The sequence below is a fragment of the Pseudomonas sp. 10-1B genome, assembly GCF_000935045.1.
Classification (GTDB): domain Bacteria; phylum Pseudomonadota; class Gammaproteobacteria; order Pseudomonadales; family Pseudomonadaceae; genus Aquipseudomonas.
The window spans coordinates 1-57,671 of sequence record NZ_JYKS01000003.1; the positions used below are offsets into that span (position 1 = coordinate 1).

Consider the following 57,671-nt stretch of genomic DNA (forward strand, 5'->3'; position numbering starts at 1 on the left):
GCTCCCACAGGGGCCGGTGTGTGCCGACAGTGCGATCAAAAGTCCTTGCACAGGCGCAAGGCGTCGTAGATCGCCGCATGCACGTTGCGCTGGGCCACGCAGTCGCCGATGCGGTACAGCAGGTAGCCTTCGCCCGGCTGGCTGAGGATCGGCTGTGGCTTGATGGCGAACAGCGCCTCCACGTCGATCTGGCCTTGGTTGCGCGAACCTTCCTTCAGGGCGTAGTACAGCTCCTCGTCAGGGCGCACGCCGTTCTCCACTACCACCTGGTCGACCACGCGCTCTTCCTTGGCGCCGGTGTACTCGTTCTCCAGCACCGCCACCAGCTTGTCGCCTTCGCGGTAGACCTTTTCCAGCATCATGTCGCCGGTCATGATCACTTCTTTGGGGTACATGCTGCGGTAGTAGGTCGGGAAGGTGGTACCACCCATGGCCACGCCCGGCTTGATGTCGTCGGTGACGATCTCGACCTGGCTGCCCTTGTCGGCGATGAAGTCGGCCACCGACATGCCGGTGAACTCGCAGATGGTGTCGTACACCAGCACGTTCTTGCCCGGTGCAACCTTGCCGTCGAGCACGTCCCAGCTGCTGACCACCAGCCCTTCGGCGGCGCCCCAGTGCTCGTTCTGCTCGAGGAACGAATGCCCGCCCACGGCCAGCACGATCACATCCGGGCGCAGGTCCTGGATGGTCGCCACGTCGGCAGCGGTACCCAGGCGCAGGTCGACCTTCAGACGCGCCAGCTCCAGCTGGTACCAGCGGGTGATACCGGCAATCTGGTCACGCTGCGGCGCCTTGGCAGCGATGGTGATCTGCCCGCCTATCTGGTCCTTCTTCTCGAACAGGGTCACATCGTGGCCGCGTTCGGCAGCCACGCGGGCCGCTTCCATGCCGGCCGGGCCAGCACCTACCACCACCACCTTGCGCTTGACGCCGGTGGTCTTCTCGATGATGTGCGGCACGCCCATGTATTCACGGGAGGTGGCGGCGTTCTGGATGCACAGCACATCCAGGCCCTGGTACTGGCGGTCGATGCAGTAGTTGGCACCGACGCACTGCTTGATCTGGTCGATCTGGCCCATCTTGATCTTGGCGATCAGGTGCGGATCGGCCATGTGCGCACGGGTCATGCCGACCATGTCCACGTAGCCGCCCTCGAGGATGCGCGTGGCCTGGTTCGGGTCCTTGATGTTCTGCGCGTGCAGCACCGGGACCTTGACCACTTCCTTGATGCCGGCCGCCAGGTGCAGGAACGGCTCCGGCGGGTAGCTCATGTTGGGGATGACGTTGGCCAGGGTGTTGTGGGTGTCGCAACCCGAGCCGACCACGCCGATGAAGTCGAGCATGCCGGTGGCGTCGTAGTAGGCGGCGATCTGCTTCATGTCCTCGTGGCTGAGGCCATCGGGGTGGAACTCGTCGCCACAGATACGCATGCCCACGCAGAAGTCGTCACCGACCTCGGCGCGCACGGCTTTCAGCACTTCCAGACCGAACTTCATGCGGCCCTCGAAGGTGCCGCCCCATTCGTCGGTACGTTTGTTGACCCGCGGGCTCCAGAACTGGTCGATCATGTGCTGGTGCACCGCCGACAGCTCGACGCCGTCCAGGCCGCCCTCTTTGGCGCGGCGGGCAGCTTGCGCGTAATTGCCGATCACCCGCCAGATCTCTTCCACCTCGATGGTCTTGCAGGTGGCGCGGTGCACCGGTTCACGGATACCCGACGGCGACATCAGGGTCGGCCAGTTGAAGCCGTCCCAGCGCGAGCGACGGCCCATGTGGGTAATCTGGATCATGATCTTGGCGCCATGCTTGTGCATGGCGTCGGCCAGGTTCTGGAAGTGCGGGATGATGCGGTCGGTGGAGAGGTTGACCGATGCCCACCATTCCTGCGGGCTGTCGATGGCCACCACCGACGAGCCGCCGCAGATCGCCAGGCCGATGCCGCCCTTGGCCTTTTCTTCGTAGTACTTCACGTAGCGATCGGTCGTCATGCCGCCGTCAGTGGCGTAGACCTCGGCGTGCGCGGTGCTGAGCACACGGTTGCGGATGGTCAGTTTGCCGATCTGGATCGGCTGGAACATTGCTTCGAATGCCATGACGCTATCTCCGGCTTACAACGGCTTTGTAACGAACAGGCCATCTTCGTGGCCTTCTTCCGAACCGCCGTAGACCTGTTCGGCCACAGTGCGGATCGAGCTGCCGCGGGCAGCGAGAATCTGGTCCATGGCGCCGGCGAACCAGCCGGTGAACATGTAGTCGACCTTGCGGCCGCACTTGCCATAGACGTACACGAACGCCGAGTGCTTGAGCTTGACGCTGCAAGTGCCTTTGTCGAGGTCGATGTCCTGGATTTCGAACAGGCCCCAGCCACGCTGGCTCAAGCGCTTCATGTAGTGCTCGAACACCGCCACGCCTTCCAGGCCATGGCACTCGGCTTCTTTTTCACACCAGTGCCAGGCGGACTTGTAGCCGGCCTTGTAGAGGATCTCGGCGTAGGCGTCGGCGCCCAGCACTTCCTCGATGCCCATGTGGTTGTTGACGAAGAAATGGCGCGGCACGTACAGCATCGGCAAGGCGTCGCTGGTCCAGACACCGGTCTCGCTGTCGACTTCGATTGGCAATTGCGGGGCGATCTTGGCCATGGAAACTCAACTCCATAAAATTTTTTATTGGGATGCCCCGGCGTTGCTGGCAGGGGCTTTCAGGCTTGGAGAGCGGCTTACTCGCCCCACACGTCCTTGAGCACGTTCACCCAGTTCTCGCCCATGATCTTGCGCACCACGCGCTCGGAGTGGCCGCGCTTGAGCAAGGTTTCGGTGAGGTTGGGGAACTCGCCCACGGTGCGGATGCCCAGCGGGTTGATGATCTTGCCGAAGTTGGTCAGGCGACGGGCGTAGCCCTTGTCGTGGGTCAGGTACTCGAAGAAGTCCTGGCCGTGGCCCTGGGTGAAGTCGGTACCGATACCGATGGCGTCTTCACCGACGATGTTCATGGTGTACTCGATGGCCTCGGCGTAGTCGTCGATGGTCGAGTCGATGCCCTTGGCCAGGAACGGCGCGAACATGGTGACGCCAACGAAACCGCCGTGATCGGCGATGAACTTCAGCTCTTCGTCCGACTTGTTGCGCGGGTGCTCTTTCAGGCCCGAGGGCAGGCAGTGCGAGTAGCACACCGGCTTTTTCGATTCGAGGATGACTTCTTCGGAAGTCTTGGAGCCGACGTGGGACAGGTCGCACATGATGCCGACACGGTTCATTTCGGCGACGATCTCGCGGCCGAAGCCCGACAGACCGCCGTCACGCTCGTAGCAGCCGGTGCCCACCAGGTTCTGGGTGTTGTAGCACATCTGCACGATACCCACGCCCAGCTGCTTGAACACGTCGACGTAGGCGATCTGGTCTTCGAAGGCGTGGGCGTTCTGGAAGCCGAAGAGGATGCCGGTCTTGCCCAGTTCCTTGGCCTTGCGGATGTCGGCGGTGGTACGCACCGGCATCACCAGGTCACTGTTTTCGCGGATCAGTTTCTGGCTGGCGGCGATCTGGTCGACGGTCGCCTTGAAACCTTCCCAGACCGACACCGTGCAGTTGGCCGCAGTCAGCCCGCCTTTGCGCATGTCTTCGAACAGCTCGCGGTTCCATTTGGCAATGATCAGGCCATCGATGACGATGCTGTCGGCGTGTAATTCGGCTGGGCTCATCAGGCTGTCCCCTTTTATAGAGTTGGGTCGCGCCAAACCTTCTGCCGGCGCTTTGAGGCCAGCATATGCCTGTGCCCCGAGGCGCCCCGATGCAAAAACGACAGGGGGTTTGCCGAAAGCGTCAAACGTGCGCAAGCGCTGCGGTTGGCCCTGCCAAATCCACCGGCAAAGGCTTCCCAGGCAGCGCGTGGGAAGCCTTTCCTCCTAAAAGATGTGCGAGTTACCAAGCCCATGGGCAGGTTCTAGGGTGGCGGCTCCTATCACGTAATTGGAGCGTCACCATGTTTCACCACGGTTCATCACGCCTAAACGTCATGCCCCGGCTGCTTGGCTTGGCATTCGCCGCCGTGCTGTTGAGCACCCCGCAAGCGCAAGCACAAAATGTAGGCTGCGAAGCGACCTACACCGATAGCTTCAAAGACTACATCCGCCCAGGCTGGCAAGACATTGCCGACTACCCCAACAACCAGCAAAAATTCATCCTCGCGTCGGACCCACAGCCATTTCGCGCCATGACGCAGCGCAGCCCTTATGCGGAAAAAATCAACTCCACTCAATGGTATGGCAACATTGACCGGATCACCGAGCAGATACGCACGGATCGCCAGGCATCCTATTACGTGCCGTTGATCATCAATGGCGACCTGACAGAGTTTGGCCACAGCAACGAACGCAAAGCGATGCAGCGTAAGATGAAGCAAGCTAACGCCAGCCGCCCCGGCCCGCTGATGCTACCCGGCATGGGTAACCACGATTACGACCAGAACGTCGGCGACTGCAGCAACAATGGCTGCGCACGAGACTCGGTGTGCGACATGCTCATGTGGGTGAAGACCCTCTCTCCGGCCTCTTTCGACTACCGCTGGGACAATTCGAAGAGAACCCATCGCGGTTCGTTCGCCTACTCGGTGGATGTCGGGCGCGTGCGTGTCGTGCAATTGCACCTAGAACCCACCTATACCCGTCACTTCGAGACCGGGGGCGGATTCGCTCATAACAAGAAGGCACGTTTCTCCATCACCTCGGCGATGGACTGGCTGGAGCGCGACCTGAAAACCGCCAGCGAACGAGGGCAACACGTCATCGTCAATCTGCACAAGCGTAGCGGATGGCAGGACACAGCAGTGCGCGACGATCGGTTCCGCAAGTTGCTCGAACAGCATAAGGTCGTGGCGGTATTCGCCGGCCACCTGCATAACCAGTTGGGCGCGGCGGGTACCATCGGCAAGGTGCCGGTGTTCCAGACGGGCGCGATGTTGGCCGAGAGCTACCTGCGCGTGACATTCGATTGGTCGACCTACAAGATGCACGTAGTACCGGTGGCACTGGGTCGCACCCCGCCTGCAACACGGGTGGTCGACCTCGAACGCAAGCCCGACTCGCCGGTAAAGGTCACGCTGTACGCCAACGCCACGTTCACCGGCTCGCGTTGCGAGGTCACCCTCAAGAGCCCGCAAAGCGTGAACCTGAACACCCAGGCGGTGTGCTCCTTCAGCCCCAAATCCGCCAAGGTCTCGCCACTCCCTGCCGGCCAGCGCCTGTGCTTCGAAAAGGCCGATGGCTCGCGTAATCGTTGTTTCAATGGCAGCCTGACCCGCGCATTCGAAACGGCCAACTTCGATCTGCAACCGCAATTACCACCAGGCATGCAGCGCACGATCAGGGGCTACCCAATGAATGGTCATGTCGACCGGCTGGTGTATTCAAAGCCCTGACACCGCCACCGGCCGCTGGATGAACATTTCGTCAGGTAGCTACCGCAACGGCCAACGCTGAGCGAGAATCTCGACCATTCGTCAGCCTGTTGAGGAGAAAACGGATGAAATCAATGGCATGGCTGGTACTGCTGGCCGTCGTATCGGGCGCCCAGGCCGGCGAGGAAGAAAGCACCCCGTGCGACAACGTCGAGACCGACCAGCAGACCTATGCCTGCGCTGCCTTCAACAAGCAGACCGCCGAACGCGAGCTGAAAGCGGCATATGACGACCTGACCCAGCGCATCCGCGACCAGTATGCCGACGATGGCGACCAGGCCAGCGCGCTGGTCGGGCGCATGGAGGCGGCGGAGAAGCTTTGGGCGCAGTTGCGCGATGCCGATTGCAAGGTCGAGACCTATGCCGAGAAGCCCGGCAGCAAGGCGTTCCAGGCGGCGTGGGATACCTGCGTGGCGCAGCGCAGTGATGATCGTTCGGAGTATTTGCAGTCCATTGGGCAACAATGAAGACTCGCTTTCCTGCACTGGCCTCATCGCCGGCAAGCCAGCTCCCACAGGTACTGCACAAGGCTTGAGTACTGTGGGGTACCTGTGGGAGCTGGCTTGCCGGCGATGAGGCCAGTACAGGAGGACCTCAGACGGCCCTCACCAGGCGGTCCTCCCGCGGGCAACGCTGATACCGCGCCCGGTAGCAACGGGTAAAGTACGAAGCCGACTCGAACCCGCACGCCACGCCCACTTCCAGCACACTCATGTCAGTCTGGCGCAGCAGCTGCCGTGCCTTGTCCAGGCGCAGCCGCAAATAGAACCCACTGGGCGTGTCGTCCAGATGCAAACGGAACAGTCGCTCCAACTGCCGCCGGGTCACCTGCACCGCATCGGCCAGCACCTGGGTATTGAGCGGCTGCTCGATATTGCGCTCCATCTCGCCGATCACCTTCACCAGCTTCTTGTTGCTGAGGCCGTACCGGCTGGCGATCTGCATGCGCTGGTGGTCCTGACGCGGGCGGATGCGCCCGAGCACGAACTGCTCGGACACCTGCACCGCCAGCTCGCTGCCATGGGCCTGGGCAATCAGGTCGAGCATCAGGTCGATCGACGCGGTGCCCCCCGCACAGGTGATACGTCGCCGGTCGATCTCGAACAACTCCTGGGTTACCTGCAAACGTGGATAGCGCTCCTTGAACGCATCCAGCGCTTCCCAGTGCAAGGTTGCGCGGTATCCGTCGAGCAAGCCGGCTTCAGCCAGCACCACCGGGCCGGTGTCGATGCCGCCGAGAATCACCCCTTCATGGTCGAGCCGGCGCAGCATCTGCTGCAGCCGTGCGCCATAACAGGCCAGCGGTTCGAAGCCAGCTACGATCAGCAGCACACCTCCCGGCTCGCCCTCCCCGAGTGCGCCATCGGCATTCACCGACATGCCGTTGCTCGCCTGCACTGCCCCGCCATCCAGGCTGAGCACGCGCCAGCGGTACGACGGCTCCTTGAAACGGTTGGCCACGCGCAGCGGTTCCAGTGCGCTGATAAAGCCCATTGCCGAGAACCCCGGCAACAACAGGAAATGAATCAGTTGCGGCATTGCATGCTCCACGGTTGAAGGTGGTCGCCTCCGTGCAAATCTTGGTCGCCAGAGTGCGATTTTCCACCCTTGCAGCAGCGTAGCGTGTTCACACAGCCCAGAGAGGCTGGAACCCAATAAAAAATGCCCTGCCGATGGAGAGCCACCATGCACAGCTTGATCCGCCGCAGCCTGTTGACCCTTGCCCTGAGCAGCATCGCCACTTCCCCACTATTCGCCGCCGAGCCCGCGGCCTGCAAGAACGTCCGCCTGGGCGTGGTCAACTGGACCGACGTCATCGCTACCAGCGCCATGGCCCAGGTGCTGCTCGATGGCCTGGGCTACCAGACCAAACAGACCAGTGCTTCGCAGCAGATCATCTTCGCCGGCATCCGCGACAAACGCCTGGATATGTTCCTGGGTTACTGGAACCCGATCATGACCCAGACCATCACCCCCTTCGTCGACGCCGGGCAGGTAAAGGTGCTCGACAAGCCCAGCCTGGAAGATGCCCGCGCCACCCTGGCAGTGCCCAAGTACCTGGCCGACAAGGGCTTGAAGAGCTTCGCCGATATCCACAAGTTCGAAAAGGAACTGGGCGGGAAAATCTACGGTATCGAGCCTGGCTCCGGTGCCAATACCCAGATCAAGGCGATGATCGCCAAGAACCAGTTCGACCTGGGCAAGTTCCAGCTGGTCGAGTCCAGCGAAGCCGGCATGCTCGCCGCCGTCGACCGCGCGGTGCGGCGCAAGCAAGCCGTGGTGTTCTTCGGCTGGGCGCCACACCCGATGAACGTGAACATCGACATGGTCTACCTGGGCGACAGCCAGGACGCCCTGGGCCCTGACGAAGGCCGGGCGACGGTGTGGACGGTAACCGCGCCAGACTACGCCGAACGCTGCCCCAACGCCCACCGCCTGCTGGCCAACCTGAACTTCAGCGCCGAGGACGAGAGCCGCATGATGCAGCCGCTGCTCGAGCACAAGGATGCGCTGGAATCGGCCCGCCAGTGGCTCAAGGACCACCCCGAGGACAAGGCCCGCTGGCTGCAAGGTGTGACCACCTTCGATGGCAAGCCGGCTGCTGAAAACCTCAAGCTTACCGCCAACTGACAGGGCCTCTTCGCGGGCGCGCCCGCTCCCACAGGATACGCCTTGGCCAGGGCCATCACGGTCCCCTGTGGGAGCTGGCTTGCCGGCGATAGGGCCAGCACAAACACCACAAGGAACCCGCCATGAACCATGACGTCATCATCACCTGCGCCCTGACCGGCGCTGGCGACACCGCCTCGAAAAGCCACCTTGTTCCCGTTACCCCCAAGCAAATCGCCGAAGCCGCCGTCGAAGCCGCCAAGGCCGGCGCCACCGTGGTCCACTGCCACGTCCGTGACCCGCAAACCGGCCGTTTCAGCCGTGACGTGGCGCTGTACCGCGAAGTCATGGAGCGCATCCGCGAAGCCGACGTGGACATCATCGTCAACCTCACCGCCGGCATGGGTGGCGACCTGGAAATCGGCCCAGGTGAAACGCCCATGGAGTTCGGCCCGGGCACCGACCTGATCGGCCCGCTGGAACGCCTGGCCCATGTCGAAGCGCTGCTGCCGGAAATCTGCACGCTCGATTGCGGCACCCTCAACTTCGGCGACGGCAACTCGATATACGTCTCCACCCCGGCGCAACTGCGTGCCGGCGCCAAGCGCATCACCGAGCTGGGCGTGAAAGCCGAGCTGGAAATCTTCGACACCGGCCACCTGTGGTTCGCCAAGCAGATGATGAAAGAAGGCCTGCTCGACGACCCGCTGTTCCAGCTGTGCCTGGGCATTCCATGGGGTGCTCCAGCCGATACCACCACCATGAAGGCGATGGTCGACAACCTGCCGGCCAACGTGACCTGGGCTGGCTTCGGCATCGGCCGCATGCAGATGCCGATGGCGGCGCAAGCCGTGCTGCTGGGCGGCAACGTGCGGGTGGGACTGGAAGACAACCTGTACCTGGACCGTGGCGTGCTGGCCAGCAACGGCCAATTGGTCGAGCGTGCGGTAGAGATCATTTCGCGCCTGGGCGCCCGTGTGCTGACCCCGGCCGAAGGCCGGGAAAAGATGAACCTCAAACGCCGCTGATCCCTTCAACGATCGCAGCTGCACCAGAGATCCTGTGGGAGCGGGTTCACCCGCGAAGCAGGCAACGCGGAGTATGGCACCGGCTTCGCCGGTGTTCGCGGGTAAACCCGCTCCCACAGGATCGATGCCAACCCTAATCACTGTGTTTTGCCGTGAGGACTCGATATGCCCTTCATCACCGAGATCAAGACCTTCGCCGCCCTGGGTAGCGGCGTGATCGGCAGCGGCTGGGTCGCCCGCGCCCTGGCCCATGGCCTGGACGTGGTCGCCTGGGACCCGGCCCCCGGCGCTGAACAAGCCCTGCGCAAGCGCATCGCCAACGCCTGGCCAGCACTGGAAAAGCAAGGCCTGGCGCCAGGTGCGTCGCAGGCCCGCCTGAAATTCGTGGCCACCATCGAGGAATGCGTACGCGACGCCGACTTCATCCAGGAAAGCGCGCCCGAACGCCTGGACCTCAAGCTCGACCTGCACGCTAAGATCAGCGCCGCAGCCAAGCCGAATGCAATCATCGGCTCCAGCACCTCGGGGTTGCTGCCCAGCGAGTTCTACGAGTCGTCCAGCCACCCCGAGCGTTGCGTGGTCGGCCACCCGTTCAATCCGGTCTACCTGCTGCCACTGGTGGAGATCGTCGGTGGTAACCGCACGGCGCCCGAAGCCATCGAAGCCGCCAAAACCATCTACACCGCCCTCGGCATGCGCCCGCTGCATGTGCGCAAGGAAGTGCCCGGTTTCATCGCCGACCGCCTGCTCGAAGCGCTGTGGCGCGAGGCCCTGCACCTGGTCAACGACGGTGTGGCTAGCACCGGTGAAATCGATGATGCCATCCGCTTCGGTGCCGGCCTGCGCTGGTCGTTCATGGGTACGTTCCTCACCTACACCCTGGCCGGTGGCGATGCAGGCATGCGCCACTTCATGTCGCAATTCGGCCCGGCCTTGAAACTCCCCTGGACCTACCTGCCCGCACCGGAGCTGACCGACAAGTTGATCGACGACGTGGTCGAAGGTACTTCCGAGCAGTTGGGTGAACGCAGCATCGCCGCACTGGAGCGCTATCGTGATGACACCCTGCTGGCGGTGCTGGAAGCGGTGAAAACCAGCAAGGCCAGCCATGGCATGGCTTTCGGCGACTGAGGAGACCGCGATGCCCGCACTGATCACCTACCGCACCCCAGTCCAGGAGGACTGGGTCGACTACAACGGGCACCTGCGCGATGCCTTCTACTTATTGATTTTCAGCTACGCCACCGATGCGCTGATGGAGCGCATCGGCCTGGATGCCGACAGCCGTGGGCAAAGCGGCCACTCTCTGTTCACCCTGGAGGCGCACATCAACTACCTGCACGAAGTGAAGCTGGGCAGCGAGGTGTGGGTGCAGACACAGATCATCGGCTTCGATCGCAAGCGCCTGCATGTCTATCACAGCCTGCACCGGGCCGGGTTCGACGAGGCATTGGCGGCCAGTGAGCAGATGCTGTTGCATGTGGACCTGGCGGGGCCTAGGTCGGCGCCGTTCAGTGAGCGCAGTGTCGGCTTGCTGCAGGAGCTGGTGGATGGGCAGCAGGACCTGCCGCCGGCCGAGTTCGTCGGCCGAGTAATAGCCCTGCCTGCCGCGAAGTAAGAAAAAGCACATAACCTGTGGGAGCGGGCGTGCCCGCGAAGGCGGCGGTGAATCCACCATCGCATTCGCGGGCACGCCCGCTCCCACAGGGTCATGTATTCCGGCTAGAAAAAAATAACCCCGGAAAGCCGTGAGCATCCGGGGCCAAGAGCGAGCAACATCCACTGTGCATGAACGAGGGTGACCAAACCCTCAGGTACCGTGAATGGCCTCAGTGTGCGGCCTTCAAAGGCGCTCGATTTAGCCGTAAACGACCTGTTCTTAGCCAAAGCAGCCATGCCGGCATTCTGTTGTTGCGGGTATGTCGTGGTCGTCACAGAATCGGTCGTAAATCACAGCAGCACTCTCTTAGCGATAAAAGGGACAACAGCCATGATGCATGCGGATTTGATTGACCAGGACGACCTGGCAGGCCACCTGCGCGCGCGCGGGTTCGACATTCCGGCCGGGGCCAGTGCCGAGCAGGCCTGCGATGCGGTGGTGCGCGGGCTGACCGAGCCCAATGCGCGGGCGCTGAAGGGGATGGTGGAGCAGATGTATACCGGTAGCGCGACGATTCTGCCGGCGGTGCGCCAGGCCATCGACAAGCAACTGTTGCCGGCGCTGGCACAGTTCAACAAGCGCGCCTGACTGGTTTTCCTGTACTGGCCTCTTCGCGGGTAAACCCGCTCCCACAGGGGGATGTGATTCCTCTGTGGGAGCGGGTTTACCCGCGAAGGGGCCAGTGCCGTTTCAGAGCCTTACACTGGCAAAGGTCGACTCGTTGCGCGCCTGGCTCAGGGCCCCCAGCGGGCCGCTGTGCGGCGACAGGGTCATGGCCTGCGGGATCGGCATCATCGCCACCTGCTGCGTGGTGTTGGAGCCCACGCGCTCGTCACGCGGCGGAATGCCGAAGTACTCGCGGTAGCACTTGGAGAAGTGCGGGGTGGACACGAAGCCGCACACCGACGCCACTTCGATGATCGACATTGGCGTCTGCTTCAACAACTGCCGGGCGCGGATCAGGCGCAGCTTCAGGTAGTAACGCGACGGCGAGCAGTGCAGGTACTTCTGGAACAAGCGCTCGAGCTGGCGTCGCGACACCGACACATACACTGCCAACTCATCGAGGTCGATCGGCTCTTCCAGGTTGGCCTCCATCAGCGCGACGATCTCCTGCAGCTTCGGCTGGTTGGTGCCGAGCATGTGCTTGAGCGGCACACGCTGGTGGTCCTGCTCGTTGCGAATGCGCTCGTAGACGAACATTTCCGAGATCGCCGCCGACAGTTCGCGGCCGTGGTCGCGGCTGATCAGGTGCAGCATCATGTCCAGCGGCGCGGTGCCGCCAGAGCTGGTGAAGCGGTTGCGGTCGAGGGTGAACAGGCGGGTGCTCATGTTGACCCGCGGGTAGGCTTCCTGCATGGCCGCCAGGCATTCCCAGTGCACGCTGCAATCGAAGCCGTCGAGCAAGCCCGCGCAGGCCAGTGCCCAACTGCCGGTGCAGACCGCGCCAAGCCGACGCGACTGGCGCGCCTGGGCCTGCAGCCAGGTGACGTGTTCACGGGTAACGGTGCGCTGGATGCCGACGCCACCGCAGACGATCACGGTGTCCATGGGTGGGGCGCTGTGCATGGCCGCGTCGGGGGTGATCTGCAGGCCATCGCTGGCCCAGACCTGGCCACCGTCGATGGTCAGGGTGTGCCAGCGGTACAGCTCGCGGCCGGACAGCTGGTTGGCCATGCGCAGCGGCTCGACGGCCGATGCCAGGGAAATCAGGGTGAAGTTGTCCAATAGAAGAAACCCGATGGACTGGGGAGCTGTGCGGTTCTGGGTTGGATTCCCGGAGGTGTACGACGTCATCGCGATTTCTCCTCACACAAATGCAGGGTGTGCCTCAGGCGGGCACTGATTCTTGTTATTGCCCCGGTTTCGTGTGCAGGGGCTTGTTTGCCAATCTCAACGCAAACGCCGTGCCTGAAATTGAACGGCTATCCAAAAAAACCTGAAAACGACGCCTTCGTTCGGCAAATCAGGTGCTTTGATCGAATTGGCCAATCTTGGCAAAACGGGCGTGCTAGGCGCCGTGCGTGTAACGGCTGAGCAATTTGGTGACACGCGCAGTGTAGGTTGCCCAGAAACGACACTCTTGAGTGTCACCGACAACGCCCACACTGATAGCGACATCCGACGATCGGTAGGCGTCGCGTTGCACCATAAGGGAGCATTGGTGGTTGAGTTGCACCTGCATCAATCTCAAGGGCCCCTTCGCGGGCTCGCCCGCTCCCACAGGTACCGCACCGCCCTTGAGAGCAATGCAGTACATGTGGGAGCGGGCGAGCCCGCGAAGAGGCCCTTGAAGTCAAATCAAGCTATCAACATTCGATTGCGCTGACCGCCAGGCCACCGCGCGAGGTCTCTTTGTACTTGTCGTGCATGTCGGCCCCGGTGTCGCGCATGGTGCGGATCACCTGGTCGAGGGAAATGAAGTGCTCGCCGTCACCGCGCAGGGCCATCTGCACCGCGTTGATGGCCTTTACCGCGGCAATCGCGTTGCGCTCGATGCACGGCACCTGCACCAACCCGCCGACCGGGTCGCAGGTCAGGCCAAGGTTGTGTTCCAGGGCAATTTCAGCGGCGTTCTCCACCTGCGGCGGGGTGGCGCCGAGTACCTCGGCGAGGCCCGCTGCGGCCATGGCGCAGGCCGAGCCGACTTCCCCCTGGCAACCGACTTCGGCACCAGAAATCGACGCGTTCTTCTTGCACAGGATGCCCACTGCGGCAGCACCGAGGAAGAAGTCGACCACGCTGGACTCGTCCACCGCATCGCTGAAACGCATGTAGTAGTGCAGCACCGCCGGGATGATGCCAGCCGCGCCATTGGTGGGCGCGGTGACCATGCGCCCGCCGGCGGCGTTCTCTTCGTTGACCGCCAGGGCGAACAGGTTGACCCACTCCATGGCGCTCATGGTCGAGCCGATCACGTTGGGCTTGCCAATTTCCTGCAGGCTACGGTGCAGCTTGGCGGCGCGGCGGCGCACATTCAGCCCACCGGGCAGCGTGCCTTCGTACTTGAGGCCGTTGTTGACGCATTCCTGCATCGCCTCCCAAAGCTTGTGCAGACCGGCGCGGATCTCTTCCTCGCTGCGCCAGACCTTTTCGTTGGCCATCATCAATTGCGACACGCTGAGGTCGTTTTGCTTGCACAGGCGCAGCAGTTCGGCGGCGCTGTTGAAGTCGTACGGCAGCACCGTCTGGTCGGCATCCAGCACGCCGCTGGCGGCCTGGGCGGCATCGACCACGAAGCCGCCACCCACCGAGTAGTAGGTGTCGCGGTGCAGCTCGCCCTGCTCGCCCTCGGCGATCAGGGTCATGGCGTTGGGGTGGTAGGGCAAGTTCTCGTCCAGCAGCAGCATGTCGCGGGCCCAGATAAATTCGATGGGCAGGCGGTTGTCCAGCTGCAGGGTGTTGGTTTCACGCAGGTCGGCGATACGCGGCACGATCTGGGTCGGGTCGATGGCGTCAGGCCACTCGCCCATCAGGCCCATGATGGTGGCGTTGTCGGTGCCGTGACCGACGCCAGTGGCCGACAGCGAGCCGTACAGGCGCACTTCGACCCGCTTCACACGCTGCAGCTCGCCACGTTCGCGCAGGCCCTGGACGAACAGGGCGCCAGCACGCATGGGGCCGACGGTGTGGGAACTGGAGGGCCCGACACCGATCTTGAACAGGTCGAACACGCTGATGGCCATTGTCGAATCACCTCTTGCTGGGCTTGTCTCTGCGCGCCATGCGCAGGGCGGGGCAACTGCTAGGCTGAAACAGCGAGCCGCCTTGAATGCACGCATCATCAGGCTTTTGTCGCCCCCCTCGCCGTCTGCAACCGACGTACTTTTGTCCAGCAGCGCCGCACTGTTTTTTGCTCTCTGCACGCCGTTTTACGGCGGCCTGGTGACGCAAAAATGCGGCTGAGCGGGTGGAAAAATCCATAAACGACATCGCCCATACTGGATGCGACCCGTTCCGTACTGGTTACGACCCCACCAGTAGGCGATTGCCCGGCGCTGGAGGATTATCGAAAGCGACTCGTAAAGCACGGCCACGCATCCTGCCCTCTGCAGGCCTGGTCGACCGGACCTTCAGAACGCCCGGCGACCCACGCGAACCCGAAGACAAAATCACAGGAGTCCATCCATGAAAGGTTCACCCTCGCTGTTGTTGGTTGCGTTGCTGTCCGCGCCGTTGCTGGCCCAGGCCGCCGAGCCCGAGCAGTGCCAGACAGTACGTTTCTCCGATGTCGGCTGGACCGACATCACGGTCACTACCGCGACCACCAGCGTTGTGCTCGAAGCACTGGGTTACAAGACCCACACCACCATGATCTCGGTACCGGTGACCTACAAGTCGCTGGCCACCGGCAAGGACCTGGACGTGTTTCTCGGCAACTGGATGCCGACCATGGAGAACGACATCAAGCAGTACCGTGACGCCGGCACGGTCGAGACCGTGCGCGCCAACCTGGAAAACGCCAAGTACACCTTGGCCGTACCCCAGGCGCTGTATGACAAGGGCCTGAAGGATTTCAGCGACATTCCCAAATTCAAGAAGGAGCTGGGCAGCAAGATCTACGGCATCGAGCCCGGCAACGACGGCAACCGCACCATCCAGAGCATGATCGACAAGAACGCCTTCGGCCTGAAGGACGCCGGCTTCAAGATCGTCCAGTCCAGCGAGGCCGGCATGCTGTCGCAGGTCGACCGCGCGCAGAAGCGCGGCGAGGCGCTGGTGTTCCTGGGTTGGGAACCGCACCCGATGAACACCCGCTTCAAGATGCAGTACCTGACCGGCGGGGACGAGTTCTTCGGCCCCGATTTCGGCAAGGCGACCGTGTTGACCAACACCCGCAAGGGCTATGTGCAGGAGTGCAGCAACGTTGGCCAGCTGTTGAAGAACCTGTCGTTCGAGCTCAAGGATGAAAGCACCATGATGGGCTATGTCCTGGACGACAAGATGAAACCCGAGGCAGCCGCCAAGAAGTGGCTCAAGGACAACCCTGGCAAGCTGGATGCCTGGCTGGCCGGCGTTACCACCGTGGATGGCAAACCCGGGCTGGAGGCGGCCAAGGCCAAGCTGACGCAATAACGAAATACGCAATAGCGCTACCTCGGGGCAGGACCGTGCCTGCCCCGGGTTGATTTCAATCTATGCAGGTGGAAGCTCGCTATCATGCTTATCGATCAGAAAATACCCCTGGGCCAGTACATCGCGTCGTTCGTCGAGTGGCTGACCCAGAACGGCGCGAATTACTTCGACGCCATCGCGCAAGGCCTGGAGTTCATGATCCATGGCGTCACCAGTGCCCTGACCTGGTTCAACCCGTTCGTCCTCATCGCCCTGTTCGCCGCCCTGGCGCACCTGATCCAGCGCAAATGGTCGCTGACCGCGTTCGTTGCCCTGTCGTTCCTGCTGATCCTCAACCTGGGTTACTGGCAGGAAACCATGGAAACCCTGGCGCAAGTCACCTTCGCCACCGTGGTGTGCGTGGCCATCGGCGTGCCGCTGGGCATCGTCGCCGCGCACAAACCGATGTTCTATACCGCCATGCGCCCGGTACTCGACCTGATGCAGACGGTACCTACCTTCGTCTACCTGATCCCCACCCTGACCCTGTTCGGTCTGGGTGTGGTGCCGGGGCTGATCTCGACGGTGGTGTTCGCCATCGCCGCACCTATCCGCCTCACCTACCTGGGCATCTGCGACGTCCCGCAGGAGCTGATGGACGCCGGCAAGGCCTTTGGCTGCTCGCGGCGCCAGTTGCTCACCCGTATCGAACTGCCGCACGCGATGCCAAGCATCGCCGCCGGCGTAACCCAGTGCATCATGCTGTCGCTGTCGATGGTGGTGATCGCCGCCCTGGTCGGCGCTGACGGCCTGGGCAAACCTGTGGTCAACGCACTGAACACCGCTGATATCTCCCTGGGCTTCGAAGCGGGCCTGGCGATCGTGCTGCTGGCGATCATGCTCGACCGTATCTGCAAGCAACCGGAAGTCACGGTAAGGGGTGAAGCATGAGCATCATTCGTTTCGAAGACGTCGACGTCATCTTCTCCAGCAAGCCGCGCGAGGCGCTGGCGCTGCTCGACCAGGGCAAGACCCGCGAGCAGATCCTCAAGCAGACCGGCCTGGTGGTCGGCGTCGAGAAGGCCAACCTGGATATCCAGAAGGGCGAGATCTGCGTACTGATGGGCCTGTCCGGTTCGGGCAAGTCGAGCCTGTTGCGCTGCATCAACGGCCTCAACACCGTCAGCCGCGGCAAGCTGTTCGTCGAGCACGAAGGCAAGCACATCGACATTGCCCACTGCACCCCGGCCGAGCTGAAGATGATGCGCACCAAGCGCATTGCCATGGTATTCCAGAAGTTCGCCCTGATGCCCTGGTTGACGGTGCGCGAGAACATCAGCTTTGGCCTGGAAATGCAGGGCCGCCCGGAAAAGGAACGGCGCAAGCTGGTCGACGAAAAGCTCGAACTGGTGGGCCTGACCCAATGGCGCAACAAGAAGCCGGACGAACTCTCCGGCGGCATGCAGCAGCGCGTGGGCCTGGCCCGGGCGCTGGCGATGGATGCCGACATCCTGCTGATGGACGAACCGTTCTCGGCCCTCGACCCGCTGATCCGCCAGGGCCTGCAGGACGAACTGCTGGGCCTGCAAGCCAAGCTGAGCAAAACCATCGTGTTCGTCAGCCACGACCTGGACGAGGCGCTGAAACTGGGTAGCCGCATCGCCATCATGAAGGACGGGCGGATCATCCAGTACAGCAAGCCGGAAGAGATCGTGCTCAACCCGGCCGACGAGTACGTGCGTACCTTCGTCGCCCACACCAACCCGCTGAACGTGCTGTGCGGGCGCAGCCTGATGCGCAGCCTGGACAACTGCAAGCGGGTCAATGGCTCGGTGTGCCTGGACCCGGGTGGCGATTCGTGGCTGGACCTGGGCGAAGGCAACTCGATCAAGCGCGCACGCCAGGGGCAGAACGGGCTGGAGATGCAGAACTGGGCGCCGGGGCAGTCGGTGGAAGGGCTGGGCCGCAAGCCGACCCTGGTGCATGCGGACATCGGCATGCGTGACGCCCTGCAGATTCGTTACCAGACCGGCAACAAACTGGTGCTGCAGGAGAACGACAAGGTGGTGGGGATTCTTGGAGACAGCGAGCTTTATCACGCGCTGCTGGGCAAGAACCACGGGTGAGGCCATTGGGGCCGCGTTGCGGCCCATCGCGGGCACGCCCGCTCCCACAGAGATAGCGTACGCCGTACCCTGTGGGAGCGGGCGTGCCCGCGAAGGGCTGCAAAGCAGCCCCAATCAATGTTTCAGCGAACGACGATTCCGCGGGCAGCCATGTAGGCCTTGGCCTCCGGCACCGTGTACTCGCCAAAGTGGAAGATACTGGCCGCCAGCACCGCACTGGCATGCCCTTCCAGAATGCCGTCAGCCAGGTGCTGCAGGTTACCCACACCTCCCGAGGCGATCACCGGAATACCCAGCGCATCACTGATGGCACGGGTAACACCGAGGTCGAAACCGTTCTTCATCCCGTCCTGGTCCATGCTGGTGAGCAAAATCTCGCCAGCCCCCAGGCCTTCCATCTTCTTCGCCCACTCCACCGCATCCAGCCCGGTCGGTTTGCGCCCGCCGTGGGTGAAGATCTCCCAGCGCGGTTCTTCGCCCGGCCCCGACACTTTCTTGGCGTCGATGGCCACGACGATGCACTGCGAACCGAAACGGTCCGCGGCCTCGCCGACGAACTCCGGGTTGAACACCGCGGCAGTGTTGATCGAGACCTTGTCGGCACCGGCGTTGAGCAGGTTGCGAATGTCCTGCACGGTGCGCACGCCACCGCCGACGGTCAGCGGGATGAACACCTGGCTGGCCATGCGCTCGACGGTATGCAGGGTGGTGTCGCGGCCATCGACGCTGGCGGTGATGTCGAGGAAGGTGATTTCGTCGGCACCTTGCTCGTCGTAGCGACGGGCGATTTCCACCGGGTCGCCGGCATCACGAATGTTCTCGAACTTGACGCCCTTGACCACCCGGCCGTTGTCCACGTCCAGGCAAGGGATGATGCGCTTGGCCAGTGCCATGGTTCAGTCCTCAGCCTTGGTAGTTGTCGCAGAAGGCCTGGGCCTCGGCGACATCGAGGGTGCCTTCGTAGATGGCACGGCCGGTGATGGCGCCGATGATGCCGGGGGCCTTGGCGTCCAGCAGGGCCTTGATGTCGCCCAGGTTGTGGATGCCGCCCGAGGCGATCACCGGGATCGAGGTGGCTTCTGCCAGCGCCTTGGTGAACGGCACGTTGCAGCCCTGCATCATGCCGTCCTTGGCGATGTCGGTGTAGACGATCGCCGAGACGCCATCGGCCTCGAAACGCTTGGCCAGGTCGATGACCTGCACCGAGCTGACTTCGGCCCAGCCGTCGGTGGCGACGAAGCCGTCCTTGGCGTCCAGGCCAACGATGACCTTGCCCGGGAAGGCCTTGCACGCTTCGGCGACAAACTCCGGCTGCTTGACTGCCTTGGTGCCGATGATCACGTAGCTGACGCCAGCCTTGACGTAGTGCTCGATGGTTTCCAGCGAGCGGATGCCACCGCCGATCTGGATCGGCAGGGTCGGGTAGCGCTTGGCAATGGCAGTGACCACTTCACCGTTGACCGGCTGGCCTTCGAAGGCTCCGTTGAGGTCGACCAGGTGCAGGCGGCGGCAGCCACCCTCAACCCACTTGGCGGCCATGCTCACCGGGTCGTCGGAGAATACCGTGGAGTCTTCCATACGGCCCTGGCGCAGGCGCACGCAGGCACCGTCCTTCAGATCGATAGCGGGGATAATCAGCATCTTGGGAACCTGTCTGTTCTTGGGGTTTCAGGGCTTTTCGAGCGCCCACAGATCGCTTTCGATGCTCTCGAACCGCTCCTTGAGGTGCAGCTGAACATCGGCAATCGCCCTGTTGTAGTAATGGGGTGCAATTTCTTTGCTGAACAGGTCAAGGACCTCGGCCACCTCGAACGACCCCAGCTCCAGCTCGAAACGGTCTTCGAGGAAACGCTTGAGCGTATCGAGCGCTTCGCGCTCCTGCTCAGGGGCTAGGGTGATGACCGGGGCCTTGGTCTTCGACCTGCTCATTTACCAGCGCCCGTCCCAGGCGACGAAGTTCTGCAGCAGTTGCAGGCCATGGGTATGGCTCTTCTCCGGGTGGAACTGCACGGCAAAGCGCGAGCCATCGGCCAGCGCGGCGGCGAAATCGACACCGTAATGGCCACGGCCAACCACCTGGCCCGGCTTGCCGGCATTGATGTAGTAGCTGTGCACGAAGTAGAAACGCGCACGGTCGGGGATGTCGTGCCACAGCGGGTGATCGATGGTCTGGCCGACTTCGTTCCAGCCCATGTGCGGCACCTTCAGGTGTTCGCCGTCTTCTTGCAGGTCTTTGCCGAAGAAGCGCACCTGGCCGGGGAACAGCCCGATGCAATCGACACCGTCGTTCTCTTCGCTGTGCTCGAGCAGCGCCTGCATGCCTACGCAGATGCCGAGGAACGGGCGGTCCTGGCTCACTTCGCGCACCAGGCTGTCGAAGCCCAGGCGGCGGATTTCGGCCATGCAGTCGCGAATGGCGCCCACGCCCGGGAACACCACACGGTCGGCCTCGCGGATCACTGCGGCGTCGCTGGTGACCAGCACCTTGCCGGCCCCCACATGCTCAAGCGCCTTGGCCACCGAGTGCAGGTTGCCCATGCCATAGTCGATTACGGCTACCGTCTGCATTTACAGGCACCCTTTGGTGGAAGGCATCTGCCCGGCCATGCGCTCGTCGAGGGTGATGGCCATGCGCAGGGCGCGGCCGAAAGCCTTGAACACGGTTTCGATCTGGTGGTGGGTGTTGTGGCCACGCAGGTTGTCGATGTGCAGGGTTACCAGGGCGTGGTTGACGAAGCCCTGGAAGAACTCCTGGAACAGGTCGACGTCGAAGCCACCGACGCTGGCGCGGGTGTATGGCACGTGCATCTGCAGGCCCGGGCGACCGGAGAAGTCGATGACCACGCGCGACAGCGCTTCGTCCAGCGGCACGTAGGCGTGGCCGTAGCGGAAGATGCCCTTCTTGTCACCGATGGCCTGGGCGAACGCCATGCCCAGGGTGATACCGACGTCTTCGACGGTATGGTGATCGTCGATATGCAGGTCGCCCTTGCACTCGATATCCAGATCGATCAGCCCATGGCGGGCGATCTGGTCCAGCATGTGTTCAAGGAAAGGCACACCGATATCGAATCGGGCCTTGCCACTGCCATCGAGGTTGATCGAGCACTTGACCTGGGTTTCCAGGGTATTGCGCTCGACGGAAGCCTTACGTTCGACCATCACCAGCTCCGCAAAATCATTGGGCGAAAAGGGTTCCATTATAGGCCCAGAACGCGCCGGCTTGAAACGCGGATGACATATGGCAAGGCAAGCAATTACGGGGCCGGATGCCGCTACAGGTCTATACAACCACGGGTATCCTTCGTTGTAGGAGCGGGCTTGCCCGCGAACACCGGCAACGCCGGTGCCATGTACCGCGTCGCCTTCTTCGCGGGCAAGCCCGCTCCTACAAACACAAAAGGGGCGCAAGACGCCCCAGGCAATGCATCAATGGAACAGCACAGCCGTCTTCTGCAGGGTAATCCAAACCCCCCAGGCCAGCGGCACGACCACCACCGCCCAGGCCAGCAACACCAGCGGCAAGCTGCCCGGCGCCGCCTTCCACTCCAGCGAACGCGCACCATCGGCCCCCTTGTCATGGCTCAACGCCCGCTCGGCAGCCAGCTCGGCATCGCTCATGAAATACTTGTCGGCCACCGGCCGCACCAGCATGTTGCAGATAAAGCCCAGCACCAGCAGGCCAGCGAGGATGTACAAGGTCATGTCGTAAGCCGCCGCCCGCTCCACGCCCGCCGCCAACTGATACTCGCGCAGGTAAGTGATCAGCACCGGCCCCAGCACCCCCGCCGCCGCCCAGGCGGTCAGCAGGCGACCATGAATGGCGCCGACCATCTGCGTGCCGAACAGGTCGGCCAGGTAAGCCGGCACGGTGGAGAAACCACCGCCGTACATCGACAGGATGATGCAGAACGCCGCCACGAACAGCGCCACGTTACCCAGGTGCCCCATGTTCGGCACCAGGCTGTACAAGCCCACGCCCAGGGCGAAGAAAGCGAAGTAGGTGTTCTTGCGGCCGATGTAGTCGGAGAACGACGCCCAGAAGAACCGCCCGCCAATGTTGAACAGGCTCAACAGGCCGGTGAAGCCGGCAGCGATCGCGGCAATCTGCGCCAGCTGGGCAGCGTTCAGTTCACTGAAAGTCAGTTCGTTGCCGAGCAATTTGCCGGCGAACACTTCCTGCAGCAGCGGTGAAGCCATGCCGAGAATGCCGATGCCCGCCGACACGTTCAGGCACAGTACCAGCCAGATCAACGCGAACTGTGGGGTCTTCCACGCCACGCTGACGTGCACGTGGCGGTCGGTGACCATGGTATTGCCGGCCTTTTTCACCGGGGCTGTCCAGCCTTCGGGCTTCCAGCCGGTCGGCGGCACGCGATACGCCAGGGCGCCAGCGGCCATGAACACGAAGTAGATGGCGGCCATGGCGACAAAGCTCTGCCACACGCCGACTTCCTGCGCGTTGCCAAAGTGGCCCATCAAGGCGGTGGCCAGCGGTGCACCCACCATAGCCCCGCCGCCGAAGCCCATGATCGCCATGCCGGTGGCCATGCCGCGTTTGTCCGGGAACCACTTGATCAGGGTCGACACCGGCGAGATATAGCCCAGGCCCAGGCCGATACCACCGATCACGCCGGAGCCCAGCCACATCAGCCACAGCTGGTGGGTTTTCACGCCAATGGCCGAGATCAGCATGCCACCGCACCAGCACATGGCCGAGACCAGGCCGGCCTTGCGCGGGCCGGCGTGTTCCAGCCAACCGCCCAGCACCGCCGCCGAGCAACCGAGGAAGACGAAGAACAGCGTGTAGATCCAGCTCAGCATCGAGATCGGCCAGTCGCATTCGGCGCTGAACATGCGAGCCATGAAGCCCATGTCCGCTGCGCAGGCGACCGGGGCGGTGATGCCGAGGGCTTGCGACAGGGGCAGCCAGAACACCGAGAAGCCATAGGCCATGCCGATGCACAGGTGAATGGCCAGGGCCGCTGGCGGCACCAGCCAGCGGTTGAAGCCCGGGCGAGCGATGATGCGCTCCTTCGACAGGAAGCCTGGCGCGCCGACCAAGGTACCCGTCGCGACGGTACTGCTCATGGATGTGATCCTTCTTATAGGTAAGTGCAGGCAAAGCGGCGCAAGGGTAGCAGCAACAAGTAGCGTGAAAGCAGTCTGATATCACTTATTTTTGCTCGGCTGAAACGGTCATGTTGTCTGTACTGGCCCTATCGCTGGCAAGCCAGCTCCCCCAGGTACACCGCAGGCCTTGAAGGCAGTGACATCCCTGTGGGAGCTGGCTTGCCGGCGATAGGGCCCGTAAAGGCAACATATTTGGAACAAGCAAAGTCATGGCTGTCGAAAGCCGTATCATCAGCTACAAGCGTAGGAATCGTCCTGTATCTCTAGTCGAATAAGCAGGGACAACCACTGCGGCGCTATACTCTGCCGCTTGAATTTAAAAATCGGACTACAAGGACTCGCCCATGAAAGCGTTCGGCAAAATCCTGGGACTGGGGCTTCTCGGGTTGCTGCTGATCATCGTGGCGCTGGGCTTCGCCCTGACCCACCTCTTCGATCCCAACGACTACAAAGACCAGATTCGCCAGTTGGCACGCGACAAGGCCCACGTCGAGCTGACCCTCAACGGCGACATCGGCTGGAGCCTGTTCCCGTGGCTGGGCCTGGAGCTGCACGAAGCCAGCATCGCCACCTTGAACAAACCCAAGGAGCCGTTCGCCGACCTGCAGATGCTCGGCCTGTCGGTGCGGGTGCTGCCGTTGTTGCGCCGCGAAGTACAGATGAGCGATGTGCGCGTCGAAGGCCTGAACCTTACCTTGGCCCGTGACGAACAGGGCCATGGCAACTGGGAAGACATCGGCAAGCCGCTGCCCGCGCAGAATGGCGCAACAGCCGAGGCGCCGGCCCAGGCACCCGCCGAGCAGAAGCCGGCACCTGCCGACAACAACGACCGCGCCGTCAAGCTGGACATCGACAGCCTGACCGTGAACAACGCGCGCGTGCAGTACTCCGACGCCAAGACCGGCCAAAGCTACAGCGCCGAGAGCATCCAGCTGAGCACTGGCCCGGTCCATGAAGGTGCGAACATTCCGCTCAAGGCCAGCGCCTTCCTCAGCGCCAGCCAGCCGAACATCAAGGCCCGCACCGAGCTGGCCGGTGAACTGCGCTTCGATCGCAAGCTCAAGCGCTACAACTTCGAAGACATGCGCCTGTCGGGCGAAACCTCGGGGGAGCCTACCGGCGGCAAGACCGTGACCTTCGCCGCCCAAGGCCAACTGCTGGTCGACCTGGCAGCAAATGTCGCCTCATGGAACGGCCTGAAAGTCTCGGCCAACCAGCTGCGCGCCCTCGGCGAGCTGAACCTGCGTGACCTGGACAAGGCGCCACAGCTGAGCGGCGGCCTGTCCATCGCCCAGTTCAACCTGCGCACCTTCCTCGACAGCATTGGCCACCCGCTGCCTGCCACCAACGACCCGGCAGCCTTCGCCAAACTGGAACTGGTCAGCCGCTTGCAGGGCACGCCGAACAGCCTGGTTCTGGAAGATCTGGCGGTGAAGCTGGACGACAGCACCTTCAGTGGCCGCGTGGCCGTGGAAGACTTCGCCAAGCAGGCCCTGCGCCTGCAACTCAAGGGCGACACCTTCGACGCCGACCGCTACCTGCCGGCCAAGAGTGAAGAAGCCAAGGGCGCCACCGCGGCGCGCCAGGCCGAGGTCAAGCAGCAAGAGGCCAGTGCGGTGGCCAGTTCCGGCGCCACGCCGCTGCCCAATGCCCCGACCCAGGTGGCCTGGAGCGATGACAAGCTGCTGCCGGTCGACCGCCTGCGCGCCCTCGACCTGCAGGCCGACCTGGCCTTCGGCTCACTGACCCTGGACAAGCTGCCGATCGAAGCTGCCCAGCTCAAGGCCGTCGGCCAGGCTGGCCTGTTGACACTGCAAACCCTGCGCGGCGAGCTGTACAACGGCACCTTCGAAGCCAAGGGCACGGTCGATGTGCGCCCTGCGGTGCCGCAAGTGGGCGTCAAGACCAACATCCAGCGGGTGCCGGTGGAGCACTTCATCAAGACCGAAGGCAAGCAGCAGACGCCGCCGGTCAAGGGCCTGCTGACCCTGACCAGCGACCTGACCGCCACCGGCAACAGCCAGAAGGCCCTGGTCGATACCCTCAACGGCAACGCCAACTTCACCATCAACGACGGCGTGCTGGTCAATGCCAACCTGGAACAGCAGCTGTGCCAGGCCATCGCCACGCTGAACCGCAAAACCCTCAGCGGCGAGCCACGCGGCAAGGACACGCCGTTCCAGGAACTGCGCGGCAGCCTGGTGGTGCGCAATGGCGTCGCCAGCAACCCCGACCTAAAGGCTCGCATCCCGGGCCTGACCGTCAACGGCCACGGTGACCTCGACCTGCGCGTGCTGGGCATGGACTACAACATCGGCGTGATCGTCGAAGGCGACCAGCGCGCCATGCCGGACCCGGCTTGCCAGGTCAACGAACGCTATACCGGCGTTGAAGTGCCGCTGCGCTGCCGCGGCCCGCTGGAACTGGGTGCCAAGGCCTGCCGCCTGGACCAGGACGGCCTGGGCAAGGTGGCCGCCAAGCTGGCTGGCAACCGCCTGAAAGACAAGCTCGATGAAAAGATCGAAGAAAAACTCGGAGACAAAGTGAGCCCGGAAGTGAAAGACGCGCTCAAGGGGCTGTTCAAGCGATGAGCCCCGAGCAGTTCTCCAGCGCTGTGCTGGATTGGTATGACGAGCACGGCCGGCACGACCTGCCCTGGCAACAGGGCATCACCCCGTACCGGGTGTGGGTGTCGGAAATCATGTTGCAGCAGACCCAGGTCAGCACCGTGCTCAACTACTTCGACCGCTTCATGCAGGCCCTGCCGACCGTGCAGGCCCTGGCCGAGGCGCCGGAGGACGAAGTGCTGCACCTGTGGACGGGGCTGGGCTACTACACCCGCGCGCGCAACCTGCAGAAGGCCGCGAAGATCGTCGTCGAGCAGCATGGCGGCGAATTCCCGCGCAGTGTCGAGCAGCTCACCGAGCTGCCCGGCATCGGCCGCTCCACCGCCGGCGCCATCGCCAGCATCAGCATGGGCATCCGCGCGCCGATCCTCGACGGCAACGTCAAGCGCGTGCTGGCCCGCTACACCGCCCAGGCCGGTTACCCCGGCGAGCCCAAGGTGGCCAACCAGCTGTGGGCCACGGCCGAGCGCTTTACCCCGCAGCAACGCGCCAACCACTACACCCAGGCGATGATGGACATGGGCGCCACGCTGTGCACCCGCAGCAAGCCCAGTTGCCTGATCTGCCCGCTGCAGCGCGGCTGCGAAGCGCACCTGCACGGTGAAGAAACCCGCTACCCCGAACCCAAGCCGCGCAAGGCGCTGCCGCAACGGCGCACGCTGATGCCGTTGCTGGCCAACCACGAAGGCGCCATCCTGCTTTACCGCCGCCCTTCCAGCGGCCTGTGGGGTGGTTTGTGGAGCCTGCCGGAACTGGACGACATCGCCCAGCTCGACGACCTGGCCTACCAGCACGGCCTGCGCCTGGCCGGCAGCCAGGCCATGGACGGCCTGACCCACACTTTCAGCCACTTCCAGCTGGCGATCGAGCCCTGGCTGGTGCGCGTCGACCCGGTCGGCCAGCACGTGGCCGAGGCCGACTGGCTCTGGTATAACCTCGCCACCCCGCCGCGCCTGGGCCTCGCCGCCCCGGTCAAGAAGCTGCTCAAACGCGCGGCCGACGAACTGATTGCAGGAGACGCCCGATGACCCGCACCGTGATGTGCCGCAAGTACAAAGAACAACTGCCAGGCCTGGAGCGCCCGCCCTACCCCGGCGCCAAGGGCCAGGACATCTTCGAACACATCTCGCAGCAAGCCTGGGCCGACTGGCAGAAACACCAGACCATGCTGATCAATGAAAAGCGCCTGAACATGATGAACGCCGAGGACCGCAAATTCCTCCAGGGCGAGATGGACAAGTTTTTCGCCGGCGAAGATTACGCCCAGGCGGAAGGCTACGTTCCACCTTCGGAATGACCCCAGGAAACGTAAGCGACGGAATTAATTTAAAATTTTTTCAAAAAGTCGTTGACGAGCGGTCTGAAAGTCTATTTAATTCACCTCGTCGCCCAGATAGCTCAGTCGGTAGAGCAGAGGATTGAAAATCCTCGTGTCGGCGGTTCGACTCCGTCTCTGGGCACCACCTTAAAGCTTCTGGTGGTTGCAAAGTTACCCGAAGCGACAACAAGAAACCCGCCTAGTGCGGGTTTTTTGTTGTCTGTGATTTTGCTGGAGGTTTGCCAGTTAACTTCTTTGCTGCCAAACCTCATCAGGGCTTTACCTCGCAGTGCGTGGCAGCACCTCGGCATGAAGCCTCACCCCAAGCGCCGCCATCACTTTCATGATGGTCGACAGACTCGGGTTACCTTCAGCAGACAGCGCCTTGTACAACCCTTCCCTCGTCAGCCCAGTATCACGCGCCAGTTGAGCCATGCCGCGGGCACGGGCGATATCACCCAAGGCAGCAGCGAGCAGCGCCGGGTCGTTCTCTTCCAGGCAGGCTTCAAGGTACAAGGCCATGTCCTCTTCTGTCTTCAAATGGTCCACTGCGTCCCATTTGGTCAGTTTGATATTTGTCATGGTGGCCTCCTAGAGGTCGCGAGCCAGCTTGAGAGCAGATTTGATCACTTAATAACCTCGCTGAACGAAATACACCTGACGCAACCGTCGTAAAATGTAAACCGTAGTTCACACTACAGCCAATTTGTAGCTGTTTCAAACTGTTTGTGGCCACGCAATTGACCAGCATCAAATGGCCACCACTCGCTCAACCCTAAGGTGTTGGATGGACATCCGAATCGACCCGCAAGGACCCCCATGAGCGAAGAATCCCCCCTCCTGCTCCCCGCCCCCGGCGAACCCGCCATCACCCCAGTCCACACACGCCGCCCACGCCAGCGCAAGCCGGAATCGACAATCGCCAGCATCAGCCAACAGCCCGCAGCACTGGAAGTCGCCACCGCCCCGAAGGGCAGCAACGAAGACAGTACTTGCGCCCGCCTGCCAGCCAGCTACCCCTACCGCACCCGCCTGCGTCGCCAGGACTACGAAAAAGCCAAGCACGCGCTGCAGATCGAGCTGCTCAAGGTGCAGAGCTGGGTGAAGGAAACCGGCCAGCGTGTGGTGATCCTGTTCGAAGGGCGCGATGCCGCAGGCAAGGGCGGTACCATCAAGCGCTTCATGGAGCACCTCAACCCACGCGGTGCCCGTATCGTTGCCCTGGAAAAGCCTTCCGAGCAGGAAAAAGGCCAGTGGTACTTCCAGCGCTACATCCAGCACCTGCCCACCGCGGGTGAAATGGTGTTCTTCGACCGCTCCTGGTACAACCGCGCCGGGGTCGAGAAGGTGATGGATTTCTGCACACCGCTGCAATACCTGGAATTCATGCGCCAGGCGCCGGACCTGGAGCGGATGCTGTGCAACAGCGGCATCTTACTGTTCAAGTACTGGTTCTCGGTGAACCGCGAAGAACAACTGCGCCGCTTCATCTCGCGCCGGGACGACCCGCTCAAGCACTGGAAGCTGTCACCCATCGACATCAAGTCGCTGGACAAGTGGGAAGACTACACCGCCGCCAAGGAGGCGATGTTCTTCCATACCGACACCGCCGATGCGCCGTGGACGGTGATCAAGTCCGACGACAAGAAGCGTGCGCGGATCAACTGCATCCGGCATTTCCTGCATTCGCTGGATTATCCGGGCAAGGACCACAGCGTGGCGCATGCGCCGGATGCGCTGCTGGTTGGCAAGGCTTCGCGGGGATTCGAGGAGGATGAGCCGGTAGGGTTAGCCAGTTAGATTGCCGGGGCTGCTTTGCAGCCCATCGCCGCGGTTCGTCGCCACGACAAGCCAGCTCCCACAAGTACTGCACAGGATTCGGGCACTGTGGTTTACCTGTGGGAGCTGGCTTGCCGGCGATGGGCCGCACAGCGGCCCCTTTCCTGCAACACTTGGGTTTCCCGGGTAACTGCGCTTCAATACGCGCACTTTTCAGACCCACCCAAGGATTCCCCATGGCCACCCCTACCAAGCAACAGAAACGCGCCAAGCGCGCCGCCAGCAAGGCCAAGCAGAACCGCATGGTACGCAGCGGCCAGGCGGTCAAGGCCAGCGCCGGTGATAGCGCCAGCGTCGAGCAGGTGTACAACAAGGCCATGGAGTCGGGCAGCTACGACGCGATGTTCAAGAAGATGAAGGAAGCCCAGGAGGGCGGTGGCCTGGTGCCGATGATCTCGGTGTTCCTGGTGGACCCACTGCTGGCCTTGGTGCTCAAGGGGCACAAGGAAGAGCACGCCACCGACTACATCGTGCTGGTGTTCAACGCCTACCGCAAATGGCTGGACGGCGCCGATGAAGAAACCACCATGGCCTGGCTGGAAAGCGATGAGTTTCAGGCAGCCTATGTGGCGGCCTCGGAGCTGGTTGCCAAGCAGCAACAGCAGCAGAAGCAGTTTGGCTGACAGGGCCCTTTAACCTGCCCGGGCCCTATCGCCGGCAAGCCAGCTCCCACAGGTCCATCACAGGCCTGAGGGCAGCAGGGTTCCTGTGGGGGCTTGCCGGCGATAGGGCCGGGACAGGCCACAAAAAAGGCCGCGCCCTGCACAGGACGCGGCCTTTTCATTGCAGCCAGCGCGGATCAGTTATCCAGCGCCACCCGCCCGGCAGCTTCACGCTTGCGATGTACCAGCAAGCCAGCCGCCACCACGCCAATGCTCAACAACGCGGTCGCAATGATCTCGGCACGGTGATCTTCACGCAGCGCCATCACCACCAGCACGGCAACGATGAAGGCAATGGTCGCCCAGGTCAGGCCCGGGAACAGCCACATCTTGAACGAGATGTTCTCGCCACGCGCCTCACGCTGGGCACGCATGCGCAGCTGCGACACAGCAATCACCAGGTACACCAGCAGCGCAATGGCGCCAGAGCTGGCCAGCAGGAACTCGAACACCTGCGCCGGAGCCAGGAAGTTGGCGAACACGCAGAGGAACGCCGCTGCAGTGGACAGCAGTACCGCCACATGCGGGGTCGCCGACTTGGTGGTGCGCTGGGCAATGGCTGGGGCGTCGCCACGCTTGCTCAGCGAGAACAGCATGCGCGAAGAGGTGTACAGCGCCGAGTTCAGGCAGCTGGTCACCGCGATCAGCACGACGATGTCGACGATCAGCTTGGCATTCGGCACGCCAATGCGGCTCAGCACGGTCTGGTAGGAACCGGTCTCGGCCAGCGCCGGGTCGTTCCACGGCACCAGGGCCACGACCAGGAAGATCGACACCAGGTAGAACAGGCAGATACGCCAGATCACCGAGTTGGTGGCGCGGCTGATCTGCTTGCCCGGGTCCTTCGACTCGGCAGCGGCGATGGTGACGATTTCGGTACCCATGAACGAGAACATGGTGGTCAGCATGGCTGCCAGCACCGCGCCCAGGCCGTTGGGCATGAAGCCCTGGGTGTCGAACAGGTGACTGGCACCGCTCACCTGGCTGCTCGGCACCAGGCCGAACATGGCCACGCAGCCGACCACGATGAAACCGATGATCGCCAGCACCTTGAGCAGGGCGAACCAGAACTCGAACTCACCGTAGTTCTTCACGCTGCACAGGTTGGTCAGGGTCAGCGCCAGGGTAATGACCAAGGAGAACGCCCACAGGTCAACCGCAGGGAACCAGGCATGCAGGATGGCCGCAGCGGCGTTGGCCTCCAGCGGAATCACCAGCACCCAGAACCACCAGTACAACCAGCCAATGGTGAAACCGGCCCAGCGCCCGATGGCGCGGTCGGCATATGTAGAGAACGAACCAGTATCAGGCGAGGCGACCGCCATTTCACCCAGCATGCGCATGACCAGCACGACCAGCGTACCGGCGGCGGCGTATGCCAGCAGCACGGCCGGGCCGGCAGCAGCGATGGCATGGCCGGAGCCTACGAACAGACCGGCACCGATGACGCCAGCGATGGACAGCATGGTCACATGCCGTTGCTTGAGCCCCTGAGCGAGGTCATTGGAATTGTTACCGCTCATAAAACTACCTTTGTAAGGAGTGGACCACTCCGACTGCGGGTACGGAGCGCGCCTGGGGTTGGCCTAGGCGTCGCTGCAATCGGCGGTTTCCTGCTGGCAATAAGCGCGCCATGTGCTGAATGCATTCGTCCGAAAAGCCGGCAGGCCTTTTACAGCGCTGCCTGGAGGGCTTTCGGCCATACGTTGACCGAAAGGCCGCCAAATCATCGGATTACTGAAATACCCACTTACAAATACACTAAAGGTGCTCCACGGTAACACCTGTGCACCAGCGCAATGCAGAAAAGTGCAACCGTCAGGTACAACCTGAAGCCCGACAAAGGCCTTCGCGGGGTGAACCCGCTGCCACAGTCACCGTCTGGCTTTCAGGTCAGCTTTACCCCGCGAATGGTCTAAAACCGCTTCCATGAGCCGGCCAAAGCTGGCACCATCGCGCCTTTTTTCATCAAGGCTCTGGTGCTGGGCGACACCTTCGCGGACATCTGCGCGACGTTACGCTGTAGCGATGCGACAAACTGCCCCACCAGTGCCCAGAGTCCCCGGCGACCCTGTTGGCCGTCATAATGCCGCTATGCTAGCTTGGCGCACGCCAGGAAGGCCGCCAACAGCTGGGAACGCACCCGAACACATGAGGACCGCACATGGCTCAGGCCACGCCCGCGCTGGAAATCCGCAATCTGCACAAACGCTACGGCGAACAGGAAATTCTCAAGGGCATTTCGCTGACCGCACGCGACGGTGACGTGATCTCCATCCTGGGGTCGTCCGGCTCCGGCAAGTCCACGCTGTTGCGCTGTATCAACCTGCTCGAGAACCCGCACCAGGGCGAAATCCTGGTCGCCGGCGAAGCCCTAAAGCTCAAGGCTGCCAAGAACGGCGACCTGATCGCTGCCGACAACCGCCAGATCAACCGCCTGCGCAGCGAGATTGGCTTTGTCTTCCAGAACTTCAACCTGTGGCCGCACATGTCGATCCTCGACAACATCATCGAGGCGCCACGCCGCGTGCTCGGCCAAAGCAAGGCCGAGGCCATCGAAGCCGCCGAAGCGCTGCTCAACAAGGTCGGCATCTACGACAAACGCCACAGCTACCCCGCCCAGCTTTCCGGTGGCCAGCAACAGCGCGCCGCCATTGCCCGTACCCTGGCCATGAGGCCCAAGGTCATCCTGTTCGACGAGCCAACCTCGGCGCTCGATCCGGAAATGGTCCAGGAAGTGCTTAACGTTATCCGCGCATTGGCCGAAGAAGGCCGTACCATGCTGCTGGTGACGCACGAGATGAGCTTTGCCCGCCATGTGTCCAGTGAAGTCGTCTTCCTGCACCAAGGCCTGGTCGAAGAGCAGGGATCGCCGCAGCAGGTCTTCGAAAACCCGACCTCGGCGCGTTGCAAGCAATTCATGTCCAGCCACCGCTAACGGAGCAATACATGCACACTTACAAGAAGTTCCTCCTGGCAGCTGCTGCCACGCTGGTGATGTCGGCAAACGCCATGGCCGCAGAAAAACTGCGCATGGGTATCGAAGCCGCCTACCCACCGTTCAACAACAAGGATGCCAGCGGTAACGTGGTCGGCTTCGACAAAGACATCGGCGACGCCCTGTGCGCCAAGATGAAAGTCGAATGCTCGGTCGTCACCTCCGACTGGGACGGCATCATCCCGGCCCTGAACGCCAAGAAGTTCGACTTCCTGGTGTCGTCGCTGTCGATCACCGACGAGCGCAAGCAGGCCGTCGACTTCACCGAGCCGTACTACTCGAACAAGCTGCAGTTCATCGCGCCGAAGAACGTCGACTTCAAGACCGACGAGGCTTACCTCAAAGGCAAGACCATCGGCACCCAACGCGCCACCCTGGCCGGTACCTGGCTGGAAGACACCTACGGCGACAAGATCGACATCAAGCTGTACGACACCCAGGAGAATGCCTACCTGGACCTGGTGTCCGGCCGCATCGACGGCATCCTGGCCGACAAGTACGTGCAGTACGAGTGGCTGAAGAGCAAGGACGGCTCGAACTTCGAGTTCAAGGGTGAGCCGGTAGTGGACAGCGACAAGATCGGCATCGCCGTGCGCAAGGGTGACCCGCTGCGCGAGAAGCTGAACGCCGCCCTGGCGGAAATCAAGGCTGACGGTACCTACAAGAAGATCAACGACAAGTACTTCCCGTTCAGCATCGAATGATCCGCCCTGACCTGCGCGCCCCTGCGGCGCGCAAGTCCCTAGAATGACCTGCCCATGAATATCGACCTGCACGGATTCGGTCCGGCCATGATGGCCGGCACCCTGATGACCGTAAAACTGGCGCTTTGCGCCTTGCTGCTGGGGCTGGTGCTGGGCCTGCTCGGCGCCCTGGCCAAGACCTCCTCGATCAAGCCGCTGCAATGGCTTGGCGGTTTCTACTCGACCCTGGTTCGCGGCGTGCCCGAACTGCTGTGGGTTCTGCTTATCTATTTCGGCACCGTCGGCTTGATGAACACCCTCGGCGAAGCCCTGAACATGCCGGGCCTGGAGCTCAGCGCCTTCGCTGCGGGGGTAATCGCCCTGGGCCTGTGCTTCGGTGCCTACGCCACCGAAGTGTTCCGCGGCGCCATCCTGGCGATCCCCAAGGGCCACCGTGAGGCCGGCCTGGCGCTGGGCCTGTCCAAGGGCCGCATCCTGTCGCGCATCATCCTGCCGCAGATGTGGCGCATCGCCCTACCCGGGCTTGGCAACCTGTTCATGATCCTGATGAAGGACACCGCACTGGTGTCGGTGATCGGCCTGGAAGAAATCATGCGCCACGCGCAAATCGGCGTGACCGTGACCAAGGAGCCGTTCACCTTCTACATGGTCGCGGCCTGTATCTACCTGAGCCTGACCATCATTGCCATGACCGGCATGCACTTCATGGAAAAACGCGCCGCTCGCGGCTTTGCGAGGGCCGAACAATGAATTGGGAAGTCATCATCAAATGGCTGCCACGCCTGGCCCAGGGCGCGACCCTGACCCTGGAGCTGGTGGCCATTGCCGTGGTTGCCGGGTTGATCCTGGCCATCCCGCTGGGCATCGCCCGCTCCTCGCGCCACTGGTACGTGCGCGCCGTGCCGTTCAGCTACATCTTCTTCTTCCGTGGCACGCCGCTGCTGGTGCAACTGTTCCTGGTCTACTACGGCCTGGCGCAATTCGATGCGGTGCGTTCGAGTTCGCTGTGGCCGTACCTGCGCGATCCGTTCTGGTGCACGGTGCTGACCATGACCCTGCACACCGCCGCCTACATCGCCGAGATTCTGCGCGGCGCGCTGCAGTCGATCCCCAAGGGTGAGATCGAGGCGGCACGGGCGCTGGGCATGTCGAGGGGCAAGACGCTGTTCTACATCATGCTGCCACGCGCCGCGCGCATCGGCCTGCCGGCGTACAGCAACGAAGTGATCCTGATGCTCAAGGCCAGCGCCCTGGCCAGTACCGTGACCCTGCTGGAACTGACCGGCATGGCCCGAACCATCATCGCCCGGACCTACCTGCCGGTAGAGATCTTCTTTGCCGCCGGGGTGTTCTACCTGGTGATCTCGTTCGTGCTGGTGCAAGGCTTCAAGCTGCTGGAGCGCTGGTTGCGCGTGGATGCCTGCCAAGGCCGCTGAGACCTCATTGACTGCTTCGCGGGCTCGCCCGCTCCCACAGGTATAGCGCCAACCTTGAATGTGGCGCTATACCTGTGGGAGCGGGCGAGCCCGCGAAGAGGCCCTAAAACCCAGCACACATATCCCATGCCCAACCACCTCCACAGCCACCACCTAAGCACCCGCTTCCAGGCCCTCGACCAGTTCCTGATCGAGCACCAGCAACTGTGGAAACCCCGCCCCTTCACCACCCTGCAACTGGATTGGGAAACTACCCACCCCGAGCTTGCCGCCCACCTTCGCCAATGTTCCCTGGCAGAGGCCGAAGCCGAAGCCGAGAACACTGCTGACCAATTGCCCGCGCCGTTCCCACAACTGGCCCAGCAAGCCCAACAGCTCGCCGCCCTCGGCAACCTCCCGGCGACTGACGTGCCCCCCGCCGCCCACCGCCTCGACGTCGCCGTCCCCGGTCGCAAATGGCAACAGATCGAAGCCTTCGCCAGCCACCTGGCCTTCCGCGACCAGCCCCGTTACTGGCTGGACTGGTGCTCCGGCAAAGGCCACCTCGGCCGCCGCCTGCTGCAACCCGGCCAGCAGCTGACCTGCCTGGAATACGACGCCGAACTGGTCGCTGCCGGCCAAGCCCTGAGCGCGCACCATCACTTGCCAGCGCAACATGTGCACCAGGATGTGATGGCTACCGACAGCGCCCGCCACCTGGATGGCGACAAGAGCGTGGTCGCCCTGCACGCCTGTGGCGACCTGCATGTACGCCTGATGCAGTTGGCCAGCCAGCAAGGTTGCCGCCAACTGGCGGTAGCCCCCTGCTGCTACAACCGCACCACCGCGCAGCAATACCAGGCGTTATCCACAGCCGCGCAAGCCTCCAGCCTGCAACTGTCGCTGGACGACCTGGGCCTGCCCTTGAGCGAAACCGTCACCGCCGGCGCCCGCGTGCGACGCCAGCGCGACACCTCGATGGCCCGGCGCCTGGGCTTCGACCTGCTGCAACGCCAGCAGCGCCAGAGCAACGAATACCTGCCAACCCCGTCGCTGCCCGTGGCCTGGCTGGAGAAGCCCTTCGAGCACTACTGCCGTGGCCTGGCCGAGCTCAAGCAGCTGCCACTGCACGGCAACCCAGACTGGGCAGCCCTGGAAGCCGCCGGCTGGCAGCGCCTGGCCGAGGTACGCAACCTGGAGCGCGTGCGCAACCTGTTCCGCCGGCCGTTGGAACTGTGGCTGGTACTCGATCGCGCCCTGTTCCTCGAAGAACAAGGCTACGACGTGCGCCTGGGGCTGTTTTGCGACTACCCACTCACCCCGCGCAACCTGCTCATCCTCGCGGAACGCGACCGTTAGCCGCAGCACAACCTGTGGATAACTCTGTGAACAAGCTTGTGATTACCTGTTGGATCCAAGCGCTATTTGAAGCGCCCGGCTTATTCCCGCTTGCGGCTCAAGGCCAGTAAAAACAGGCATTTGCGCAAAGACCAGCGGTGTAGCGATCCGGCATGCCTTTCGCGCAAGACGCCAATGCCACTTGTGCATAAACATTTCTTGTGGTTGGAGACTGCCTTGGTTTGCACGGCCGTTGTGGGAGCGGCCTTGCGTCGCGAAAGGGCTGCAAAGCAGCCCCAGCCATCTCTGCAAATACGCCAAAAACGGGGGACCGCTCCCACACAGACCGCGCTAATGCGCCTTGTTCTTGGCAATCTCGATATCGTTCATCAGCGCCTTGGCCATATCGCACAGGTAATCGGCCGCGCCGAGGAATTTATGGTCGTCTTCCAGATCCCCCTCACGCACCAGGTGCTTGATGTAGCCCATCAGAATCGACACATGTTCGTAGGCAGCATCGACCGGGACGCCGGGCTCTACGCGAAGCAGATTGAGGGAGGGGTTGCCGGCGGCGAGGAAGGTTTCCATGCCTGCGGTTGTGATTGGTTCGGGAATATCTTTTTTCATGGCAAAACCTTATTCAGAGAAGGGGACTGCCAGAAATCTTTCTCACGGATTTGGGCGGCAGCCGTACGCGGGGTGAGAAACCGAGTGAATAAGGAAGCCCGGCCAGACCGAAGCCTGCCCGCGTACGACCACCATGAGCGGTAGCGCTTATTCAAAAGTCGGGTTCTCACACCCGGTCGCCTGAGCGACCTGAAAACGGTATCCGTGAGCCATTTCCCCGACAACAGCGATACTTCGGCGGCGCGCGTAGGATAGTTCCGAAGCATCCCAACCCTGAAGCTTTTGGGCCCATGATTCAGAATTTTCATACATCTGATGGCCCTTCGCGGGTAAATCCCACCTCGACCACATAGGCATCAAGCCTTGTGCAGTACCTGTGGGAGCTGGCTTGCCGGCGATGAGGCCCGATCAGCCAACACAAGGCTAATGCCCACCGCCGCAACGGTGTATCATCCGGCCTCAAATCATTAAAAAGTGAAGTCGCGCGCTGCCCGCCAGCCCCGCGACCTTCTGGCGTTGCGCCAGAACCGACAATGGACTAACGGACCCAACCATCGTGACCCAAGCCAAAACCCTCGCCCTGCTGACTTTCGCCCTGGCCCTGACCGCCTGCGCCAGCGGCCCTGCGCCCCACCACAACAGCAACCTGGGCTGGAACCACCCCGGCATGCAACTGGGCGGCGACAACGGCCTGCCCCTGCGCACCGAAAGCCCCTGCCGCAAGCGCGGCTGCGACAACGACAAGCTGTTCTTCAACCCAGGCAAAAGCGAACCAAGCGTCAATACCATCCACCGCGGCTGGTAAGAAAATTCTTCTTTTAGACCGGTGACTTAGGTCATTTGCGAACATTCGCAACGAAGTGGTTTACAGGCGCCAACCGATCGCTATAATGACGCCCCATTGCCGGTATAGCTCAGATGGTAGAGCAACTGACTTGTAATCAGTAGGTCCCGGGTTCGATTCCTGGTGCCGGCACCATATCCAGCTCCATCGCGTTCCACCGAATGCCTTGGAAGCCCCTAAAACCCGCCCTTTGGCGGGTTTTTTCGTTCCAAGACCCTCCGTCGGGATCCAACAAAATACCCCATCCCCGGGGGTATTTTTAGGGTACAGCGTCTTGCCTGCATGGAGAACGTACCCTTATGCCGCGCCTAGCCGTTCCTCTCAGCGACCTCAAATGCCGTACGGCGAAACCTCGCGAACGTGCCTACAAGCTATTCGACGGTGGCGGCATGTACCTCTTCGTGAAACCCAACGGCGTCAAAACGTGGCGATTGCGCTACTTCAAGCCCAGCGGCAAGGAAGGCACGCTGATCATCGGCAACTACCCCATCATCTCGCTGGCCGTCGCGAGGACCAAGCGCGATGAAGCCAAGGCGCTGTTGCTCGACAACCTCGACCCGATGGAAGAGAAGAAGAAAGCGAAGCTTGCTGCCCAAAGAGCCTCCCTGCTTTTCCAAACAGTCGCCCTGGAGTGGCACGCCGAAATGTCGCGGCGCTGGACTGAAGGACACGCCAAGACCGTCATGAGTCGGTTGCGCACCCACGTCTTCCCTCTGATCGGCCAACGCCCCATCGCTGAGCTTGATACCCATGATCTGCTTGAGGTCACTCTGCGTATCAAAGATCGCGGCACCATGGACGTTGCCCTGCGCGTGCAGAATTATCTCTCCACGATCATGCGGGGCGCGAAGCGGGCGCGGCAGATCAGCCAGAATCCGGCGCTCGATCTGGCAGGCTCGATTCATGCCCCGCGTACCGTGCACCGCCCTGCCCTCTCACTCAACCGCCTCCCCGAACTACTCAGCCGGATCGATAACTACAACGGCCGTGAGCTAACCAAGCTGGCTGTATTGCTGACGCTGCACGTGTTCGTGCGCTCCAGCGAGCTGCGCTTTGCGCGCTGGGATGAGTTCGACCTGCAAAGGGCGATGTGGGAAATCCCGGACACCCGTAGGCCAATCGACGGCGTGCGCAATTCCACCCGTGGCACCAAGATGAGCGGAGACATACAGATGGTGCCGCTCTCTCCCCAAGTCATCGCGATCCTTGAACGGCTGCGCGGCTTGAGTCGCTTCTCCGAGCTGGTGCTGCCCGGTGACCACAAGTACTGGAAGCCAATGTCGGAGAACACGGTTAACCAAGTGCTGCGCAACGTTGGCTACGACACCTCCAAGGAGGTATGCGGACATGGATTCAGGACCATGGCTTGCAGCGCCTTGCTTGAGTCAGGGCTGTGGACAGATGCGGCCATTGAGCGGCAAATGAGCCACAAGGAACGCAATCGCGTGCGCGCCGCCTATATCCATAAGGCCGAATTTCTGGAACAGCGTCGGCTGATTATGGCGTGGTGGAGTAATTACATCGATGCCAACAGATCGGGGCATGTCACTCCACATGAGTTCGCCCACCCAGCGGGCGACAACATCACCCCCTTGCCGAGTGGGCGTGACGCATTCAATCGTCGGTAAACCTTCCAGATCGCCACTGGCCGCTCTTTAATTCGGGTCCATCCAAACAGGGCTGCAAAGCCGCCCTGTTTGGATGGACCTCGCTTTGCAAAGCTAAAAGCCGACACGAATCCCTTGGATACCACTGATTTCCACCGGTGGATAATTTCATGCACAAGCCCAGAGGCACCTTGGTTTCTGGCGTTGACCAATTTTATCCACAGGCGTAGAACTGAGGGTGCAAACGCTGTCTTGGACAGCACCCAGGTGACCCGAACCTTGAAGGTCACGCCGCTCTCGCGGTGGTTCTCCCCCAAATGGCGATTCGCATCCGGCAGCTCGCCCGGTCACCTCCCCGGTGATGGATGCCTACTTCAGGTCATGGCCCTCTTGCGCCAGACAACACCTCCTACCTCGCTGCCCTGCAGCAACCTATCCGCTTGGCCGAATCTTGCGCCAACCTGAGCCCGTCTCTTTCTCCTGGAAAGAGACGGGCGCTTCTAGCACTGCTGCAGCCCTTATCGCACTTGGCTTTGCGGCTACTCCACTCGTGACAATCGGCGTGACAAACGCCGATGTCACCAGCAACAGCGCTGTAGATGATGGTGCCGCAGACCAAGGAATGGACTGCACCTGACTGACAGTCAGGCATGCCCCGGTTATCGCATTGCTGCTTGCACCTGGCTCAGGATCTCGCGGCACTGGTCTCGTCAGCCAATGCAGCCTCCACCCGCCCACCGGTAACGGTGCTCAGGAGGCCAGATCATGAGATGCCCTTGCTCCCGGTTGTAAGGAGCCGCCAGTCCCGCGTAGAGGACATTCCCCACAGGTCGCAGGGGCCTTGATCCCTGATAACACTCAGCATTCTTGGCGGGATGACGTGGGGCGAGGATCGGAGAACAGCAGAAGAGGTGAGCGACATGGCACTGGTGGGTAGGCGCGGCGGCCGCAATTTCGGCTACGGCAGGCAATTGAGCTATGCAGGGCCGCAGGCACTGAAAGACATGTTCGGCGGTGGCCATTACGGAACGGTCAAAGCGCACTGTGACCGTTGGTTGGCTTTCGTAAAGTGGTGCCGCTCCGAACAAGGGCCCGGTATCAATGATGCGCGGCAGATTGATCGAAGTGTGTTGGTCGACTATGCGGCATATCTGCGCGACGTGGTTAGGCGCGGTGACCTCGCCATCAGCACCGCACAAAATCGGCTATCCAGCGTTAACAGGACCATGGCGGCACTTCGCGGTGATCATTGCGTGAAATTGCCCAGCCCGAGCAAGGCGTTGGGAATGCAGCGCACCGGGGTTCGACACTCAGTGCCGCAGGGCCAAGACCGCAAACAGGTTAAGCAGATCGTCAAAGTGCTTTGCAGCCAAAATCAGCTACGGGCCGCTGCGATCGTTCTGTTGGCGCGAGCCACCGGCATGCGCTTGCGTGAGGCCATTTTGATCCTCGTCTTCATCTCCAGCCCAAAGACCTATAAAGCCGGTGTTTTTGTTCCCGGCCTCAACGCTACCATGGGCAAGTACCTGGACATCCGGCGTGCCTTCGACGGCTTCCACTTCGAGTGCCTGGATATCCGCTACAGCAACACGAACCAGCGGTAGGGCAAGGCGGAGGTTACTGGTGAGTTGGTGATCATGAATTGGCGGTCTGCTGGATTGGGGCAGCTATTCTGAGGTGCTTGGTCAAAAGGAATTGACTCGATGAAGCGAACCCCGGATGAAGTCTATAAGGCAAGCGATCCGTTGATGCCGCAGGCCATTAAGGCGCTTCGTCGGTACCTTGCGGCAAAAGCTGCTGGCCTACTGATCGAAGAATTTGAACGCTTACGCTTGCTGGCAGAGTCGCTCTAGTTTATGCGCTTTACATTGGTCGATGTGAGTATTCTACGTTCATCTAAGAACATTAGCTATGTATGTCGGTGCAGATTACTTAAGCAACGCAACGTATGCATAACGATGCGCTGCTTAAGCGTGTTCTTGTCACGTGCTCAATGGTCAAGCTAAAAGTAATGTGATGCCCTATAAGTTATCCTAAATTGTGCAGCTGTTAATTAGTAGCTTGCCAGCTTTTTTGGATTGCTGTATGCATGAGATTAGCCTGCAAGCAAGAGGTGTAGCTAACGACATTTCTCTCTTTATAATAATGCTGTATGGTGCTGCACCTAATGGTATGTTTGTTGGATTTCCCCAGCTAACAGTGGTCGCTTTGGGTACATAGATGTAGTCTGCAGTTGGGATTTTAAAACCAGCGCCGCCTGTTTGAAGTGCTTTGGCTTGAAGATTTATAATGTTTTTCATTAGGCGCTCAAGGTTTCCTAAGCTAACTTGGAAGGCTTCTGCTAGACGTAAGTCGTTAAAGAGCCTAAATACTTCTCCTGAAGATGAGTCGACATCGTTTCTAACAATGTTTCTTTCGAAAGAAATTTCTTGCGTGGGCGGTGTGCCTGATAATTTTACTTGAACTTGAAAGTCCATTAGCGCTGAGGTAGAAAACATATCTGTTGACTGTTCAATGCGGCACATCTTTGCGCGTGTCTCACAAACTGGAGCTTCTGGTGGCCAAAGCCTTCCACCTCGACATGTTGTTTCTGGCATGCCGCAGGGTAACTCAACAATAGCGCACGCCCGTTTAGTAACCCCAATTTGAAATCTACCAATTGGTGGTAGATACCCAATCATCCCGCTGCTAGGAGCGCCCACACTATTGCTGCATGAATTCGACAGTGATCTGGCAACCTCTGACCCAAGGGCCGAAATACCATCGGATAGCCAATTCCTATAAAAGCCCATTTCCATTGTTTCATACACATTGATAGATGTTCTCTTTACTCCTCTTACGTCTACTGTTGGGCCCGGCTCAAAATGGAAGTGTTCGCTTAGGTAAACGCGGTCTGGGTCTGTATCATCAGCACCTTCTATAGAAATAATGCCGGTAGAAATGGCGCTTAGGTCACATTCTGGAGGTGTTGGTTTTGTTGTGTCAATAAGATCGGTATTGGAAGCTCTATCCGCTAACAGTTGTGGTTTTCTCAAGCTCTCGCTTCCGATAGCTGCGGCAGTGTTGGGTGGGGATCCTCTTGTCGTCGCCATGAGTGAAGTGTGTAGCGTGGCCGCTAAACTAGCAATACAAAGCGTAGATATCATAATTTGTGACATTTAACGAATCCCCATGAATATACAAGCACTTGTTGTCTGATAGTAAACACCTTTGTCCGATGCGGTTGCATCAGTAACAACTCCTCCAAAGTTGGTATGTAGTTCTGGGTCCGCAAAATAAAGTGTAGGGGTTGCAACGCCCGCATTGAAAACCATGCCGCCAACAGATCCAGTACCAATTTTTAGCGCTCTAATGGTCTCCGGGAAGTGCAGAGATAGCTTGGGCTTTGTATCAGACGATTGAAGAAACATTGGGAAGACGCAGTATCGGCCAGTATTGAATAGTTTGTTGTTTGCCGTTTTGATGTCGCTGCGTGCACATGACGCTTTGTCTAGGCCGAATATTTGATATATGTCAGCTGCCTGAAATTCAGGTTTGTCGGCAGGTGCACGTAATTTATCCATAAGCGTGCGTAGCTTTTCTTTGTCAGGGGGGTACCCTACAATTGGGCATCGTAACGTGTCGCCAGAATCGCAAACTTCCTGGCAGTTCAATGCTTCTTGTTCTTTGATGGTTATTTTGGGGATGGAGTTAGTGTGGAATACGATTTTCGCTTGTGGTGCGGGAGTGGAGGAGGGGGAGCCCTCATGACCGTCGGGTGATAGATTACCTTGTGAGGCTTCTGCGGTCCTGGATTGCTGAGTAATTTGAGTTTGTAATAGTGCTAATCTTTGATCGCGCTGAAGCAGCAGGTTTTCTTTGTTTGAATCCAGAGTGGCAATGGCTGACTGTATAGCAGTTGCATAGTTAGGTTCGCGCCATCCGTTGACCATGAAGTCTTTATCGTGACATGAAGAGTTTGGGATTGGTGATTCTTCAAAACCTAAATCAACACCATCTTTATAGTTTGAGCTCGTGATGTTTCCGTTTATGGTGTATTCGCGATGTTCGCGATCTATGCTATTTGGAATGCGCCAGCTAACATCTACGATAAGGCGTTTTTTTGAAGGATTTATTAGCCAGTAATGACGGTTCAAGCTGCATCCATTTGCTTCTTCCCATTGCCAATAAAATGAGGGTGGTGGCGGCGGCGGCAGCGGCGGCGGAGGCGGTGTGCCAACATTTCGGTAGTCTTGGCATACGCAAAACGAGTCTCTGGTCTCATAAGACTTTTCGCAGGGGTCATGGCACGTCAATAATGGCGCATACCCATTGCAACTAATCAAAAAAAACGGCGCAATGAAATAAGTGCACTTCCAATTAACTTCGTTCGCTTTCATTGTTTGCTCCAGCGGGAAAATGCCATTGTATCTAGAAGTGATTTTAGCTATGCGCCCCCTAGTCTAGTTTGGCCTAGAACATTTCCACGCAATAGCCTAGGTTGACTATAGTCCGTGGTTTCCAGTTATCCAGTTGGATTGCATTTGAACGTTTTCTTGTGATTTGGTTAGGGTGCGTATGTGATTCAGTGTCGCTTTAGAGGCAGGGGAGGGTTTTGAATCTGATGAAGGTTCGAAAGATTGGGCGTTCCTGCCTACCAAAGGCTCAAGATGATCAATCGCTTCCTTCAGCTTTTGCTTATTTCGGAAATGAATAGCTATCTCGGCTTTCGTAAGTTTCGGGTATTCAGCTCTCCGCAGCTGGTCATGGGGGAGCTAAACTGGATCGAGCATCAGAGGAGGGGCTGGATGAAAAGAACACTGCAGGGAATGATTGTGGTTGGCGAGCCATTGATGCGACAGGCTCTCGAAGCCATGAGGGCGTACCAAGATGCTGAATCAGCAGGATATCCGGCCGAAGAAGCGGAGTGTCTGAAAAAATTGGCTGAATCGCTTTTTCAGGCCGTCGCGGATTACCAGCTTCGGGCTCTTGGCGGAACTGTTGGTACTCTCCACTAGCTCCTGGTAGCGCGAACAAGGGGTGGAAGCAGTCTATTCCGAAAGCTGATAACCCATAGCGTACGGCGCGATGGGCAGCTACCGACCCGAAACTGCCTCCGTGGAAGACAGAAAACGGCCAAAAGCAGCGTTAAAAGTCGCCGAGAAATTGATAGCTTTTACTCTAAAATTCAAATTTCGCGCCCTCCCACAGAGCAATTAACTTACTTCGTTTACTCCGAAATCCTCCCTCTGCTCTTCGTCCCAGCTAAATTCTATTAAAAAATTTGGACAAACACCGCTTGTTGATGAACAAGCATACCGAAGTCTCGCAACAGCACTGGTCCTGTCATTGTTCAAATTAAAATTAACATCTTTAACAACGCAGGACTGAGGTGGAAAAGTTCGTCCGATATATTCATAATCAATAACTTTGAAGGATAAAGACGATGATACGATTTTGGTGTGCTCGCCAGATTTTAATGTATAGACATGTTCTAAGTAGCCTTCGGCTCTCACATGCAGTACGGGCATTGATACCTCCTCACCCTTTCGGGCCTCAATTAGCGTGCATTAAATCTCGATGAGACTCCATACCAAAGATCTATTTTTTTGGAGCGCATGGCAATTATCGCCATGCGCCTTTTAATCATCCTTTCCACTGCAAAACTAGCAGCATACTCTATCGTAACCCCAATACTGGGAGCCGTCGCTTCTCCAGCAAAGACGGTAACAACGATAGGTAGTACTACATGGATGACAACCATCCAATGGTCTAACTTCTCCACCTTGAACTTGAGATGCTGCATTTTCTCCTGGACCGGTGCAACCGCAAGATTTTGGTCCTGATTTCTGAATCTCCACAGAAAGAAGATCAAAAAGCGAGGCTGCCAAAATTTCCGAGGGTCTTTTTAGCGAAAATTCGAAGAGTGAATATTTTGAATTTGTATCGCCGTCGAGCACTAGAGCCCCCAGAAAGTCAGCCTCATCAATTATAGATATGGGGATGGGCAACCAATTTTCGCCACCATTAGGAGAAAATAACAAAACATCATCAGTAGAGTCTTTCGCTGCACCAATAACTTTACACGACATGGGGACTGTAGTCGTAGCCGTCTCTGACGCCAGAAAATTCCTTATATCATTCGCGCCTATCTTCATACAAACCTCGACTGTGCATTGGTTGAAATTTTAAATTTCTTTTACATCAGCTCAAGGAACGGCACGCATACAACTTTCTGAGTTTTACCAAGGTGTAGCTCAGTTTAAACCAATACGTGCAGATACTTAGTTTACCCTGTGTCAACTGCAAGCGTAGGAGGTTATTTCAAGAAGTTCAATGGCAGATTCGATTCGGCTCCAAATAATTTACAAGCACACCACCAGCGTCATCGACCCACTAACTCGTCGCTAGCAATTATCCACGCATCTTTTATTTCGATTAGTTATGCTCGGTGGAGCACTAAGCGTGCAATCAACCCCATACAATCCGGTCACTTAGGCAGCATGGACGCAGCTCTGCGGGTAGTAGTCGCACATGGGCGGCAGGAAGCTGTCATGAGCGACCGCTATTGGCCCAGGCTGTGTGAAAACCTTCGGCCCGATCCGACTGGTTAGAAAACAGCCAGGATTTCGCGCTTCTACGCGAATTCTGGGTTAGCTGAATAGCCAAGCTTCTACAGATTTCACGTACGCTCGCGCTCTCCAAAGAATCACTTGGGTTTTCACGCAGCCTGGGCCGATTGCGGTCGTCTGTGAATGGCTTCTTCAGGAAATTTTGCCCCCTTCCCTACCTAGTTTCAGGTTTCATTGAAGCTTTTCAAGATCTCTTCTGCAGCAGGACATCATCTCCCAGAGCATCAATCAAAAGGGCCCAGAAATTCCCGATTCGATTCCACAGAAAGCCATAACTAGCTGATTTTTTTATAGATACCCTATGAGGTACGTTAAAAAATCCACCAAATTCCAGTCCAGCGAAAATCGGGACCTCACGGCCTACAACCGTTCGTCTGGTGCCGTATCAAAAAAGTCTCACCGAAAAGTGGTTTTTTTGTTTTCATGTGTCGCAAAACCCCACATCATCCTTGACCCCACCAGGCTCGTGCTTGAACAAAGGCCTCGAAGCCAACACGACCGGTGTAGGTGCAAATGTCATGTGTTGCCTGTTCTGACCCCATCGCCGGCAAGCCAGCTCCCACAGGCACATCGAACGTCGACACCTTGTCGCCAGACGAGTCGGGGCTCACGCTGTCCAACTTCAAGATCACATTCAGACACGCCGGCCCCCGTGCGAATGCCTGATGTATCACACAAGCTCTTCCGCAATACACCCGCCATGCCTATGGTTGCTCCGGCAGCTATGCACAAATTGAGCGGTTTTTTTATGCCTGTCCGGGTTGCCGTCATCTTCAGCCACTTCACGCCCTGACCGATGGCAAGAAGGCCCCGATGCTGATACGGAAGGGGCGAGGCGCACAGGGGTTGCGAACCTAGGTGCGAACAGAGAGGTCACCTCGTGTAGCCGTAGCGCCAGCAGCGTACTCCTCGAATAGCTTCCCCTGACCTCGCCGCGCCTCCTTGTCGGCATACATGAGCTGATCCGCGGCCTTGAGCGCCGCTTGCAGCGAAGTCGCAGAAGGATCGACGCTCGTGATGCCAAAGCTCGCGCCCGGATAATCGAAACGGTATTCGTCAAAGGCGTAGCTACCGATGAGCAGTGGCACCAGCCGCCGACGCATCTCTGCTGCAGCTCTCTCCATCTCGTCCGGATGGGTAGAAGCGGTCAACCCGATCAAGACGAATTCGTCGCCGCCCCAGCGACCCAACTCGTCGCTCGCCCGCAAGCCCCCCTGCAGGCGTCGGCTGGTTTCGATCAGGAACTGGTCCCCGACCTCATGTCCGTAGGTGTCGTTGATCGTCTTGAACTCGTCGAGATCAATGAAGGCCACCAGTACCCCCTGCCCCGTCCGTTTAGCCAAAGCGAAATTCCGCTGCAAGTCGGTCAAGATCGCGCGCCGATTCTTCAAACCAGTCAGGGCGTCGTAGTTCGCCGCATAGCGTTCCTCTTGGCTGCGCATCACCATCTGCCCGGCCACACGACTGGAGAGCATGATCAGGATCAATCCGAGCGCTGCCACGCATGCCGCCGCCCAGTAGCATTGCCGGCGCCTCGGTTCCAGGTGATCGAGCTTTGCCAGCGTCAGCAGCTGATATTGCGCGTCACTCAACGGCTGGCGACGAACCAGATAAGGGTGGCCGTCAACGAGCCATTGATCGGCTTGATCCGCACCGGCCATTACGCGGATATCCATGGGCTCACCCGGCTCCTCGTCGCCATCCACAGCCCTGCGGAAATCTGCTGGGAGCAGTTGCGCCACGTTACGCAGCATGAAAAGTGCGCTGGAAGCAGTCGTCACGCGCCCCTGGCGGTTCACGATCAGGGCAATGTGACGCCCCGTCAGGTAGAGTGCCATGTCCGGTGCATCGAACTTGACCGTGACAGAACCGAGCGGCATGCCATCGGCATCGTCGATGCGGCTGGCTACGAAATAAGATGGGGTTTTGTTCAGGCGGGCGATACCGAACATCTCACCCCTACCTGCGTGCAGCGCATCGATGAGGTAGGCACGGCCCGAATAGATCTGCCCAACGATGCTGAAGGACTCCGCCCAATTGCTGGCCGTTACCGTATCATCCGACAGATTGTTCATATAAATGCGGGCGTAGTGGAGATCGCCGGACAGAGCATCCATGAAATCACCCACCCTTCGAACCAAGGGGTCACTGGTGAATTTCGACGCGCGCTCCTCACGCGTGAGTTCCGCGAAGCCTGGTGGATCGTCGCGATATCGGGTGGCGAGCTGGATCACCTCGTTTTGACGGGCCACCATGTTGGCCACACTGGTCATTTCGGTAAACAGGCGGTCGACGACGCGGCCCGTTATTGTGGCTTCGTATTCAGCGCTGCGAGCCAGGCTGTCGAGTTCTTCCGCCGTAAGACGCTGCGATATCCACCAGCCCAGACTTGCCACAAATGCCAGCCACGCAAGCACAACGCCCAGTGTTACCCGACGCACGATGGAAGGCATGTTCCTGGGTTTTCCCCGCTGCGGCAGCTCGTAGCTCACGCCTCTCTTGCTGGTTGAATGGCGCTCCAAAGCAACTCCTTCTGCGATACAGCAAGGCGCACGATCGGTCTGGAATCATGCATCACAACAACGAGGCTAGTAAAACTGTAAGACATTCGCCTCAGTGCTCTGGTCGCCGTGCTGCTTGCCAGCGCTACATGCGTGGCACTGCCGATTTGCGCGGTTCGGTATCTTGGCTCTTACCCAATAGAAGCGCCATGCCTATGCGGGCTTTTCATGCCTGGTCGCGGTCACAACACCCCATGCATGAAGAACTCGACCGGTACCTTGAAAAACTCAGCAAAGCCCTTTATCTGGGCAACTGTCATCTTCCGCTTGTTATTCAGAATCTCTGAAACCGCGCTCTGCGTCGCTATCGCAGCCAGGTCCTTCTGCTTCACATCCCTGTCCGACAGCAGAAAGGCCAGCGCTTCGGCCTGGCTCGCGAAGGGCACCAATACCGCCACACTTTCGTATTCGTAAACACGGTCCGCCACCATTTCTGCAAAGCGCGCCGCTGCGTGGCCTTCGCTGTCGGCATGCGAGTAGAGCTCATCGATCAAAGCCATCCGTGCCTGCAGTTCTGCATCGTCCTTGATGGGATCATGGCACGCGGCCAGAAGCTGGGCCATGGTTGCCATCTGGGCATTCAGGCCGTCCAGCATGGGTGAAATATTAGCGATGAAGGCATCTAGTCCATTGGCTTCGATTTTATCCCGCTTCATGTTGCCACCTGTCGAATCGGTAGAAGATCGCGCAAGTGCCAGGCTACTACCTGACATCGCTCTTGCACCATTTGTCGTACTCCGCGTGCGACAGAATGGCCTTGATATAGAGGGTGCCCGTTCGCGTGTTGAGCCATGCGATCAGGCGACATTCATTTTTGCCAAGCGCGGTTCTTGTGGGAGCCGGGCTTGCCGGCGATGGGCTGCAAAGCAGCCCCAGCGATTGTAGGTTTGTTGCGCTGTGCTACGCGGTGTACGTCTGGGGCAACGCTAGTGCCAGGGCTCAGGGTTTGAGCCGCAAATGGCCGCAGCCTGAAAGATCGCTTGGGGCCGCCTTGCGGCCCATCGCCGGCAAGCCAGGCTCCCACAGGGAATTATTTTGAGCAAGACGGTTGCTCCCACAGGGAGCCGTATCAGGGCTGACAGGTGTTTGCCACAAAATATGCAGCGCTTGTGAGATCGAGCGCCGCGCGGGCGGCGCTCGATCTCCCACACGCGTCAGCTTGGTCAGAACGCCGTGCTAACCGTCAACGACAGGTTACGCGGGTCGCCATAGATCGCCCCGGCATAGAACCCGTAGCGGGTGTAATAGTGCTTGTCGAACAGGTTGTTGGCGTTGAGGCTGACGCTGGTGTCGTCGGTCAGCTGGTACTTGGCCATGGCATTCCAGATCGCATAACCGGACCAGTTCACATCAGTGGCACCATTGCTCACGCCATTGGTGGGCTGGCCCGCCGGGCTGGAAATGGCGCGGATGTTGCTCTGCGCGGTCACGCCGACACCCAGGGTCAGGCGGTCGAGCGGGCCACTCAGGCGGTAGGTGGTCGAGGCCTTGAACAGGTGCGATGGGTCGCTACGGCCGTCGCTGTCGATACGGCGGAAGTGCAAGTAGGTGTAACCGGCGTACACGTTCCAGTTGGGGGTCAGGGCGCCGGCGATTTCCAGGTCGATACCGTCGGTTTCCTGGCCGGAACCGGCCTTGTAGGCGTCACCACCGGTCGGGGTGGTCAGGTCGCCGTCCAGCACTGCCTTGTTTTCTTGCTTGGTGCGGAAGTACGCCGCCGAAGCGTTCAGGCGACCGTCGAACCATTCACCCTTGATACCCGTCTCGTAGCTTTGCCCACGAATCGGCTCAACCTTGCTGCCGCTGCTGGTCTCGGCCGTTTGCGGGGTGAAGATGTCGGTGTAGCTGGCGTACAGCGAGTAGTTGTCGTTGAGGTCGTACACCGCGCCCAGGTAGGGGGTGACGATGCCGTTCTCTTCCTGGCTGGTACGCGTTCCAGCCACGCTGCGGGTGGTGGTCGAGTAGTTGCTGGTGCGCACGCCGACGATCACCGACAGCGGGTCGGTGATGCTCAGGCGGGTGGCAGCGTACATGCCCTGCAGGCGGGTGGTGGTCTTGCTGTGGCGGCCAGTGCGCGAGGCGATGAGGTCGTAATCGTCATCCACGCCATTGCGCCAGTCGGTCAGCGGGAAGCCGTTGTTGGCGCGGAACTGGCAGCCCAGTGCAGGTGCGCTGGTCATGCCGTCGCCAACCATGGTGCAGGTGTACTCGGGCGACCAGCCGACCGTGCGGCTGTCGTTGTAGCCGAGCATGGCCTGGTGGGTGCGGCCGAACAACTGGAATGGGCCAGACAGGTCGATCTGCGCTGCCTGCTGGGTGGTGTCGCTGGAGCTGTGCAGGCCGTTCAGCACGGCGCCGCCGCCATCCTGGTCCCAGTAGCCGCCATAGCTGCCGCGGCCTGCCGAGTTGACCTTGGCCAGGCCGCGGTGGTTGAGGGCTTCGGTGGCGGCCTGGGAAGCTTTCAGGTCCAGGCTCCAGTCGTTGTCGAAGCGGTGCTCCAGCGAGCCGAACGCGGTGCGGGTGGTGTACTCGCCAAAACTCCAGCTGGGCACCACGTTGGTGCTGCGCGGCAGGTCGGTCTTGCTGCCGTCGCGGTACCAGATCGGGATGTTCGCGCCCCAGCCGCCACCGACCACTTTGTTGTACTCGTACTGGTAGCCGGCACCGAGAGTGGTGGCGTCGTCCAGGTCGAAGGCGAAACTGGCCAGCGCAGCGCGGGAGCGCTCGGACTGGTTGTCGCGGAACGAGTTGGCGTCCTGCTGGGTCATCACCAAGCGCGAGCGCAGGCGGCCGTCTTCGGACAGCGGCAGGTTGAGGTCGGCGCCCAGGCGGCGTTTGTCCCAGCTGCCATAGGTGGCATAGGCACTGCCGCCGAAGGTCTTGGTTGGTGCCTTGCGGATCAGGTTGACGGTGGCCGAGGGGTCGCCGGTGCCACCCAGCAGGCCGTTGGCCCCGCGCACGATGTCGATGCGTTCGTACAGGTCCATGTTCAGCGCGTTGCCGCTGCCGCTGAAGTCGGAAGCGCCCTGGGTCTGCAAGCCATCGATCTTCCAGTTGCTGATCGAGTAACCACGGGCACGGTAATCGGTGCGCCCGCCCACTTCGGCCTTGCTCGCCGTCACGCCCGGGGTGGTTTCCAGCGCTTGTTCGATAGTGTGGATGTCACGGTCATCCATCTGCTGACGGGTGATGCTGGTGACTGATTGCGGCGTCTGCCGTGGCGTCAGGGCCAGGCCGGTGGAGCTGCGGGTGCTTTCGACCGTGTAACCCAGCTGGCCGGCCTCGTCGGCGGGCAGCAGCGCGCTGTCTTCGATCTGCGTGGCGTCCAGCTCCAGAGGTTTGCTGTCTACAGCCATCGCACCACCACTGATGGCCATGGCTACGAAAAAGGCGAGGGGTTTTAGGCGGCTACCGCCTTGGCTGATGGGGGTGAAGGTATTCGGGGTGCTCTTTGGATTCATTTGGGAAGGCTTCGCATTTGCAGATGATTTTTTGTTAGGATTCTAAGGATCGGCCCTCCGGGCTCCAGACCCGACATGTACGGGGATGTAATTGATCGTAACGAGCGCCTTTGGCCCTCACCTGACTGGTGTTTCTGCGCATGAGCACAACCCTGCTGGTTGTCGATGACGACGACGAGATCCGCGAACTTCTCTGTGATTACCTGACAGATGCCGGCTATACCGTGCTGGCAGCTGCCGACGGCGAGCAGATGCGCGAACAGTTGGCCCGGCACAAAGTGGAGCTGGTGGTGCTCGACCTGATGCTGCCTGGCGAAGATGGCCTCAGCCTGTGCCGCCAGCTGCAAGCCACGCAGGGCCTGGGGGTGATCATGCTGTCGGCCAAGGGCAGCACGCTGGACCGCATCATTGGCCTGGAAGTGGGCGCCGACGACTACCTGGCCAAGCCCTTCGAGCCACGCGAACTGATCGCCCGGATCAAAGCCGTGCTGCGCCGCCCGCAACGCCTGGAAACACCCGCCGAGGAACCTGCAGTAGTGGATGCCCAGTCGTTCGCTGGTTTTCGCCTGGAGCACGTGAAGCGCCTGCTCACCCGCCCGGATGGCGAGACCCTGACCCTGCCCCGCTCCGACTACCGTGTGCTGCGCGAATTGCTGGAAGCCAATAACCGGGTGGTGTCCCGCGATCAGCTGACCCGCAGTGCGTTCGGCCGCGACCACCTGCCCGACGACCGTTCGGTGGACATGTGCATCAGCCGCCTGCGCCAGCACCTGCGCCGCGCCCCGACGGGTGCCGCGCAAATCCTCACCATCCGCAACGAAGGCTACCTGCTGAGCATCGCCAACCACCAGGCCAATGCCTGAGATGCGCTGGCTTCGCCGGCTGTGGCCGCGCACCTTGTTTGGCCAACTGCTGCTGATCATGGTCAGCGGCACGCTGGTGATCCAGTTGCTGTCGAGCAGCATCTGGTTCGATGTGCGTTTCGCCCAGGTGCTCGAGGCGCCCGTCCGGCTGATCGCTGCACGCAGCGCAGCGCTGATTGCCAAGGCCGACTGCCACGCCGCCCCGCTGCAGGCGCCAGCCCACTACCAGCTGCGCTGCGCCGAAACCCTGCCCGCGCCCGAGCATGACGAACGCCGGGGGCGCAGGCGCATCGAGCTGTTGCTGCACCAGGCCCTCGAGTACGAGTTGGGGCATGCCCAGGATGTGCGCCTGATAAAAGTGCAACTGACCGACGAGCTGGGCCAGCCGATCGTCTGGCGCAGCTTGTTCGGCCTGCGTACGGCGCAGGCACACATCCAGTTCGCGGTGCCGTTGGCCGACGGCCACTGGCTGACCATCGATGGCCAGGAACTGCAAGGCTGGAGCGGCGAGTCGGCCTGGGTGCTGATCAGTGATTACCTGCTGCGGGTATATGCCCTGCGCATCGTCGCCGTGCTGCTGGTGTGCCTGATTGCCGTGCGCCTTTGCCTACGCCCGTTGCGGCGCTTGGCCGATGCCGCGCGTGGCCTGGGCGGCAACCTGGAGCAGCCACCGTTGGCGCTGGATGGCCCAGAGGAAGTGCGCCAGGCAGCACAGGCTTTCAACGCCATGCAGCAGCGCCTGATCGCGATGGTCAACGACAAGGCCTACTTCCTGGCCGCCGTGTCCCACGACCTGCGCACCCCGCTGACGCGCATGCGCTTGCGCCTGGAGCGCCTGCCGGATGACGAGCACCGGCAGCGCCTGCGGCAGAACATCACGCAGATGGACGACATGATCGGCCAGGTGCTCGATTACCTGCGCGCGGGGGAGCAGCAGAATCTGCAGCAGGTGGACCTGGACCGGCTGGTGGCACGCCAATGCGTGGACCTGGCCACCGCCGAAGAACCACTGCCGGTGCATGGCCAGGCAGGCAGCCTGCGGGTCGATGCCTTGCTGTTGCAACGCTGCCTGCAGAACCTGCTGGTCAATGCACTGCGTTATGCCAAGCAGGTTTCGGTGACGCTGGAACGGGCTGGCATGGCGGTGTTCATCCATATCGACGACCGCGGGCCAGGGATTGCGCCAGGCCTGCTGGCAACCGTCACCGACCCGTTCGTGCGCGGCGAAGGGTCGCGTAACCAGGCGTCCGGGGGGTATGGATTGGGGCTGAGCATTGCCCAGCGGATTGCCGCCAGCCATGGGGGTGAGCTGCTGCTGTCGAACCGCGAGGGCGGCGGATTGCGGGTGAGCATCTTGCTACCTCACTAACGCGGTCTTTCGTGGGAGCGGCCTTGTGTCGCGAAAGGGCTGCGCAGCAGCCCCGGCGATCTTCGCCATGGCTCCGAATTCTGGGGCTGCTGCGCAGCCCTTTCGCGACACAAGGCCGCTCCCACAAAGGTAGATGTGCCGGCCAGGGAAAGCAGCGCAACCCACAATCAGGTAACAGTCTTTTACCGATTACCCAGGTTTTCCACTCCCCGCCTTTGCCTATCCTATGCCCGGTCATCCTGCCTGCGATGGACCCATGAAACACTCTCTACCCAGCCGCTACGCCTGCCTCGCCCTCTGCCTGCTGTTCACCTTCGCCAGCCTGCCATTGCTGACCCAACATGCCTGGCTCTGGCCATTGACCCTGCTCACCGCACTGCTCAGCCTGGTCGGCCTCAACGACTTGCGCCAAAGCCATCACGCTGTACGCCGCAACTATCCGATCCTGGGCAATATCCGTTACCTGATCGAAACCATCCGCCCGGAAATCCGCCAGTACCTGATCGAGGGCGACGACGACAAGCTGCCGTTCTCCCGCTCGCAACGCTCGTTGGTCTACGCCCGCGCCAAGAACGAAAGTGCCGAAAAAGCCTTCGGCACCCTCAACGATGCCTACAAGCCCGGCTTCGAATTCATCAGCCACTCCATGCTGCCGGTGGCCACGCCAGACCCAGCCTCGTTCCGCATCGCCATTGGCGGGCCGCAATGTCGCCTGCCCTACTCGGCCTCGATCTTCAATATTTCGGCCATGAGCTTCGGCGCCCTCAGCGCCAACGCCATCGCCGCGCTCAACCGTGGTGCACGCATGGGCCGTTTTGCCCATGACACCGGCGAAGGCAGCATCAGCCCTTACCACCGCGAACATGGCGGCGACCTGATCTGGGAGATTGGCAGTGGCTATTTCGGCTGCCGTACCGAGGACGGCCGGTTCGACCCGCAGCGCTTCGCCGAGCAGGCCCGCTCGCCGCAAGTGAAGATGATCGAGATCAAGCTCAGCCAGGGCGCCAAGCCCGGCCACGGCGGCATCCTGCCGGGGCACAAGGTCAGCCCGGAAATCGCCGAGACCCGTGGTGTGCGCGTGGGCGAAGACTGCATCTCCCCGGCAGCGCACAGTGCCTTTCGCACCCCGGTCGAGTTGCTGCAATTCGTTGCCAGCCTGCGTGAGCTGTCGGGCGGCAAACCGGTGGGTTTCAAGTTCTGCCTGGGCCACCCGTGGGAGTTCATGGGCATCGCCAAGGCCATGCTGGCCACCGGCATCACCCCGGACTTCATCGTCGTCGATGGCAAGGAGGGCGGTACCGGCGCAGCGCCACGCGAGTTCAGCGACAACATGGGTGTACCCATGCGCGAAGGCCTGATGTTCGTGCACAACACCTTGGTCGGCCTGAACCTGCGTTCCAGCATTCGTATTGGCGCAGCAGGCAAGATCGTCAGCGCCTTCGACATTGCCAGCGTACTGGCCATCGGTGCCGACTGGGTCAACTCGGCACGCGGCTTCATGTTCGCCATTGGCTGCATTCAGTCGCAGAGCTGCCACACCAACAAGTGCCCGACCGGCGTGGCCACCCAGGACCCGCTGCGCCAGCGCGCCCTGGTGGTGCCGGACAAGGCCGAACGGGTGGCCAGCTTCCACCGCAACACGCTGCACGCACTGGCCGAGATGCTGGCGGCAGCGGGCCTGGAGCACCCTTCGGAGCTCAAGCCCAAGCACCTGGCGCGGCGTATCAGTCCTAGCGAGATTGGCTTGTTTTCGGATTTGCACACGTTCCTCAAGCCGGGCGAATTGCTCGGTGGCTCGATTGAAAGCGAGTTTTATGCGCGGATGTGGCGGATGGCGCGTAGTGACAGTTTTGCGCCGGAGACTGAGGTTGCACCTGTAAAGGCGGCAATACCCCGAAAAGAAGTGGAACTTGCATAGGGCCTCATCGCCGGCAAGCCAGCTCCCACAGGTACAGCAAAAGGCCTGAGACCTGCATACATCCTGTGGGAGCGGCCTTGCGTCGCGATGGGCTGCAAAGCAGCCCCCCTAGGCCTTCAGATCAGGATCAGAAGATGCTGATCGGGTACTCGACGAATACGCGGACTTCGTTGCCGTCGTCGTTGTAACCGTTCTGCTGCACGGCGTTGTTGGTACGCACGAACGAGCTACGCAGCTTGATCGACAGGTCCTTGGCTGGGCCGTCCTGCACCACGTAACGGACCTGGTTGAAGATCTCGCGCTCTTTGCCTTCGCCGAAGCCCTGCGGGTTGGCGTTGTTGCGGGTGTTGATGTTGTCACCCACCACGTAGGCCAGCTTGTAGGTCAGGCCCGGAATGCCGTAGGCACCGAAGTCCAGGCCATAACCCAGCTGCCAGGAACGCTCGTCTTCGGCGTTGAAGTCAGACCAGTACGAGTTGGCCAGGTAGATGGTCGAACCACCATCACCCACGCCACCTTGGTTCTGGTACCAGCCGTAGTTGTAACCGGTGCTGCCAGTGCTGCGCTGGTGAGCGATGGTGAACGAGTGCGCACCGTACGCGTAGGTAGCAGCCAGGCTCCAGATGGTGTTGGAGTCGCCGTTCAGGCCTGCAGCCTTGACGTACTTGTTGTTGATGTCCGACTTGTAGCCGTTGAAGTCCAGAGTCAGGGACTGATCGCTGGCGATCGGGAAGACGTAGTTCAGACCCAGGTAGTGCTTGCGCATCACGTCTTCGTTGTCCGCGGTGTACAGCGAACCGGTGAAGTTGTCGGTGAACTTGTAGCTACCGCCGAGCACGTTGATCGACTTCAGGCCACCACCGTCACGACGCTCGGCGCTCTTGCGCGCTTCCTGGGTGAAGCGGCCGGCGTTCAGCTCCAGGCCCTGGATCTCTTTGGAGGTGATCAGGGTACCGGTGAAGCTTTCTGGCAGCAGGCGCGCGTCGTCGTACTGCAGCACAGGCAGTGCCGGCATCTGGTCACCGTACTTGAGCACGGTGTTGGAGATGCGGAATTTCACTGCAGCGCCACCACGAGCCAGGTTGTGTGGCGAACTGGCGTTGCCTTCGGCATTTTTGGTGTCGTGCGGTTTGAAGAAGTCGACACCGGCACCACCGTTGTGGCCCTTGCCGCCGTCAAGGCGCACGGCGTACAGGCCGAATGCGTCGACGCCGACGCCGACGGTACCCTGGGTGAAGCCGGAGGAGAAGTTGGCGATGACGCCCTGGCCCCATTCGATCTGGTCGTCAGTACCGTGCTTCTTGTCACGGTTGATATAGGCGTTGCGCAGAAGGACGTTGGCGTGGCTGTCCTCGATGAAGCCCTTGCTGTCGGCCTGGTCATTGGCCTGTGCCTGGGTCGCGGCGATCATCGCCAGGGCGACCAGGCTGATCCTGGTTTTCAACATGTTGTTTTCCTTATTTCTTAATCAAAAACGCTCTGCAATATGACGCCAGGAACCAACGCCCCTTCGTAGGTTCGACGCTATGCGGATCCAGACTGGAAGGCCTGCCGGTAAGCACCCGGCGACCTTTGACAGCCGCATGGCCAGGTCATGGCCAGCAGGCGTTGGCCGAATCCTAGCCGTGTGCGATTACAAATGTCAAAAAGTCGTGAAATGCAGGTTGATATAACCAAAATCACCGACGGCTCTGGTGCATTTCCATGCCTGTTGGCGCTATCAGAGGGCAATTTATCTTGCGCGGGAAATGCCCTTTTGATCGAACGGACAATTTTCCTGGGGAGGATTACCGCGAAACCCGCTGCGCATGATGACGTTACAAATAGACACATATGTAAAGACAAG

General features: G+C 60.7%; 50 protein-coding genes, 2 tRNA genes and 2 pseudogenes. 31 read left to right on the forward strand and 23 right to left on the reverse strand.

What is annotated here, in order from left to right:
- Positions 1-35: 35 nt before the first annotated feature.
- From dgcA to TZ03_RS01730, 3 genes are all read right to left on the reverse strand, one after another.
- Complete coding sequence (gene dgcA, locus TZ03_RS01720) at positions 36-2,096, reverse strand: dimethylglycine demethylation protein DgcA (protein ID WP_051095449.1); 2,061 nt, start codon at positions 2,094-2,096, stop codon at positions 36-38.
- Between the two features lie 15 nt (positions 2,097-2,111).
- Positions 2,112-2,642, reverse strand: a complete 531-nt coding sequence (locus TZ03_RS01725; RefSeq protein WP_012316656.1) for a DUF5943 domain-containing protein — start codon at positions 2,640-2,642, stop codon at positions 2,112-2,114.
- 77 nt (positions 2,643-2,719) lie between these two features.
- Positions 2,720-3,697, reverse strand: coding sequence for a dipeptidase (locus TZ03_RS01730; RefSeq protein WP_009404077.1), 978 nt, complete (start codon positions 3,695-3,697; stop codon positions 2,720-2,722).
- A gap of 281 nt (positions 3,698-3,978) precedes the next feature.
- Between TZ03_RS01730 and TZ03_RS27935 the strand changes: the two genes are divergently transcribed.
- Both TZ03_RS27935 and TZ03_RS01740 read left to right on the forward strand, forming a co-directional pair.
- Complete coding sequence (locus TZ03_RS27935) at positions 3,979-5,412, forward strand: metallophosphoesterase family protein (RefSeq protein ID WP_160297735.1); 1,434 nt, start codon at positions 3,979-3,981, stop codon at positions 5,410-5,412.
- Between the two features lie 104 nt (positions 5,413-5,516).
- Positions 5,517-5,918 carry a lysozyme inhibitor LprI family protein gene (locus tag TZ03_RS01740; RefSeq protein WP_051095450.1) on the forward strand — a complete coding sequence of 134 codons (402 nt, stop codon included), beginning with the start codon at positions 5,517-5,519 and terminating at the stop codon, positions 5,916-5,918.
- A gap of 127 nt (positions 5,919-6,045) precedes the next feature.
- On the opposite strand, the gene TZ03_RS01745 is transcribed toward TZ03_RS01740, so the two are convergent.
- Positions 6,046-6,990, reverse strand: coding sequence for a GlxA family transcriptional regulator (locus TZ03_RS01745; protein WP_051095451.1), 945 nt, complete (start codon positions 6,988-6,990; stop codon positions 6,046-6,048).
- Between the two features lie 147 nt (positions 6,991-7,137).
- Between TZ03_RS01745 and choX (TZ03_RS01750) the strand changes: the two genes are divergently transcribed.
- The 5 genes from choX (TZ03_RS01750) to TZ03_RS01770 all read left to right on the forward strand — a co-directional run bounded on the left by choX (TZ03_RS01750) (position 7,138) and on the right by TZ03_RS01770 (position 11,337).
- A complete protein-coding gene (gene choX / locus TZ03_RS01750) occupies positions 7,138-8,082 on the forward strand; it encodes a choline ABC transporter substrate-binding protein (RefSeq protein WP_051095452.1) in 945 nt (314 codons plus the stop codon).
- A gap of 122 nt (positions 8,083-8,204) precedes the next feature.
- The gene (locus TZ03_RS01755) at positions 8,205-9,089 is read left to right on the forward strand and encodes a 3-keto-5-aminohexanoate cleavage protein (RefSeq protein ID WP_051095453.1); all 885 of its coding nucleotides are present in this window, start codon (positions 8,205-8,207) and stop codon (positions 9,087-9,089) included.
- A 165-nt stretch (positions 9,090-9,254) separates the two neighbouring features.
- Entirely contained in the window at positions 9,255-10,220 is a 966-nt protein-coding gene (locus TZ03_RS01760) for an L-carnitine dehydrogenase (RefSeq protein ID WP_051095454.1), read from the forward strand.
- A 10-nt stretch (positions 10,221-10,230) separates the two neighbouring features.
- Positions 10,231-10,707, forward strand: coding sequence for a thioesterase family protein (locus TZ03_RS01765; protein ID WP_051095455.1), 477 nt, complete (start codon positions 10,231-10,233; stop codon positions 10,705-10,707).
- 372 nt (positions 10,708-11,079) lie between these two features.
- Positions 11,080-11,337, forward strand: coding sequence for a hypothetical protein (locus TZ03_RS01770; protein ID WP_051095456.1), 258 nt, complete (start codon positions 11,080-11,082; stop codon positions 11,335-11,337).
- A gap of 102 nt (positions 11,338-11,439) precedes the next feature.
- Here the strand turns inward: TZ03_RS01770 and TZ03_RS01775 are convergent, their stop codons facing one another.
- Both TZ03_RS01775 and TZ03_RS01780 read right to left on the reverse strand, forming a co-directional pair.
- A complete protein-coding gene (locus TZ03_RS01775) occupies positions 11,440-12,546 on the reverse strand; it encodes a GlxA family transcriptional regulator (protein WP_051095457.1) in 1,107 nt (368 codons plus the stop codon).
- A gap of 512 nt (positions 12,547-13,058) precedes the next feature.
- The gene (locus TZ03_RS01780; protein ID WP_051095458.1) at positions 13,059-14,435 is read right to left on the reverse strand and encodes an L-serine ammonia-lyase; all 1,377 of its coding nucleotides are present in this window, start codon (positions 14,433-14,435) and stop codon (positions 13,059-13,061) included.
- A 442-nt stretch (positions 14,436-14,877) separates the two neighbouring features.
- Between TZ03_RS01780 and choX (TZ03_RS01785) the strand changes: the two genes are divergently transcribed.
- The 3 genes from choX (TZ03_RS01785) (at position 14,878) to choV (ending at position 17,930) form a co-directional block, all read left to right on the forward strand.
- Complete coding sequence (choX, locus tag TZ03_RS01785; RefSeq protein ID WP_051095459.1) at positions 14,878-15,825, forward strand: choline ABC transporter substrate-binding protein; 948 nt, start codon at positions 14,878-14,880, stop codon at positions 15,823-15,825.
- Positions 15,826-15,906: 81 nt separating this feature from the next.
- Positions 15,907-16,755: a choline ABC transporter permease subunit gene (gene choW / locus TZ03_RS01790; RefSeq protein WP_177328419.1), complete on the forward strand. Its 849-nt coding sequence runs from the start codon at positions 15,907-15,909 to the stop codon at positions 16,753-16,755.
- Entirely contained in the window at positions 16,752-17,930 is a 1,179-nt protein-coding gene (gene choV / locus TZ03_RS01795; RefSeq protein ID WP_051095461.1) for a choline ABC transporter ATP-binding protein, read from the forward strand. Before choW ends, choV begins: the two co-directional genes overlap by 4 nt.
- 122 nt (positions 17,931-18,052) lie before the next feature.
- Here choV and hisF read toward each other — a convergent pair whose 3' ends face one another.
- The 6 genes from hisF to TZ03_RS01825 all read right to left on the reverse strand — a co-directional run bounded on the left by hisF (position 18,053) and on the right by TZ03_RS01825 (position 23,021).
- Entirely contained in the window at positions 18,053-18,823 is a 771-nt protein-coding gene (hisF, locus tag TZ03_RS01800; RefSeq protein WP_051095462.1) for an imidazole glycerol phosphate synthase subunit HisF, read from the reverse strand.
- Between the two features lie 10 nt (positions 18,824-18,833).
- Positions 18,834-19,571 (reverse strand): 1-(5-phosphoribosyl)-5-[(5-phosphoribosylamino)methylideneamino]imidazole-4-carboxamide isomerase, encoded by a 738-nt coding sequence (gene hisA / locus TZ03_RS01805; RefSeq protein ID WP_003257484.1) that lies wholly within the window; start codon positions 19,569-19,571, stop codon positions 18,834-18,836.
- 27 nt (positions 19,572-19,598) lie between these two features.
- Entirely contained in the window at positions 19,599-19,859 is a 261-nt protein-coding gene (locus TZ03_RS01810; protein ID WP_051095463.1) for a DUF2164 domain-containing protein, read from the reverse strand.
- Entirely contained in the window at positions 19,860-20,498 is a 639-nt protein-coding gene (hisH, locus tag TZ03_RS01815) for an imidazole glycerol phosphate synthase subunit HisH (protein WP_051095464.1), read from the reverse strand.
- Complete coding sequence (gene hisB / locus TZ03_RS01820; RefSeq protein WP_028635305.1) at positions 20,499-21,092, reverse strand: imidazoleglycerol-phosphate dehydratase HisB; 594 nt, start codon at positions 21,090-21,092, stop codon at positions 20,499-20,501.
- Positions 21,093-21,359: 267 nt separating this feature from the next.
- Positions 21,360-23,021: an OFA family MFS transporter gene (locus TZ03_RS01825; protein ID WP_051095465.1), complete on the reverse strand. Its 1,662-nt coding sequence runs from the start codon at positions 23,019-23,021 to the stop codon at positions 21,360-21,362.
- A gap of 386 nt (positions 23,022-23,407) precedes the next feature.
- Between TZ03_RS01825 and TZ03_RS01830 the strand changes: the two genes are divergently transcribed.
- The 4 genes from TZ03_RS01830 to TZ03_RS01845 all read left to right on the forward strand — a co-directional run bounded on the left by TZ03_RS01830 (position 23,408) and on the right by TZ03_RS01845 (position 27,153).
- Positions 23,408-25,654, forward strand: coding sequence for an AsmA family protein (locus TZ03_RS01830; RefSeq protein WP_051095466.1), 2,247 nt, complete (start codon positions 23,408-23,410; stop codon positions 25,652-25,654).
- Entirely contained in the window at positions 25,651-26,718 is a 1,068-nt protein-coding gene (gene mutY, locus TZ03_RS01835) for an A/G-specific adenine glycosylase (protein ID WP_051095467.1), read from the forward strand. Before TZ03_RS01830 ends, mutY begins: the two co-directional genes overlap by 4 nt.
- On the forward strand, positions 26,715-26,987 hold the full coding sequence (locus TZ03_RS01840) for an oxidative damage protection protein (RefSeq protein ID WP_051095468.1): 273 nt from the start codon (positions 26,715-26,717) through the stop codon (positions 26,985-26,987). Before mutY ends, TZ03_RS01840 begins: the two co-directional genes overlap by 4 nt.
- Before the next feature lie 90 nt (positions 26,988-27,077).
- A tRNA-Phe gene (locus tag TZ03_RS01845) sits at positions 27,078-27,153 on the forward strand.
- A 134-nt stretch (positions 27,154-27,287) separates the two neighbouring features.
- Here the strand turns inward: TZ03_RS01845 and TZ03_RS01850 are convergent.
- Positions 27,288-27,590 (reverse strand): addiction module antidote protein, encoded by a 303-nt coding sequence (locus TZ03_RS01850; protein WP_051095469.1) that lies wholly within the window; start codon positions 27,588-27,590, stop codon positions 27,288-27,290.
- Positions 27,591-27,827: 237 nt separating this feature from the next.
- On the opposite strand from TZ03_RS01850, the gene ppk2 reads away from it, so the two are divergent.
- Both ppk2 and TZ03_RS01860 read left to right on the forward strand, forming a co-directional pair.
- Positions 27,828-28,808: a polyphosphate kinase 2 gene (gene ppk2, locus TZ03_RS01855; RefSeq protein WP_051095470.1), complete on the forward strand. Its 981-nt coding sequence runs from the start codon at positions 27,828-27,830 to the stop codon at positions 28,806-28,808.
- Between the two features lie 215 nt (positions 28,809-29,023).
- Positions 29,024-29,470: a hypothetical protein gene (locus TZ03_RS01860; RefSeq protein WP_051095471.1), complete on the forward strand. Its 447-nt coding sequence runs from the start codon at positions 29,024-29,026 to the stop codon at positions 29,468-29,470.
- Positions 29,471-29,646: 176 nt separating this feature from the next.
- Here TZ03_RS01860 and gabP read toward each other — a convergent pair whose 3' ends face one another.
- Positions 29,647-31,032, reverse strand: coding sequence for a GABA permease (gene gabP / locus TZ03_RS01865; RefSeq protein ID WP_051095472.1), 1,386 nt, complete (start codon positions 31,030-31,032; stop codon positions 29,647-29,649).
- Positions 31,033-31,673: 641 nt separating this feature from the next.
- Between gabP and TZ03_RS01870 the strand changes: the two genes are divergently transcribed.
- The 5 genes from TZ03_RS01870 (at position 31,674) to TZ03_RS01890 (ending at position 35,985) form a co-directional block, all read left to right on the forward strand.
- Positions 31,674-32,447 (forward strand): ABC transporter ATP-binding protein, encoded by a 774-nt coding sequence (locus TZ03_RS01870; RefSeq protein WP_051095473.1) that lies wholly within the window; start codon positions 31,674-31,676, stop codon positions 32,445-32,447.
- An 11-nt stretch (positions 32,448-32,458) separates the two neighbouring features.
- On the forward strand, positions 32,459-33,211 hold the full coding sequence (locus tag TZ03_RS01875; RefSeq protein WP_051095474.1) for an ABC transporter substrate-binding protein: 753 nt from the start codon (positions 32,459-32,461) through the stop codon (positions 33,209-33,211).
- 54 nt (positions 33,212-33,265) lie between these two features.
- Positions 33,266-33,961, forward strand: coding sequence for an ABC transporter permease (locus tag TZ03_RS01880; RefSeq protein WP_051095475.1), 696 nt, complete (start codon positions 33,266-33,268; stop codon positions 33,959-33,961).
- On the forward strand, positions 33,958-34,647 hold the full coding sequence (locus TZ03_RS01885) for an ABC transporter permease (RefSeq protein WP_015268628.1): 690 nt from the start codon (positions 33,958-33,960) through the stop codon (positions 34,645-34,647). The genes TZ03_RS01880 and TZ03_RS01885 overlap by 4 nt, the downstream gene beginning before the upstream one ends.
- 126 nt (positions 34,648-34,773) lie before the next feature.
- A complete protein-coding gene (locus TZ03_RS01890; RefSeq protein ID WP_051095476.1) occupies positions 34,774-35,985 on the forward strand; it encodes a methyltransferase in 1,212 nt (403 codons plus the stop codon).
- Positions 35,986-36,315: 330 nt separating this feature from the next.
- Here TZ03_RS01890 and TZ03_RS01895 read toward each other — a convergent pair whose 3' ends face one another.
- Positions 36,316-36,591, reverse strand: a complete 276-nt coding sequence (locus TZ03_RS01895) for a DUF3077 domain-containing protein (protein WP_051095477.1) — start codon at positions 36,589-36,591, stop codon at positions 36,316-36,318.
- Positions 36,592-37,147: 556 nt separating this feature from the next.
- Here TZ03_RS01895 and TZ03_RS01900 point away from each other — a divergent pair.
- From TZ03_RS01900 to TZ03_RS31180, 6 genes and pseudogenes are all read left to right on the forward strand, one after another.
- On the forward strand, positions 37,148-37,396 hold the full coding sequence (locus TZ03_RS01900) for a hypothetical protein (protein ID WP_051095478.1): 249 nt from the start codon (positions 37,148-37,150) through the stop codon (positions 37,394-37,396).
- A 98-nt stretch (positions 37,397-37,494) separates the two neighbouring features.
- Positions 37,495-37,570 (forward strand) — tRNA-Thr (locus TZ03_RS01905).
- 164 nt (positions 37,571-37,734) lie between these two features.
- Positions 37,735-39,063, forward strand: a complete 1,329-nt coding sequence (locus TZ03_RS01910; RefSeq protein ID WP_051095479.1) for a tyrosine-type recombinase/integrase — start codon at positions 37,735-37,737, stop codon at positions 39,061-39,063.
- An 899-nt stretch (positions 39,064-39,962) separates the two neighbouring features.
- A pseudogene (locus TZ03_RS01915) lies at positions 39,963-40,487 on the forward strand (integrase); the annotation flags it as partial.
- A gap of 84 nt (positions 40,488-40,571) precedes the next feature.
- A pseudogene (locus TZ03_RS29605) lies at positions 40,572-40,718 on the forward strand (DNA adenine methylase); the annotation flags it as partial.
- Positions 40,719-40,745: 27 nt separating this feature from the next.
- Entirely contained in the window at positions 40,746-40,895 is a 150-nt protein-coding gene (locus tag TZ03_RS31180) for a hypothetical protein (RefSeq protein ID WP_177328418.1), read from the forward strand.
- A 180-nt stretch (positions 40,896-41,075) separates the two neighbouring features.
- Here the strand turns inward: TZ03_RS31180 and TZ03_RS29610 are convergent, their stop codons facing one another.
- Both TZ03_RS29610 and TZ03_RS29615 read right to left on the reverse strand, forming a co-directional pair.
- Entirely contained in the window at positions 41,076-42,077 is a 1,002-nt protein-coding gene (locus TZ03_RS29610; RefSeq protein ID WP_152645353.1) for a hypothetical protein, read from the reverse strand.
- A gap of 123 nt (positions 42,078-42,200) precedes the next feature.
- Positions 42,201-43,421, reverse strand: a complete 1,221-nt coding sequence (locus TZ03_RS29615; RefSeq protein ID WP_152645354.1) for a hypothetical protein — start codon at positions 43,419-43,421, stop codon at positions 42,201-42,203.
- Positions 43,422-43,691: 270 nt separating this feature from the next.
- Between TZ03_RS29615 and TZ03_RS31855 the strand changes: the two genes are divergently transcribed.
- Entirely contained in the window at positions 43,692-44,039 is a 348-nt protein-coding gene (locus tag TZ03_RS31855) for a hypothetical protein (RefSeq protein WP_414860294.1), read from the forward strand.
- Positions 44,040-44,237: 198 nt separating this feature from the next.
- Here the strand turns inward: TZ03_RS31855 and TZ03_RS29620 are convergent, their stop codons facing one another.
- The 5 genes from TZ03_RS29620 to TZ03_RS01940 all read right to left on the reverse strand — a co-directional run bounded on the left by TZ03_RS29620 (position 44,238) and on the right by TZ03_RS01940 (position 51,675).
- Positions 44,238-44,552 carry a hypothetical protein gene (locus tag TZ03_RS29620; RefSeq protein ID WP_152645355.1) on the reverse strand — a complete coding sequence of 105 codons (315 nt, stop codon included), beginning with the start codon at positions 44,550-44,552 and terminating at the stop codon, positions 44,238-44,240.
- Positions 44,553-46,507: 1,955 nt separating this feature from the next.
- Positions 46,508-48,175 (reverse strand): GGDEF domain-containing protein, encoded by a 1,668-nt coding sequence (locus tag TZ03_RS01930; RefSeq protein ID WP_051095481.1) that lies wholly within the window; start codon positions 48,173-48,175, stop codon positions 46,508-46,510.
- Positions 48,176-48,396: 221 nt separating this feature from the next.
- Positions 48,397-48,870, reverse strand: a complete 474-nt coding sequence (locus TZ03_RS01935) for a helix-turn-helix domain-containing protein (RefSeq protein ID WP_051095482.1) — start codon at positions 48,868-48,870, stop codon at positions 48,397-48,399.
- A gap of 46 nt (positions 48,871-48,916) precedes the next feature.
- Positions 48,917-49,090 (reverse strand): type II toxin-antitoxin system HigB family toxin, encoded by a 174-nt coding sequence (locus TZ03_RS31790; RefSeq protein WP_177328422.1) that lies wholly within the window; start codon positions 49,088-49,090, stop codon positions 48,917-48,919.
- A 287-nt stretch (positions 49,091-49,377) separates the two neighbouring features.
- Positions 49,378-51,675 (reverse strand): TonB-dependent siderophore receptor, encoded by a 2,298-nt coding sequence (locus TZ03_RS01940; RefSeq protein ID WP_051095483.1) that lies wholly within the window; start codon positions 51,673-51,675, stop codon positions 49,378-49,380.
- Positions 51,676-51,815: 140 nt separating this feature from the next.
- Here TZ03_RS01940 and TZ03_RS01945 point away from each other — a divergent pair, with 140 nt between their 5' ends.
- From TZ03_RS01945 to TZ03_RS01955, 3 genes are all read left to right on the forward strand, one after another.
- The gene (locus TZ03_RS01945; RefSeq protein WP_051095484.1) at positions 51,816-52,538 is read left to right on the forward strand and encodes a response regulator; all 723 of its coding nucleotides are present in this window, start codon (positions 51,816-51,818) and stop codon (positions 52,536-52,538) included.
- A 1-nt stretch (position 52,539) separates the two neighbouring features.
- A complete protein-coding gene (locus tag TZ03_RS01950; protein ID WP_051095485.1) occupies positions 52,540-53,907 on the forward strand; it encodes an ATP-binding protein in 1,368 nt (455 codons plus the stop codon).
- 256 nt (positions 53,908-54,163) lie between these two features.
- A complete protein-coding gene (locus tag TZ03_RS01955) occupies positions 54,164-55,825 on the forward strand; it encodes an FMN-binding glutamate synthase family protein (RefSeq protein ID WP_051095486.1) in 1,662 nt (553 codons plus the stop codon).
- A 127-nt stretch (positions 55,826-55,952) separates the two neighbouring features.
- Here TZ03_RS01955 and TZ03_RS01960 read toward each other — a convergent pair whose 3' ends face one another.
- On the reverse strand, positions 55,953-57,272 hold the full coding sequence (locus tag TZ03_RS01960) for an OprD family porin (protein WP_051095487.1): 1,320 nt from the start codon (positions 57,270-57,272) through the stop codon (positions 55,953-55,955).
- Between the last annotated feature and the right edge of the window lie 399 nt (positions 57,273-57,671).

Coding starts and splice junctions, on each gene's coding strand:
- TZ03_RS01775 (WP_051095457.1), bottom strand. CDS start 12,546: ATGACGTCGTACACCTCCGGGAATCCAACCCAGAACCGCACAGCTCCC.
- TZ03_RS27935 (WP_160297735.1), top strand. CDS start 3,979: ATGTTTCACCACGGTTCATCACGCCTAAACGTCATGCCCCGGCTGCTT.
- TZ03_RS01840 (WP_051095468.1), top strand. CDS start 26,715: ATGACCCGCACCGTGATGTGCCGCAAGTACAAAGAACAACTGCCAGGC.
- TZ03_RS01760 (WP_051095454.1), top strand. CDS start 9,255: ATGCCCTTCATCACCGAGATCAAGACCTTCGCCGCCCTGGGTAGCGGC.
- hisH (WP_051095464.1), bottom strand. CDS start 20,498: ATGCAGACGGTAGCCGTAATCGACTATGGCATGGGCAACCTGCACTCG.
- TZ03_RS01875 (WP_051095474.1), top strand. CDS start 32,459: ATGCACACTTACAAGAAGTTCCTCCTGGCAGCTGCTGCCACGCTGGTG.
- TZ03_RS01860 (WP_051095471.1), top strand. CDS start 29,024: ATGGCCACCCCTACCAAGCAACAGAAACGCGCCAAGCGCGCCGCCAGC.
- TZ03_RS01895 (WP_051095477.1), bottom strand. CDS start 36,591: ATGAAAAAAGATATTCCCGAACCAATCACAACCGCAGGCATGGAAACC.
- TZ03_RS01935 (WP_051095482.1), bottom strand. CDS start 48,870: ATGAAGCGGGATAAAATCGAAGCCAATGGACTAGATGCCTTCATCGCT.
- TZ03_RS29620 (WP_152645355.1), bottom strand. CDS start 44,552: ATGCCCGTACTGCATGTGAGAGCCGAAGGCTACTTAGAACATGTCTAT.
- TZ03_RS01880 (WP_051095475.1), top strand. CDS start 33,266: ATGAATATCGACCTGCACGGATTCGGTCCGGCCATGATGGCCGGCACC.
- TZ03_RS01765 (WP_051095455.1), top strand. CDS start 10,231: ATGCCCGCACTGATCACCTACCGCACCCCAGTCCAGGAGGACTGGGTC.
- TZ03_RS01740 (WP_051095450.1), top strand. CDS start 5,517: ATGAAATCAATGGCATGGCTGGTACTGCTGGCCGTCGTATCGGGCGCC.
- TZ03_RS01810 (WP_051095463.1), bottom strand. CDS start 19,859: ATGAGCAGGTCGAAGACCAAGGCCCCGGTCATCACCCTAGCCCCTGAG.
- TZ03_RS01850 (WP_051095469.1), bottom strand. CDS start 27,590: ATGACAAATATCAAACTGACCAAATGGGACGCAGTGGACCATTTGAAG.
- choX (WP_051095459.1), top strand. CDS start 14,878: ATGAAAGGTTCACCCTCGCTGTTGTTGGTTGCGTTGCTGTCCGCGCCG.
- gabP (WP_051095472.1), bottom strand. CDS start 31,032: ATGAGCGGTAACAATTCCAATGACCTCGCTCAGGGGCTCAAGCAACGG.
- hisF (WP_051095462.1), bottom strand. CDS start 18,823: ATGGCACTGGCCAAGCGCATCATCCCTTGCCTGGACGTGGACAACGGC.
- TZ03_RS01950 (WP_051095485.1), top strand. CDS start 52,540: ATGCGCTGGCTTCGCCGGCTGTGGCCGCGCACCTTGTTTGGCCAACTG.
- mutY (WP_051095467.1), top strand. CDS start 25,651: ATGAGCCCCGAGCAGTTCTCCAGCGCTGTGCTGGATTGGTATGACGAG.
- TZ03_RS01945 (WP_051095484.1), top strand. CDS start 51,816: ATGAGCACAACCCTGCTGGTTGTCGATGACGACGACGAGATCCGCGAA.
- TZ03_RS01870 (WP_051095473.1), top strand. CDS start 31,674: ATGGCTCAGGCCACGCCCGCGCTGGAAATCCGCAATCTGCACAAACGC.
- TZ03_RS01910 (WP_051095479.1), top strand. CDS start 37,735: ATGCCGCGCCTAGCCGTTCCTCTCAGCGACCTCAAATGCCGTACGGCG.
- TZ03_RS01960 (WP_051095487.1), bottom strand. CDS start 57,272: ATGTTGAAAACCAGGATCAGCCTGGTCGCCCTGGCGATGATCGCCGCG.
- TZ03_RS31855 (WP_414860294.1), top strand. CDS start 43,692: ATGATCAATCGCTTCCTTCAGCTTTTGCTTATTTCGGAAATGAATAGC.
- TZ03_RS01825 (WP_051095465.1), bottom strand. CDS start 23,021: ATGAGCAGTACCGTCGCGACGGGTACCTTGGTCGGCGCGCCAGGCTTC.
- dgcA (WP_051095449.1), bottom strand. CDS start 2,096: ATGGCATTCGAAGCAATGTTCCAGCCGATCCAGATCGGCAAACTGACC.
- TZ03_RS01730 (WP_009404077.1), bottom strand. CDS start 3,697: ATGAGCCCAGCCGAATTACACGCCGACAGCATCGTCATCGATGGCCTG.
- ppk2 (WP_051095470.1), top strand. CDS start 27,828: ATGAGCGAAGAATCCCCCCTCCTGCTCCCCGCCCCCGGCGAACCCGCC.
- TZ03_RS01770 (WP_051095456.1), top strand. CDS start 11,080: ATGATGCATGCGGATTTGATTGACCAGGACGACCTGGCAGGCCACCTG.
- TZ03_RS01780 (WP_051095458.1), bottom strand. CDS start 14,435: ATGGCCATCAGCGTGTTCGACCTGTTCAAGATCGGTGTCGGGCCCTCC.
- choX (WP_051095452.1), top strand. CDS start 7,138: ATGCACAGCTTGATCCGCCGCAGCCTGTTGACCCTTGCCCTGAGCAGC.
- TZ03_RS01830 (WP_051095466.1), top strand. CDS start 23,408: ATGAAAGCGTTCGGCAAAATCCTGGGACTGGGGCTTCTCGGGTTGCTG.
- TZ03_RS01755 (WP_051095453.1), top strand. CDS start 8,205: ATGAACCATGACGTCATCATCACCTGCGCCCTGACCGGCGCTGGCGAC.
- TZ03_RS29615 (WP_152645354.1), bottom strand. CDS start 43,421: ATGAAAGCGAACGAAGTTAATTGGAAGTGCACTTATTTCATTGCGCCG.
- TZ03_RS31180 (WP_177328418.1), top strand. CDS start 40,746: ATGAAGCGAACCCCGGATGAAGTCTATAAGGCAAGCGATCCGTTGATG.
- hisA (WP_003257484.1), bottom strand. CDS start 19,571: ATGCTGATTATCCCCGCTATCGATCTGAAGGACGGTGCCTGCGTGCGC.
- TZ03_RS01940 (WP_051095483.1), bottom strand. CDS start 51,675: ATGAATCCAAAGAGCACCCCGAATACCTTCACCCCCATCAGCCAAGGC.
- hisB (WP_028635305.1), bottom strand. CDS start 21,092: ATGGTCGAACGTAAGGCTTCCGTCGAGCGCAATACCCTGGAAACCCAG.
- TZ03_RS01885 (WP_015268628.1), top strand. CDS start 33,958: ATGAATTGGGAAGTCATCATCAAATGGCTGCCACGCCTGGCCCAGGGC.
- choV (WP_051095461.1), top strand. CDS start 16,752: ATGAGCATCATTCGTTTCGAAGACGTCGACGTCATCTTCTCCAGCAAG.
- TZ03_RS01745 (WP_051095451.1), bottom strand. CDS start 6,990: ATGCCGCAACTGATTCATTTCCTGTTGTTGCCGGGGTTCTCGGCAATG.
- TZ03_RS01955 (WP_051095486.1), top strand. CDS start 54,164: ATGAAACACTCTCTACCCAGCCGCTACGCCTGCCTCGCCCTCTGCCTG.
- TZ03_RS01725 (WP_012316656.1), bottom strand. CDS start 2,642: ATGGCCAAGATCGCCCCGCAATTGCCAATCGAAGTCGACAGCGAGACC.
- TZ03_RS01890 (WP_051095476.1), top strand. CDS start 34,774: ATGCCCAACCACCTCCACAGCCACCACCTAAGCACCCGCTTCCAGGCC.